55 protein-coding genes (2 of these 55 cut by a window edge) are annotated in these 57,671 nt (G+C 39.6%); 29 read left to right on the forward strand and 26 right to left on the reverse strand.

What is annotated here, in order from left to right:
* The 6 genes from prmA to rsmD all read right to left on the reverse strand — a co-directional run.
* Positions 1–262: the beginning of a 50S ribosomal protein L11 methyltransferase gene (prmA, locus tag I6F47_RS08800; protein ID WP_197183701.1), read on the reverse strand. It extends 620 nt beyond the left edge of the window; 262 of the gene's 882 nt are visible here — the first part of the coding sequence; its start codon is at positions 260–262; its stop codon lies beyond the left edge, outside the window.
* Between the two features lie 67 nt (positions 263–329).
* A complete protein-coding gene (rpoD, locus tag I6F47_RS08805) occupies positions 330–2,177 on the reverse strand; it encodes an RNA polymerase sigma factor RpoD (RefSeq protein ID WP_007586533.1) in 1,848 nt (615 codons plus the stop codon).
* Positions 2,178–2,301: 124 nt separating this feature from the next.
* Positions 2,302–4,053 carry a DNA primase gene (gene dnaG / locus I6F47_RS08810; RefSeq protein WP_007586534.1) on the reverse strand — a complete coding sequence of 584 codons (1,752 nt, stop codon included), beginning with the start codon at positions 4,051–4,053 and terminating at the stop codon, positions 2,302–2,304.
* 244 nt (positions 4,054–4,297) lie between these two features.
* Positions 4,298–4,744, reverse strand: a complete 447-nt coding sequence (locus I6F47_RS08815; RefSeq protein WP_024590610.1) for a GatB/YqeY domain-containing protein — start codon at positions 4,742–4,744, stop codon at positions 4,298–4,300.
* Between the two features lie 19 nt (positions 4,745–4,763).
* Entirely contained in the window at positions 4,764–4,979 is a 216-nt protein-coding gene (rpsU, locus tag I6F47_RS08820) for a 30S ribosomal protein S21 (protein ID WP_002957797.1), read from the reverse strand.
* 145 nt (positions 4,980–5,124) lie between these two features.
* Positions 5,125–5,730: a 16S rRNA (guanine(966)-N(2))-methyltransferase RsmD gene (rsmD, locus tag I6F47_RS08825; RefSeq protein ID WP_165722446.1), complete on the reverse strand. Its 606-nt coding sequence runs from the start codon at positions 5,728–5,730 to the stop codon at positions 5,125–5,127.
* Positions 5,731–5,958: 228 nt separating this feature from the next.
* Between rsmD and ftsY the strand changes: the two genes are divergently transcribed.
* From ftsY to rpoH, 4 genes are all read left to right on the forward strand, one after another.
* Complete coding sequence (ftsY, locus tag I6F47_RS08830) at positions 5,959–8,328, forward strand: signal recognition particle-docking protein FtsY (protein ID WP_442960279.1); 2,370 nt, start codon at positions 5,959–5,961, stop codon at positions 8,326–8,328.
* A gap of 87 nt (positions 8,329–8,415) precedes the next feature.
* Complete coding sequence (gene ftsE / locus I6F47_RS08835) at positions 8,416–9,093, forward strand: cell division ATP-binding protein FtsE (RefSeq protein ID WP_007582842.1); 678 nt, start codon at positions 8,416–8,418, stop codon at positions 9,091–9,093.
* A complete protein-coding gene (gene ftsX / locus I6F47_RS08840; protein ID WP_007582840.1) occupies positions 9,090–10,076 on the forward strand; it encodes a permease-like cell division protein FtsX in 987 nt (328 codons plus the stop codon). Before ftsE ends, ftsX begins: the two co-directional genes overlap by 4 nt.
* 314 nt (positions 10,077–10,390) lie before the next feature.
* A complete protein-coding gene (gene rpoH, locus I6F47_RS08845) occupies positions 10,391–11,254 on the forward strand; it encodes an RNA polymerase sigma factor RpoH (RefSeq protein WP_007582838.1) in 864 nt (287 codons plus the stop codon).
* Positions 11,255–11,436: 182 nt separating this feature from the next.
* On the opposite strand, the gene I6F47_RS08850 is transcribed toward rpoH, so the two are convergent.
* Genes I6F47_RS08850 through gpmM form a run of 4 tightly spaced genes read right to left on the reverse strand, consistent with a single transcriptional unit; the run spans position 11,437 to position 16,236 of the window.
* A complete protein-coding gene (locus I6F47_RS08850) occupies positions 11,437–12,198 on the reverse strand; it encodes a divergent polysaccharide deacetylase family protein (protein WP_197183703.1) in 762 nt (253 codons plus the stop codon).
* A 50-nt stretch (positions 12,199–12,248) separates the two neighbouring features.
* On the reverse strand, positions 12,249–13,514 hold the full coding sequence (locus I6F47_RS08855) for a S41 family peptidase (RefSeq protein ID WP_197183704.1): 1,266 nt from the start codon (positions 13,512–13,514) through the stop codon (positions 12,249–12,251).
* 34 nt (positions 13,515–13,548) lie between these two features.
* Complete coding sequence (locus tag I6F47_RS08860) at positions 13,549–14,688, reverse strand: murein hydrolase activator EnvC family protein (RefSeq protein ID WP_197183705.1); 1,140 nt, start codon at positions 14,686–14,688, stop codon at positions 13,549–13,551.
* Positions 14,689–14,691: 3 nt separating this feature from the next.
* Positions 14,692–16,236: a 2,3-bisphosphoglycerate-independent phosphoglycerate mutase gene (gene gpmM / locus I6F47_RS08865; protein WP_197183706.1), complete on the reverse strand. Its 1,545-nt coding sequence runs from the start codon at positions 16,234–16,236 to the stop codon at positions 14,692–14,694.
* Positions 16,237–16,782: 546 nt separating this feature from the next.
* Here gpmM and I6F47_RS08870 point away from each other — a divergent pair.
* The 4 genes from I6F47_RS08870 to gpsA are packed head-to-tail and all read left to right on the forward strand — an operon-like array spanning position 16,783 to position 19,034.
* Complete coding sequence (locus I6F47_RS08870) at positions 16,783–17,214, forward strand: rhodanese-like domain-containing protein (RefSeq protein WP_002957784.1); 432 nt, start codon at positions 16,783–16,785, stop codon at positions 17,212–17,214.
* A gap of 31 nt (positions 17,215–17,245) precedes the next feature.
* On the forward strand, positions 17,246–17,503 hold the full coding sequence (gene grxC / locus I6F47_RS08875) for a glutaredoxin 3 (RefSeq protein WP_002957783.1): 258 nt from the start codon (positions 17,246–17,248) through the stop codon (positions 17,501–17,503).
* Between the two features lie 34 nt (positions 17,504–17,537).
* Positions 17,538–18,023, forward strand: coding sequence for a protein-export chaperone SecB (gene secB, locus I6F47_RS08880; RefSeq protein ID WP_007582825.1), 486 nt, complete (start codon positions 17,538–17,540; stop codon positions 18,021–18,023).
* 3 nt (positions 18,024–18,026) lie between these two features.
* A complete protein-coding gene (gene gpsA, locus I6F47_RS08885) occupies positions 18,027–19,034 on the forward strand; it encodes an NAD(P)H-dependent glycerol-3-phosphate dehydrogenase (RefSeq protein WP_007582822.1) in 1,008 nt (335 codons plus the stop codon).
* A 69-nt stretch (positions 19,035–19,103) separates the two neighbouring features.
* On the opposite strand, the gene trmL is transcribed toward gpsA, so the two are convergent.
* Positions 19,104–19,568 (reverse strand): tRNA (uridine(34)/cytosine(34)/5-carboxymethylaminomethyluridine(34)-2'-O)-methyltransferase TrmL, encoded by a 465-nt coding sequence (trmL, locus tag I6F47_RS08890; protein ID WP_007582820.1) that lies wholly within the window; start codon positions 19,566–19,568, stop codon positions 19,104–19,106.
* Positions 19,569–19,729: 161 nt separating this feature from the next.
* On the opposite strand from trmL, the gene I6F47_RS08895 reads away from it, so the two are divergent.
* Positions 19,730–20,596, forward strand: a complete 867-nt coding sequence (locus I6F47_RS08895; RefSeq protein ID WP_081709160.1) for a cation diffusion facilitator family transporter — start codon at positions 19,730–19,732, stop codon at positions 20,594–20,596.
* On the opposite strand, the gene I6F47_RS08900 is transcribed toward I6F47_RS08895, so the two are convergent.
* Genes I6F47_RS08900 through I6F47_RS08910 form a run of 3 tightly spaced genes read right to left on the reverse strand, consistent with a single transcriptional unit; the run spans position 20,556 to position 23,589 of the window.
* Entirely contained in the window at positions 20,556–21,503 is a 948-nt protein-coding gene (locus I6F47_RS08900; RefSeq protein ID WP_007586153.1) for an alpha/beta fold hydrolase, read from the reverse strand. The two genes, I6F47_RS08895 and I6F47_RS08900, sit on opposite strands and share 41 nt — an antisense overlap.
* Positions 21,504–21,506: 3 nt before the next feature.
* Positions 21,507–22,922 (reverse strand): ATP-binding protein, encoded by a 1,416-nt coding sequence (locus tag I6F47_RS08905; protein WP_197102094.1) that lies wholly within the window; start codon positions 22,920–22,922, stop codon positions 21,507–21,509.
* Positions 22,900–23,589 carry a response regulator gene (locus tag I6F47_RS08910; RefSeq protein WP_007586150.1) on the reverse strand — a complete coding sequence of 230 codons (690 nt, stop codon included), beginning with the start codon at positions 23,587–23,589 and terminating at the stop codon, positions 22,900–22,902. Before I6F47_RS08910 ends, I6F47_RS08905 begins: the two co-directional genes overlap by 23 nt.
* A 165-nt stretch (positions 23,590–23,754) precedes the next feature.
* Here I6F47_RS08910 and I6F47_RS08915 point away from each other — a divergent pair, with 165 nt between their 5' ends.
* Positions 23,755–24,243, forward strand: coding sequence for a periplasmic heavy metal sensor (locus tag I6F47_RS08915; protein ID WP_007586148.1), 489 nt, complete (start codon positions 23,755–23,757; stop codon positions 24,241–24,243).
* A 71-nt stretch (positions 24,244–24,314) separates the two neighbouring features.
* Here I6F47_RS08915 and yacG read toward each other — a convergent pair whose 3' ends face one another.
* The 7 genes from yacG to nadC form a co-directional block, all read right to left on the reverse strand.
* The gene (gene yacG / locus I6F47_RS08920; RefSeq protein WP_007586146.1) at positions 24,315–24,545 is read right to left on the reverse strand and encodes a DNA gyrase inhibitor YacG; all 231 of its coding nucleotides are present in this window, start codon (positions 24,543–24,545) and stop codon (positions 24,315–24,317) included.
* 114 nt (positions 24,546–24,659) lie between these two features.
* Complete coding sequence (pilB, locus tag I6F47_RS08925; protein ID WP_197183707.1) at positions 24,660–26,336, reverse strand: type IV-A pilus assembly ATPase PilB; 1,677 nt, start codon at positions 26,334–26,336, stop codon at positions 24,660–24,662.
* A gap of 126 nt (positions 26,337–26,462) precedes the next feature.
* Positions 26,463–27,104, reverse strand: coding sequence for a dephospho-CoA kinase (gene coaE / locus I6F47_RS08930; protein ID WP_197183708.1), 642 nt, complete (start codon positions 27,102–27,104; stop codon positions 26,463–26,465).
* 1 nt (position 27,105) lies between these two features.
* The gene (locus I6F47_RS08935) at positions 27,106–27,999 is read right to left on the reverse strand and encodes a prepilin peptidase (protein WP_197183709.1); all 894 of its coding nucleotides are present in this window, start codon (positions 27,997–27,999) and stop codon (positions 27,106–27,108) included.
* 137 nt (positions 28,000–28,136) lie between these two features.
* Entirely contained in the window at positions 28,137–29,366 is a 1,230-nt protein-coding gene (locus tag I6F47_RS08940; protein WP_197183710.1) for a type II secretion system F family protein, read from the reverse strand.
* A gap of 118 nt (positions 29,367–29,484) precedes the next feature.
* Positions 29,485–29,922 (reverse strand): pilin, encoded by a 438-nt coding sequence (locus I6F47_RS08945; protein WP_197183711.1) that lies wholly within the window; start codon positions 29,920–29,922, stop codon positions 29,485–29,487.
* A gap of 482 nt (positions 29,923–30,404) precedes the next feature.
* Positions 30,405–31,256: a carboxylating nicotinate-nucleotide diphosphorylase gene (gene nadC, locus I6F47_RS08950; protein WP_197183712.1), complete on the reverse strand. Its 852-nt coding sequence runs from the start codon at positions 31,254–31,256 to the stop codon at positions 30,405–30,407.
* Positions 31,257–31,493: 237 nt separating this feature from the next.
* On the opposite strand from nadC, the gene ampD reads away from it, so the two are divergent.
* Positions 31,494–32,048, forward strand: a complete 555-nt coding sequence (gene ampD, locus I6F47_RS08955) for a 1,6-anhydro-N-acetylmuramyl-L-alanine amidase AmpD (RefSeq protein WP_197183713.1) — start codon at positions 31,494–31,496, stop codon at positions 32,046–32,048.
* A 13-nt stretch (positions 32,049–32,061) separates the two neighbouring features.
* Positions 32,062–32,913, forward strand: a complete 852-nt coding sequence (ampE, locus tag I6F47_RS08960; protein ID WP_197183714.1) for a beta-lactamase regulator AmpE — start codon at positions 32,062–32,064, stop codon at positions 32,911–32,913.
* Positions 32,914–33,077: 164 nt separating this feature from the next.
* Here ampE and I6F47_RS08965 read toward each other — a convergent pair whose 3' ends face one another.
* A complete protein-coding gene (locus I6F47_RS08965; protein ID WP_024590627.1) occupies positions 33,078–33,530 on the reverse strand; it encodes an REP-associated tyrosine transposase in 453 nt (150 codons plus the stop codon).
* 727 nt (positions 33,531–34,257) lie between these two features.
* Here I6F47_RS08965 and pdhR point away from each other — a divergent pair.
* From pdhR to I6F47_RS08990, 5 genes are all read left to right on the forward strand, one after another.
* Positions 34,258–35,007, forward strand: a complete 750-nt coding sequence (gene pdhR / locus I6F47_RS08970; RefSeq protein ID WP_007586129.1) for a pyruvate dehydrogenase complex transcriptional repressor PdhR — start codon at positions 34,258–34,260, stop codon at positions 35,005–35,007.
* 90 nt (positions 35,008–35,097) lie between these two features.
* The gene (gene aceE, locus I6F47_RS08975) at positions 35,098–37,764 is read left to right on the forward strand and encodes a pyruvate dehydrogenase (acetyl-transferring), homodimeric type (protein ID WP_010553346.1); all 2,667 of its coding nucleotides are present in this window, start codon (positions 35,098–35,100) and stop codon (positions 37,762–37,764) included.
* Positions 37,765–37,774: 10 nt separating this feature from the next.
* Complete coding sequence (aceF, locus tag I6F47_RS08980) at positions 37,775–39,694, forward strand: pyruvate dehydrogenase complex dihydrolipoyllysine-residue acetyltransferase (RefSeq protein WP_007586126.1); 1,920 nt, start codon at positions 37,775–37,777, stop codon at positions 39,692–39,694.
* 175 nt (positions 39,695–39,869) lie between these two features.
* Complete coding sequence (lpdA, locus tag I6F47_RS08985) at positions 39,870–41,294, forward strand: dihydrolipoyl dehydrogenase (protein ID WP_007586124.1); 1,425 nt, start codon at positions 39,870–39,872, stop codon at positions 41,292–41,294.
* A 324-nt stretch (positions 41,295–41,618) separates the two neighbouring features.
* On the forward strand, positions 41,619–42,299 hold the full coding sequence (locus I6F47_RS08990; protein WP_165742233.1) for a tRNA-uridine aminocarboxypropyltransferase: 681 nt from the start codon (positions 41,619–41,621) through the stop codon (positions 42,297–42,299).
* Between the two features lie 10 nt (positions 42,300–42,309).
* On the opposite strand, the gene I6F47_RS08995 is transcribed toward I6F47_RS08990, so the two are convergent.
* The gene (locus I6F47_RS08995; protein WP_024608319.1) at positions 42,310–42,825 is read right to left on the reverse strand and encodes a hypothetical protein; all 516 of its coding nucleotides are present in this window, start codon (positions 42,823–42,825) and stop codon (positions 42,310–42,312) included.
* A gap of 937 nt (positions 42,826–43,762) precedes the next feature.
* Between I6F47_RS08995 and I6F47_RS09000 the strand changes: the two genes are divergently transcribed.
* The 4 genes from I6F47_RS09000 to I6F47_RS09015 are packed head-to-tail and all read left to right on the forward strand — an operon-like array spanning position 43,763 to position 48,396.
* Entirely contained in the window at positions 43,763–44,767 is a 1,005-nt protein-coding gene (locus I6F47_RS09000) for a Fe(3+) ABC transporter substrate-binding protein (RefSeq protein WP_197183715.1), read from the forward strand.
* Positions 44,767–46,398 carry an ABC transporter permease gene (locus I6F47_RS09005; protein WP_197183716.1) on the forward strand — a complete coding sequence of 544 codons (1,632 nt, stop codon included), beginning with the start codon at positions 44,767–44,769 and terminating at the stop codon, positions 46,396–46,398. Before I6F47_RS09000 ends, I6F47_RS09005 begins: the two co-directional genes overlap by 1 nt.
* Positions 46,399–47,448, forward strand: coding sequence for an ABC transporter ATP-binding protein (locus tag I6F47_RS09010; RefSeq protein ID WP_169044331.1), 1,050 nt, complete (start codon positions 46,399–46,401; stop codon positions 47,446–47,448). It abuts the gene before it with no gap.
* A gap of 48 nt (positions 47,449–47,496) precedes the next feature.
* Entirely contained in the window at positions 47,497–48,396 is a 900-nt protein-coding gene (locus tag I6F47_RS09015) for a Dyp-type peroxidase (RefSeq protein ID WP_101163698.1), read from the forward strand.
* Positions 48,397–48,403: 7 nt separating this feature from the next.
* Here I6F47_RS09015 and argR read toward each other — a convergent pair whose 3' ends face one another.
* Complete coding sequence (gene argR, locus I6F47_RS09020; protein WP_197183717.1) at positions 48,404–48,871, reverse strand: transcriptional regulator ArgR; 468 nt, start codon at positions 48,869–48,871, stop codon at positions 48,404–48,406.
* Positions 48,872–49,096: 225 nt separating this feature from the next.
* On the opposite strand from argR, the gene mdh reads away from it, so the two are divergent.
* Positions 49,097–50,029 (forward strand): malate dehydrogenase, encoded by a 933-nt coding sequence (mdh, locus tag I6F47_RS09025; RefSeq protein ID WP_007586102.1) that lies wholly within the window; start codon positions 49,097–49,099, stop codon positions 50,027–50,029.
* 86 nt (positions 50,030–50,115) lie between these two features.
* Here the strand turns inward: mdh and ispB are convergent, their stop codons facing one another.
* Positions 50,116–51,087: an octaprenyl diphosphate synthase gene (gene ispB, locus I6F47_RS09030; RefSeq protein ID WP_007586099.1), complete on the reverse strand. Its 972-nt coding sequence runs from the start codon at positions 51,085–51,087 to the stop codon at positions 50,116–50,118.
* Between the two features lie 422 nt (positions 51,088–51,509).
* Here ispB and rplU point away from each other — a divergent pair, with 422 nt between their 5' ends.
* From rplU to I6F47_RS09065, 7 genes are all read left to right on the forward strand, one after another.
* Positions 51,510–51,821: a 50S ribosomal protein L21 gene (gene rplU, locus I6F47_RS09035; protein WP_002957748.1), complete on the forward strand. Its 312-nt coding sequence runs from the start codon at positions 51,510–51,512 to the stop codon at positions 51,819–51,821.
* A gap of 16 nt (positions 51,822–51,837) precedes the next feature.
* Positions 51,838–52,095, forward strand: coding sequence for a 50S ribosomal protein L27 (gene rpmA / locus I6F47_RS09040; protein WP_002957747.1), 258 nt, complete (start codon positions 51,838–51,840; stop codon positions 52,093–52,095).
* Between the two features lie 140 nt (positions 52,096–52,235).
* The gene (gene cgtA, locus I6F47_RS09045; RefSeq protein ID WP_007586086.1) at positions 52,236–53,393 is read left to right on the forward strand and encodes an Obg family GTPase CgtA; all 1,158 of its coding nucleotides are present in this window, start codon (positions 52,236–52,238) and stop codon (positions 53,391–53,393) included.
* A gap of 73 nt (positions 53,394–53,466) precedes the next feature.
* Positions 53,467–53,958 (forward strand): type 3 dihydrofolate reductase, encoded by a 492-nt coding sequence (folA, locus tag I6F47_RS09050; RefSeq protein WP_024590638.1) that lies wholly within the window; start codon positions 53,467–53,469, stop codon positions 53,956–53,958.
* 78 nt (positions 53,959–54,036) lie between these two features.
* A complete protein-coding gene (locus I6F47_RS09055) occupies positions 54,037–54,414 on the forward strand; it encodes a DUF3718 domain-containing protein (protein ID WP_007586082.1) in 378 nt (125 codons plus the stop codon).
* 292 nt (positions 54,415–54,706) lie between these two features.
* Positions 54,707–55,591 carry a UTP--glucose-1-phosphate uridylyltransferase GalU gene (galU, locus tag I6F47_RS09060; protein WP_007586080.1) on the forward strand — a complete coding sequence of 295 codons (885 nt, stop codon included), beginning with the start codon at positions 54,707–54,709 and terminating at the stop codon, positions 55,589–55,591.
* 188 nt (positions 55,592–55,779) lie between these two features.
* Positions 55,780–56,253, forward strand: a complete 474-nt coding sequence (locus I6F47_RS09065; protein WP_007586078.1) for a peroxiredoxin — start codon at positions 55,780–55,782, stop codon at positions 56,251–56,253.
* 104 nt (positions 56,254–56,357) lie between these two features.
* Here the strand turns inward: I6F47_RS09065 and I6F47_RS09070 are convergent, their stop codons facing one another.
* Positions 56,358–57,671, reverse strand: the 3' portion of a protein-coding gene (locus tag I6F47_RS09070) for a S8 family peptidase (RefSeq protein WP_197183718.1). The gene runs 813 nt beyond the window's last position; only the last 1,314 of its 2,127 coding nucleotides appear in the window; its start codon lies beyond the right edge, outside the window; its stop codon occupies positions 56,358–56,360.

Below are 57,671 nucleotides of genomic sequence, written 5' to 3' on the forward strand. Positions count from 1 at the left end.
CTATTTTGTATACTAAATTGTCTTTTAGTTCATCATGGCGTTTCAATAACGCAACGACTTCATTCATATCGTGATTAGCTTCAAACAAGCCAATTACTGTTGTATCAGCCCAAAATACAACGGTGCCAATTTTGGGTTCGTAAATAGGGGTGTCTTTTGCGTCAATAAAGGTTACTGAAGCACTACCCGCTTCCATTAATAGGTCACTTACTGCATCTGCTGTTGCAGCATTGGTGTTAATACGAATTTGGATCCAAGCCATGATTATTTCCTTCAAATAGAAAAAAGGCCGCTATAGCGGCCTTTTTAGTTTATATAGTAGCGCTAAATTATTTAGCGTCTAAAAAGCTTTTCAGTAAATCTGAGCGAGAAGGGTGGCGTAATTTACGCAGCGCTTTCGCTTCTATTTGACGAATACGTTCACGTGTTACGTCAAACTGTTTACCTACTTCTTCTAAGGTGTGGTCGGTATTCATATCAATACCAAAACGCATACGTAGTACTTTAGCTTCACGGGCTGTTAGGCCTGCAAGTACATCGTTAGTTGCGCCACGAAGAGACTCCATTGTTGCCGAATCGATTGGCGAATCAATAGTTGTATCTTCGATAAAGTCACCTAAGTGAGAATCTTCATCATCACCGATTGGTGTTTCCATTGAAATTGGCTCTTTAGCAATCTTAAGTACCTTACGGATTTTATCCTCAGGCATCATCATGCGTTCTGCTAATTCTTCTGGATTTGGCTCACGACCCATTTCTTGTAACATTTGACGAGAAATACGGTTAAGTTTATTAATCGTTTCAATCATATGTACTGGAATACGGATTGTTCTTGCTTGGTCAGCAATAGAGCGAGTGATTGCTTGACGTATCCACCACGTAGCATAAGTAGAGAACTTATAACCACGGCGATATTCAAACTTATCAACTGCTTTCATCAGACCAATGTTACCTTCTTGAATTAAATCCAAGAATTGTAAGCCACGGTTTGTATATTTTTTAGCAATTGAGATTACAAGACGTAAGTTAGCTTCAACCATTTCTTTTTTCGCACGGCGTGCTTTCGCTTCACCAATGCTCATTCGACGGTTAATGTCTTTAATACGCTCAATGCTTAAACCTGTTGTTTGTTCAATAACAGATAGTTTATTAATGCTACGAATGATTTCTGGCTTAACTTCTTCAAGTTTAGCTGAGTATTTTTCGTTACCTGAAATTTCTAAATCAACCCACGAAGCGTCAGTTTCGTTATTAGCAAAATGCTTAACGAATGTTTTCTTCGGTAATTTAGCAATTTGTACAGCTTGTTTCATGATTAGACGTTCTTGAACGCGAACACGATCCATCATTTCACGCATGTTATTTACCATGCGGTCAAACTGTTTAGGTATTAATTTAAAGGTTCTGAAAAGCTCACCAATTTCAAAAATGGCGGCTTGTGATTCAGGATGCGAACGACCTTTAGCTTCAAACGTATCACGTGCTTTATTGTATAAATCACGTAAATTTTCAAAATGAATGCGCGCTTCTTCAGGATCTGGCCCTGTGTCTACTTCTTCTTCATCTTCGTCATCGCTATCAGCATCATCTTTGTCATCTTTATCGTCATCAAGTTGCTTAGCACTTAATTCTGAACCGATATTAGTTGCTGAAATCGGCGCTGTATCTTCATTAGGATCGATAAATCCAACGATGATATCGCTTAAACGCATTTCTTCAGCTTCAAACTTATCCCACTGCTCTAGCAGGTAAGTGATTGCTTCAGGGTACTCTGCAACAGAAATCTGTACTTGGTTAATGCCTTCTTCTATACGTTTAGCGATTACAATTTCGCCTTCACGTGTAAGAAGTTCAACAGTACCCATTTCACGCATGTACATGCGAACCGGATCCGTTGTACGGCCGATTTCTTTTTCTACAGTCGCAAGGGCTGCAGCGGCAGCTTCAGCTGCGTCTTCGTCTGTCGTTGTTTCTTGCATCATTAATTCATCAGCATCAGGCGCGTTTTCGCTAACCTTGATACCCATATCATTAATCATGCTTATGATATCTTCTACTTGATCTGAGTCTATAATGTCTTGTGGAAGGTGATCATTTACTTCTGCAAAAGTTAAGTAGCCTTGCTCTTTACCTTTTTGAATCAGAAGTTTTAATTGTGACTGAGGAGTTGGATCCATAGAGATTGTTTCTTCCACTCTGATAAGTTGATACAACAGGCGCCATCATGTAGTTTGCATTAAAGCCAACTAGAATAATGTGACGCAGTGAATAGCACAGTATAACAGTTTAAATCAATTTTGACTAGCTGTTAGTGGCTTTTAACGCTGTCATTAACAAATGACACTCAAGTCTTTCGTCGCTACTAAGGCCTTGAGTCTTGTCCTTTATTAATAGGGTCTCGAGTCGATAATTTAAACACTGATCTTCAATAAACTTGAAAGTATTTTTAAAAACCGTCTCTAAACGCTCTTCATTTATGTCGTGTTGCCACGTTGCAAGCTTGATTAAGGGCTCGTAATCTTCAGTTCCTCTAAAAAATTCGAGTAGTTGCGCTGTGGTAATGCTTTCTTTTTCTAAAGCTTGCTCTTGTAAGCGTAATAATAGCCCTATACCAGCAATATTCATTTGTGCGAGTTCAGGTAAATATGGCACATTTTTAGCTAAGTTAGGATGTTGAATTAAAATACCAATCGCTTGACGCATTGGTGTTATTTTAAACTTACGTTCAATCGAATGCTGTTGCTTTGGGGTTTTTAAACGGTTATTTAATTGCTCACGTGTTCTTCCGATTAAACGTCCTAATTGTTCAAGAATGTTTTCTTGATAAAATTCACTTGGGATTTTTTCAATGAGTGGAAGTGCTGCACTGAGTAATTTAGCTTTTCCTGAGTCGAGTGTTAAATCAACTTCTTGGCTTAATTTATTAAACAATACTTTGGTAAAGTCATCTGCTTGGCTTAGGCGCAATTCGAATTGCTCCTTACCTTCTTTTTGTACAAGAGAGTCAGGGTCTTCGCCATCGGGTAAAAAAGTAAATTGCAGTGCTTTACCGTCATTTAAATAAGGAAGTGCGTTTTCAAGCGCTCTCCAAGCTGCATCACGGCCAGCTCTGTCGCCATCGTAACAACAGATTACTTTATCTGTTGTTCTAAACAGCGTATGCATGTGCTCGCTTGTTGTTGCGGTACCTAGTGATGCAACGGCATATTCAATCCCTTGCTCGGCTAGGGCAACAACATCCATGTAACCTTCCACAACCATTACATGCTCAAGTTTTTTATGGGCTTGCTTTGCTTCATAAAGTCCGTAAAGCTCAAAGCCTTTATGAAAAATTCGGGTCTCTGGCGAGTTTAAATATTTTGGCCCTTGGTCGGCTTGCATTACACGCCCACCAAATGCAATAACGCGTCCGCGTTTATCGCGAATAGGGAACATTAATCGGTCGCGGAAAAAATCAAATTGTCTGCCTGGTGTTTTTTCTGAAGCTAGCTTTAATTCAACTAATTGCTCTTTTTGTTCTTTATTACGGCCAAGCTGAAGACATAATCCATCCCATTCGCTGGGGGCGTAGCCAATCATAAACTTTTTAACTGTTTCACCACTTAAACCACGGCCTTTTACATATTCAATAACGGCGGCAGAATTACTGTGGTGTTTTAATTGGTGCTGATAAAAGCGCGCAGTATGAAGCATTAAATCGTAATCAGAGCGCTTTTGCGCAGCAGTACGTTCTGGTGCTGAGTTTGTGCCTTGTTCTCGAGGTACTTCTAAGTTAAGCATGCTTGCTATTTCTTCAATAGCATCTACAAACTCAAGCTTTTCATACTCCATTACAAACGAAATAGCATTACCATTAGCGCCACAACCAAAGCAATGATAGAACTGTTTGTCTTGCGATACGGTAAATGAGGGCGATTTTTCGTTATGAAATGGGCAACAAGCTTGATAATCCTTACCTGCTTTTTTTAGACCTACTTTTGAGTCTATCAGGTCGACAATATCGGTTCTGGCAAGTAAATCGTCTATAAAGTTACGTGGGATCTTTCCAGCCATTAGTAAAATACAGTCCTGAAATAATAAGAAGAATAACGAATATGAAATTTACTTTTTTATACTAGCTTGATGCAAAGTATAGCGTGCTTTAACTTACCAAAATGATAACAAAATAAATAGGGAAGCTATAAAAAATTTCATTTTAAAGTAACCTAGTAGGTGTACTTTTTATTAAAGTTAAAAACAAAGAAACCGAGCGCAAGGCTCGGTTCACTTCAATCATACTTTAATGTATGTGGGAGTATTAGGCAGTTAATCGTTGCTTAATTAAACCAGAGATTTTGCCCATATCGGCACGACCTTCGGCTTTGCTTTTGATTATACCCATTACTTTACCCATGTCTTGCATACCTGCTGCGTTAGTATCAGCAATAGCCGCATCAATGAGAGCAATGATTTCTTCTTCACTCAATTTTTGAGGTAAGAAAGTTTCAAGTGCTACTATTTCATTGGCTTCAATATCAGCTAAATCATCACGCCCAGCATCTTTGTACTGAGTGTAAGAGTCACGACGTTGTTTAACAAGCTTCACTATAACGGAGGTAATACCTGCGTCGTCTAGTTCTATACGCTCGTCAATTTCACGTTGCTTGATTGCAGCAAGTACCATACGAATAGGGTTAAGACGTAATTTGTCTTTAGCTCTCATCGCATCTTTTTGCGCATCTTTTAGCGTTATTAAAAGGCTCATTTATACAAGACCTAATATATTAGTATAATTTAACGCGACGTGCGTTATCACGAGAAAGTTTTTTCATGTGACGTTTTACTGCAGCAGCTTTTTTACGCTTACGCTCAGCTGTTGGTTTTTCATAGTGCTCGCGACGACGAACTTCTGAAAGGATTCCTGCTTTTTCACATGAACGCTTGAAGCGACGAAGTGCTACGTCAAACGGTTCGTTCTCTCTTACTTTAATTACTGGCATTAAAAATTCACCTACCTAAATTATGAGCGTTGCTCAAGTTGATCAAACATTGATCAAGTGGTTCAAAAATGGTGCGGTATTGTAATCCGAAGCAACACCACATGTAAAGGACAATATTAACAGAAACGCATCATGTAAAACAGTATTAATTTGCTTGGCGCTGGTAGAGTTTGCAAAACACTTGGCCTGCCTTTTTTTCTTTAATTAACAACCAGTTGCTCGGGTTCTTGAAGGTGGTTAACTCTGTTTCTACTTCAACATAAATTAATGCATCATCGCTTAACCATTGGTTTTTTTCTAATAAATCGCAGGTTGTTTGCGCTAAATCTTTACGAAATGGTGGGTCAACAAATACAAGATTAAACGCTTCGTTTGTGTTTTTTTGCTCTAAAAAGGAGAGTGAATTAGTATGTTTAACGTATGCGTTGTCGAGCTTTAAAGTGCTAATGTTTTGTTCTAATTGCTTGGCAGCTGACGAGTCGAGCTCGATAAATGTGGCGTTTTTGGCAAATCGAGATAGCGCTTCAAATCCTAACCCACCAGAACCTGCAAAACAATCAAGTACATTTGTGTGACGCGTATCTTGCATTAGCCAATTAAATACAGTTTCTTTAATTCGATCGGTAGTAGGTCTTAAGCCTTCTACATTTTTAACTGGGAGTTTTCGGCCTCGAAATTGGCCACTAATCACTCTAATAAAGCCATCGCTGGGCTTGTTAGTAGCTTTATTTTGCGTTGTTTTTTTTCTCATTTAGCTCACTAAAAAATGGTATATGGTATCTAGCTCAGATAATATTATGGGTGATTACGTGTAGCTTCATTTTTCAACCGTATTAAAAGTGTTACTATTGAACACTTACGTTTTGAATGGTTGTATTTATTAGCAACTATTGCTGGGCATTGCCAAGCTATTTCAAATTTTAGTTTATCAGATTTTTATAAGTGGTTATTAGCAAGTATGACAAAAAAAAGTAAATTCATGTCGTGGCTCGGTTTTGGCAAGTCAGATAAAAAAGAAGCAGAGCAAAAAGCAGCCGCTGATAAACAACAAGCATTAGCGCAAGAAGAAGCGCAGAAGCTAGAGCAAGAAAAGCTTGCACAGCAGGCTGAAACTGAACGTTTACAAGCAGAAGCAGAAGCCGAAACAGATCGCTTAGAGCAGGAGCGTATTGCTGCTGAACAAATTGAAGCTAAACGTTTAGAGCAAGAAACGCTAGCACAGGAGCAAGCTGAAGCTGAGCGCTTAAAAGCAGAGGCCGAAACAGAGCGCTTAGAGCAGGAGCGTATTGCTGCTGAACAAATTGAAGCAAAACGTTTAGAGCAAGAAAAGCTAGCACAGGAGCAAGCTGAAGCTGAGCGCTTAAAAGCAGAGGCCGAAACAGAGCGCTTAGAGCAGGAGCGTATTGCTGCTGAACAAATTGAAGCAAAACGTTTAGAGCAAGAAAAGCTAGCACAGGAGCAAGCTGAAGCTGAACGTTTAAAAGCAGAGGCCGAAACAGAGCGCTTAGAGCAGGAGCGTATTGCTTCTGAACAAATTGAAGCAAAACGTTTAGAGCAAGAGCGTGCTGAAAACGCAGAAAAGATTGCAATTGAGCAGGCCAATGCTGAATTACTTGCAAAACAACAAGCTGATGCAGAAGCGCAAAGACAAGAATATGCACAACGTTTAGCCGACCAAGAAACGCAGATGCTGTTAGAGCAAGAGCGATTGGCTGCAGAAAAAGTAGAAGCTGAGCGACTAGATCAAATACGCCTTGAAAAAAAGGATGAAGCTGTAAAGGCTGAAAAGCTTGCAATAGAGCAAGCGAATGCTGAGTTATTAGCAAAAGAACAAGCAGATGCTGAAGCACAAAGACAAGATCAAGCAAAACGTTTAGCAGAACAAGAAGCGCAAATGCGTTTAGAGCAAGAACGCATTGCGGCTGAAAAAGCTCAGGGTGAACGTTTAGAGCAAGAACGTATTGCGGCTGAAAAAGCTCAGAACGAGCGTTTAGAACAAGAACGTATTGCGGCTGAAAAAACTCAGAGTGAGCGTTTAGAGCAAGAACGTATTGCGGCTGAAAAAGCAGAAAACGAGCGTTTAGAGCAAGAGCGCATTGCTGCTGAAAAAGCAGAAAGCGAGCGTTTAGAGCAAGAGCGCATTGCGGCTGAAAAAGCAGAAAACGAGCGTTTAGAGCAAGAACGTATTGCGGCTGAAAAAGCAGAAAGCGAACGTTTAGAGCAAGAGCGCATTGCAGCTGAAAAAGCAGAAAATGAACGTTTAGAGCAAGAACGCATTGCTTTAGAAAAAGCAGAAAACGAACGTTTAGAGCAAGAGCGCATTGCTGCTGAAAAAGCAGAAAATGAGCGTTTAGAACAAGAACGTATCACAGCAGAACTTGCAATTGAAGAATCTAAAAAAGCAGAAAAGCCGAAAAAAGAAGGGTTTTTCTCTCGCCTTAAAAAGGGCTTGTTAAAAACTCGCGTTAATATAGGTTCTGGCTTTGCATCTATTTTTAGTGGTAAAAAAATAGATGACGAATTATTTGAAGATCTTGAAACACAGCTGCTCACCGCCGATTTAGGCGTTGATACCACCATGAAGTTGATTGATAGCTTAACTGATGCTGCAAACCGTAAGCAGTTAAAAGATGGTGATGCGCTTTATGAGTTAATGAAACAAGAAATGGCGGCGATGCTAAAAACGGCTGAACAGCCTTTAGTAATTACCAAAGATAAAAAGCCATTTGTTATTTTAATGGTGGGCGTAAATGGCGTTGGTAAAACAACGACTATTGGTAAGATGGCTAAGCAATTTCAAAGCGAAGGTAAGTCGGTTATGCTGGCTGCTGGCGATACGTTTAGAGCGGCTGCTGTTGAGCAACTTCAGGTTTGGGGTGAACGTAACAGCATTCCTGTTATTGCACAGCATACGGGTGCAGATAGTGCATCGGTTGTTTTTGATGCATTCCAAGCTGCAAAAGCACGTAATATAGATGTGTTAATTGCAGATACAGCGGGTCGCTTGCAAAATAAAGATAACTTAATGCAAGAGCTTGAAAAAATAGCTCGTGTTATGAAAAAAATTGATCCTGATGCGCCGCACGAAGTGATGTTAACCATTGATGCTGGCACAGGTCAAAATGCAATTAGCCAAGTGAACTTATTTAATCAATGCGTTGGCTTAACTGGTATTACGCTTTCAAAACTTGATGGAACTGCAAAGGGTGGTGTTATTTTTGCGGTTGCAGATAAGTTTAATATTCCAATTCGTTACATTGGTGTTGGTGAAGGTATTGATGATTTACGCGCTTTTAAAAGCGATGACTTTATTGATGCGTTATTTAGCCAAGATGAGGACGACGTTTAATTTACCAAAAGAGGGAGCTTGCTCCCTTTTTAATTGCGAGGAATACCAATTTTATTAGTAAACTAATTGAATTGGCATAATAAAAAAATGATAAATTTTCAGCAAGTAAGTAAGACTTATCCTGGAGGGCACCGCGCCCTCGAAAAAGTTAATTTTCATGTTAAACCGGGTGAACTTGCCTTTTTAACCGGCCACAGTGGTGCGGGTAAAAGTACGTTGCTTAAGTTAATTAGCTTAATGGAACGTCCATCGGCAGGCAGTGTATTTATCAACGGTGTTGATTTAAATAAAGTAAACTCGCGTCAAATTCCTTATGCTCGCCGTGATATAGGTATTATTTTTCAAAACCACCGTTTACTAGAGCGCTATACTATTTTTGATAACGTGGCACTGCCTCTTATTATTGAGGGTACTCACCATAAGCAAATAGCTAAACGTGTTCATGGTGCGCTTGATAAAGTAGGCCTGATAGACAAAATAAAATGTCATCCGTCTATGCTCTCTGGAGGCGAGCAGCAACGTGTTGGTATTGCCAGAGCAATTGTAAACTCCCCGCCAATTCTGTTAGCCGATGAGCCTACAGGTAACCTAGACCCTGAGCTTTCAATGGAAATCCTAAAGCTGTTTGAGGACTTTAATAAACACGGCACCACTGTTCTTATAGCGACGCATGACTTAGGTTTGGTTGCACGTATGAAGTACCGCAGTCTAACCTTAAAAGATGGCCGCATGCTTCAAGATCCGCTCGCTGAGGGAGCACTATGAGTTTACTTTTTAAAAGTCGTCAAAATAGTAACGACAAGCAAAAAAAATCAGTATTAGCTGGCGGTTATTTTTTCATTATTAATATTTTTCGCCAAGGTGTTCATAGCTTAGGTGAAATGTGGCGTACGCCGCTTGCATCTATGATGACTATTGCTGTACTTGGTTTGAGCCTAACGTTACCTGCAACACTTTATCTCGTTGTTAAAAACGTACAGCAAGTAAGTAGTGGTTTTGAAGAAGCGAGTGAAATATCGTTGTTTGTAAAAGAAAGTATGAACGAGCAAGAAACGCAAACATTAGTAAAGCGTTTAGCACTTTATCCAGAAGTGGAAAGCGTTGAATTTATATCAAAGCAAAAAGCACTAACAGAATTTAAAGACGTATCTGGCTTTGGGCAAGCTTTAGAGTACTTAGATAAAAACCCATTACCTGATGTGGTACTTGTTACTCCTACAAAACGTCACAGACACCCAAATGCCGCTAAAGTACTGCTAACTAAATTAGAAAGTGAACGTGAAGTTGATTTTGGTAAGCTCGATATAGCGTGGCTAGAGCGTTTAAATGCATTACTAGATTTACTGAAAGAAAGTGTAATAACCATCGCATTATTACTGCTTACCTCAGTGACGCTTATTATTGGTAACACCATCCGTTTGTCGATCATGGATAAAAAAGAAGAAATACAAGTAATGAAGCTAGTCGGCGCAACTAACACCTTTATACATGCCCCATTTTTGTGGACCGGTATTTGGTATGGTGTAATAGGTGGTTTATTTGCCTTTATATGTGTAGGACTAATGATGTGGTGGCTTTCAAGCGCTGTGAGCAGTGTAGCGGGGGTGTATCAAACAAGCTTTTCGTTAATTGGATTATCGCTTAATGAGCTCGGCTTTTTAGTGTTACTTGCAACAAGCTTAGGATTTGTAGGCTCGTACCTTTCTGTAAATCGATATATTAAAGAAATAGAACCCGATAAAGTATAAAAAATCCTGCAAACTATAAGTGAACCAACCCAGCTTGATATGCGTACCGTACCGAACTGGGTTGTACCTCCTGTTACTAAAACTGTCATATTTATGTACTATCCTCCCATGAAGTAATGAGTTGTAAATAAGGTGATGCAGCGAGGTTAACCTGCTGCAGCCCCTCAATTCATCACTTATTCAGTCGCTTGTAGTAGACTAAACACATACTAAAAACTGCTTGATTTATACTTTAAAAAAGTTTTAAATTGGGGTTAGCACTCTTAAAGAAAGAGTGCTAAGATAGTTTCAAATGTTTATCACCGAGGTGAAAAATGAGTAAAGATTTATACGCAATGGCACTTACAGTCGGACAACAAAGCGCAAGCATGGACGGTTACCTTCAAGCGGTAAGCACTATTCCTATGCTTAAAGTTGAACAAGAGCAAGAACTTGCTAAAAAGCTTCAGGAAGAAGGCGATCTTAGTGCTGCCAAGCAACTCATTATGTCGCATTTACGCTTTGTAGCACATATTGCTAAAGGCTACTCGGGATACGGCTTACCACAAGCTGACCTTATTCAAGAAGGTAATATAGGCCTGATGAAAGCGGTTAAGCGTTTCGACCCTACAGTGGGTGTACGTTTAGTATCGTTTGCAGTGCATTGGATTAAAGCCGAAATTCACGAGTTTGTGCTTAAAAATTGGCGCATAGTTAAAGTTGCAACCACTAAAGCGCAACGTAAATTGTTTTTTAATCTTCGTAAAAACAAAAAGCGTTTAGGTTGGTTTAATCAAGCTGAGGTTAGTACCGTTGCTAGCGAGCTAGGTGTGAGTGAAAAAGAAGTACGTGAAATGGAATCGCGCATGAGCGGCCAAGACATGGGCTTTGACCTAACGGGCGACGATAACGACGACGCACCAACAAGCACGTACTCTCCAGTACAATATTTAACAGATGGCGCAGCTGATTTAGCTGACGACGTTGAACAAGAGCAGTGGAAAGAGCAAGCGCATACTCGTTTATTTAGCGCACTTAAAACACTAGACGAACGTTCACAAGATATTGTTAGCGCACGTTGGTTGTCGGATGATAAAGCGACTCTTCAAGAGCTTGCACAAAAGTACAGTGTATCTGCTGAACGTGTTCGCCAGCTTGAAAAAACAGCGATGAAAAAGTTACAAAGCGCTATGAGCTAAACACAGCTCTAGCAGTAAAATTTAAAAAGCCCTGCATGAAAATGCGGGGCTTTTTGCTTTTGCGTAGGTTGGTTTGAGCGAAGCGAAACCCAACGATAAAATATCCTATCAAGTAATACCGATACTCTGCATTATTGAATGGTTAGTTTATCATTCGGATATAGCTTTATTTAAAGCTTATATCACCGAGCACTAATCTCTTTTCCCTCAGCTTGCGCTAACTGAATGTATTTACGCTCAACCAGCTGCGAAACCGGCACAAGCTCAAAACCTTGCTTAGTTAGCTCGGGTAAGGCATGACGTAAAAATTCGATTGTTTCTGGGTAGGGATGAGCAATTGCAATAGCGGAATTATGAGTGATGGCTAGTTGTTTTAATTCTTCCAGCCTTAGCTGCAGTTGTTCTGGTGTAGTTATATTGTCTAAGAACACTTGGCGACTAATATTGGCAACACCTAAAAAGTTAGCAGCATTTTGTGCTTGGCTTAAATCGGTTGTGCGGCTATCTAAAAAATATAAATGGCGCTTTTTAAGCACTTCCATTGTCCACTTCATAGCTTGGCTTTTTTGCGTAAGCGCTGAGCCCATGTGGTTATTAACGCCTTTAACTTGCGGTAAACTAGCGAGAGCGGTTCCTAGAGTTTGCTGAAGCTGCTCTTTATTCATATTTAAAGTAAGCGCGCCAGGTCCGAGTTCTTTACCGTTAAGTGCCTGCATAGGTACATGAAGTAATAACTCTTTGTTTGATTGACTAGCAAGCGTTGCAAAAATTTGCGAATAAGGAGTATGGGGCAAAATTGAATACGACAATTGCCCTGGTAAGGAAAGGAACTCTAAGTCCCGTTGATGATAGCCTATATCGTCTATCACTATTGCTATTTGTTTAGCGCTAATTGTTGCTGAGCTAAAACAAATAGCTAATATTAGCCATTTTATTATTTTCACGTTTATAGTTTTTATTATCTTTTTAGCTTTATTTATACAGCTTATACAAGCTATTGCATGCTGAGTAATTGTTTGGCTTTAACTAATTGTAAATCTGCTAAGTTACCAGTAAGTAATTGCGCATTATTGTTAGTGTGTTCATTTTTTATTATAACGGCTTTATTACTTTGTGAAAGGTTTGTTTGATTAACCGCCACATCTGGGGTTATTCCTATACCATCAATCGATTTACCTAACGGTGTGAAGTATTTAGCTGTGGTGAGCTTTAATGCAGTGTTGCCGTCACCTAGAGGAATGAGCGATTGTACAGAACCCTTCCCAAAAGATTGACTGCCAACAACGGTTGCTCGTTTATTATCTTTTAGCGCTGCTGCAAGTATTTCGGCTGCAGAGGCTGAGTTTTCGTTTATAAGCACAACAATGGGGGCATTTTTTAGAATGTCTCCACGCTTTGCATAAAATACTTGGTTGGCATCGTAAAAACGCCCTTTAGTCGTCACTATAGTGCCACTTTGTAAAAATAGGTCTGATACCGCTACTGCGCTTTGTAATGTACCCCCTGGGTTATCACGTAAATCAATTACTAAGCCTTTAAGTGGGTAACCAAAGTGGCTTTGCAGGGCAGCAACTTGCAGAGCAACCTCATGTAATGTGTGGTTAGAAAAATTATTGATAGCTATATAACCAGTACCAAAATCTAGAAGTTCGCTTGTTACGCTTTCGAGGTTTATTTGGCGGCGTGCTACATGAAACGTGAGTGGGTTTTTATTGTTATCACGACTTATAATTAGGTCTATATTTGAAAATTTACTGTCTCTTATTAGCGTTGCTACTTCATCGATTGTACGGTTTTGGGCTGCTTGGTTGTTTACACTGACAATAATATCACCTTGCAAAATACCCGCTGCTTTTGCGGGGGAGTTATTAACCACATTAACAATCGTCATATTCTCGTCGATATTTTTAACCTCAATACCAATACCTGTATAGCGCCCGTTTGTATTATCAAATAATGAGGTTAGTTCGTGCTCATTTAAGTACTTAGAGTAAGAGTCGAGCTTTGAATATAAACGCTCAAACTGTTGGCTATTATATTTAATGTGGTGGCTATTTTGTAAGGTGAGATCTTCAACATAGTAGGTATGGATGTTAAAGAGTATTTCGTCTATTTGTTGTCTTTTAAGATCCTTAATCGAGCTTGCTAGTGCGTTACTAGAAAAAGCGATTAAGGTTAGTAATACAAGTAAATACAGACTTATATAAAAGCCTGTATTTTTTTGATCAATGGTAATTACTGCAGTTTTTTTAGTTGTCATCAGCTGCTCCAGAGCGGTGCAGCGATTTATTTAATTAAATGCGTTTGCACCATTTTACAGGATTTACTGCGCGTCCTTTGTGGCGTATTTCAAAGTATAGACCAGAACTAGCTTGTCCGCCGCTTTGGCCAACTAAAGCAAGGGTTTCGCCTTCGCGTACCATGTCGCCTACATCTCTTAGCAGTGTTTGGGCATGACCATATAGGCTCATAAAACCTTCACCATGGTCTACAACAATTACCCAACCATAGCCCTTTAGCCAATCGGCAAATACAACTTGGCCGTTATGTACGCTATTAATATTAGTGCCTTCTTTTGCACCAATTAATACGCCTTTCCAATCAATACCACCATGTTTACGTTGGCCGAATGTGTGCTCTAACTTGCCTTTGCTCGGCCAGTTTAATTTGCCTTTGTTTTTATTTAGGCCCAGTAATTCAATTTTTTGTGTTTTTTCTTTTTCGAGTTCTTCAATTGTTGCTACCAAAGTTTGTTGGTTTTCTTTTAAATAATTTATTGAACTTTTGGTGCTGTTGAGCTGAGCTTGTAAGTTTTTAAGATTAGCTTGGCGTTCACTTTGTGCATTAAGCAATGCAGTTTGACGTCTTTTTTGCTCATCAAATAAAAGCGCTAGTTTTTCTTGTATTTTAACAAGCTCTTCTTGGTTTTGTACTATTTGCTTTTGAAGGTCTTTTAGATCTTCAATTTGTTCAATACGGGCTTTATTTAAGTAGTTGTAATAACTAAGTGTGCGCTCAAATTTTGCAGTGTCTTCTTGATTTAACAACATTTTAGAGTAGTCGTCGCCACCGGCCATATAGGCGCTTTTAAGCTGCGCGGCTAAAATTTTCTGAAATTGAGTGTGCTTTTTATCGAGTTCATCGGCTTTATTTTGTAACTCTTTTTGCTGTGTTTTAGTCTCTTTTACTGATTGTTCTGCCATGTTAAGTGCTTTAGCATTTTTAGCTATATCGAGTTCATGGCTTTTTAGGTTTTTTTGTAGCGACGCTATTTTTTTTCTTTGGGCGTTATACTCAGCTTGGCTTTGCTCAAGTGCATTTTGAACTTCTGATAAGTCTTTTTTAGTACGATCCTCATTAGCAACTGCAGATGCAGTCACTAATGAAGTTAGTATTAAACCGCACTTAATTAACCGGTTAATACGTCTATTCATGTGTTATTTCAACATCATGATAGGCGTACCAGTCATTTCGCTTGGTTGCTCCATGCCCATTAAGTGAAGCATTGTAGGGGCTACATCGCTTAATGCTTTACCTTGCATAGGCTCTGCATCGCGACCAACATAAATAAAATGTACCGGTTCACTAGTGTGGGCAGTATGCGCTTGGCCTGTTTTAAGATCAGCCATTTGCTCAGCATTACCATGATCGGCTGTTATTAGTGCTTCACCACCAAACTCTTCAAGTGCATCAACAACACGACCTATACAGCTATCTACAGCTTCACAAGCTTTAACAGCAGCTTCAAATACACCAGAGTGACCAACCATATCGCCGTTAGGGTAGTTACAAATAATAGCATCGTATTTACCGCTTTTAATTGCTGCTACTAGCTTGTCGGTTAGCATTTCTGAGTTCATTTCAGGTTGTAAGTCGTAGGTTGCAACTTGTGGCGAAGGAATTAGCTCGCGTGTTTCGCCTTTAAATTCACTTTCGCGCCCGCCACTAAAGAAAAACGTAACGTGTGCGTACTTTTCGGTTTCTGAAATGCGAAGCTGTGTTTTGTTATTTTTTTCAAACCACTCACCAAGTACGTTTACTAACGGTGTTGAACCAAAGGCAATAGGTGCATTTATATCAGCTGCGTACTCTGTCATCATTACAAATGCACTAAGCTCTGGCGTTCTTTTTCTTGCGAATCCATCAAAATCAGGCTCAACAAAAGCGCGAGTAATTTCGCGGGCTCTATCTGCTCTAAAGTTGGCAAAAATTAGAGTGTCGCCATCGTTTATTGAAGCAGGAGCGGCGCCTGTTGGTGTAATGGTTGTAGCGGCTACAAATTCGTCGTTTTCGTCGCGCTCGTACGCTGCATTAAGTGCCTCTGCGCCGTTATCAAAATTAAAGTCACCTTCAGCTAAGGCAATTACGTTGTAAGCTTTTTCTACGCGGTTCCAACGGTTGTCTCTGTCCATTGCGTAGTAACGGCCAATAAGTGACGCCAAACGACCGCATTTAAGTTCGCTAAATAACGCTTCAATACGTTCGATTGACGCTTTAGCACTACGTGGAGGTGTATCGCGGCCATCTAAAAAGCCATGAAAGTAAACTTCTTTAGCGCCACGTTTTGCAGCAAGTTTTATGCTAGCAACTATATGGTCTTCATGGCTATGCACACCACCTGGGCTTAAAAGACCCATTATGTGAACTGCTTTTCCTGCACTTACTGCTTTATCTATGTTTTCAACTAAGGCTGGGGTTGAATCAAATTCGCCATCGTTAATTGCTTTAGTGATACGGGTAAAATCTTGATAAACAATGCGACCAGCACCTAAGTTCACATGGCCAACTTCTGAGTTACCCATTTGACCATCAGGAAGACCAACATCTAAACCCGAAGCTGATATTAATGTGTGTGGGCGTGTGGCCCATAAATTGTCTAATACAGGCGTGTTAGCTGCAAGAATGGCGTTACTTTGCGTATCTTCGCGGTGTCCCCAACCGTCTAAAATCATTAATACCAGTGGTTTTTTATGCTCTGTCATAATAGCTCCTGAAAATTAGTATCTGTTGATGGATACTGTGCACCTAAAAAGGTTTATTAGCGTGGTTTTAGCATACCGTGTTTTTAAGCTAGGATCAGCATTGAAAACAAGATATTAAATTTTTTCACTTACTACTATATATGGGGGGCTTTATCGTTTTTTAAACGCCTCTAAGTGCTCCTAAACTCGCATTTTAGGTTGGTTTGGGTATACTTGCGTGGCTAAAGTACAAAATCCTTAAAATATTAGGGCGTGTTGCACTTTGGTGGTTGAATTTGCAGCAGTATGTTTGGTTTTTAGGCAAGGCAGAGCCTATGAAGTGTGGTTACTCCCCATAAATAGGCGATAACGTAGCATAAATACCAAACATACGCTGCCCGTTGGGTTCTTTCTAGGGACTATTACCTCTTTGTTGCTCGGTTTTTACTTAGCCCACTAGGTTACAAATCTCGCGCCGCGATTTAATCGCCCCTAGATTGAACAAATTTCAATCCACAAAGGCCAACATGCCCTAGGTTTAAAACATAATTTCATAGTGGAAGTAGAATGGATCAATATATTGAATTTATTACAAATCATCCCATTTTAAGCCTTGCTTGGGTTGGTATTGTTTTCCTTATTGTTAGTGGCTGGATAAAGAGTAAGCTTTCAGCTGTTCGTCAAATAAATCCTCAGCAGCTTACGTTACTTATTAACCGTGATGACGGTCAAGTAATCGATATACGTGCGCAAAAAGAGTTTAATGCAGGGCGTATTTCTGGTGCTGAGCACTTAAGCCCAGAGAATGCGAAAAAATCTGACTTTTCAAGCCTTGAAAAGTACAAGACTAAACCCATTATAGTTGTATGTACTACAGGTATGACTGCCCAAGGTACTGCAGCCGCTATGAGTAAAGCTGGTTTTGAACGAGTTTACTTATTAGCAGGTGGCATGGGTGCGTGGCAATCTGCCAGCTTACCAACTACAACAGGTCGCTAATCAGTTTAGCTAGGCCGATAGAGGATTTATTATGAGTAATGTTGTTTTATACACCAAGGCGTATTGTCCATTTTGTCAGCGTGCTCTTTCGCTTTTAAACAGCAAAGGCGTTGAATACACAAATTATGATATTGGTGTACAGCCTGAGCTACGCGATGAAATGATTGCCAAAGCAGGTGGTGCAAGCACAGTACCGCAAATTTTTATTAATGATGAACATATCGGTGGCTGCGACGACATGATGGCTATTGAAGCGCAAGGTAAACTTGACGCTAAGCTAAACGCTTAATTTAATTATAATAACGAACAAGTTAGGAATAACAATGAACGAAGAAAATCAAAACGTAGCAGCTGCACAAGACGGCGCACAATTTACTATTCAACGTATTTACACTAAAGATGTATCGTTTGAAACGCCAAACTCTCCGGCCATTTTTCAAAAAGAATGGACGCCAGAAGTTAAGCTAGACCTAGATACACGCTCTAATAAACTAGACGAAGGTGTATTTGAAGTTGTTTTAGCCCTAACTGTAACCGCTTCTCTTGGTGAAGAAACTGCGTTCTTATGTGAAATTCAACAAGCAGGTATTTTTACTATTGCTGAAGTTGAAGAAGTGCAACTTGCGCACATGCTAGGTGCATTTTGTCCTAACGTGTTATTCCCATATGCACGTGAAGCTGTTTCAAACCTTGTTAACCGTGGTACTTTCCCACAGCTTAACCTTGCGCCAGTTAATTTTGATGCGTTATTTGCACAATACATGCAACAACGTACTGCGCAAGCTGACCAGGCTTCAGCAGACGCATAACTTATGAGTACAGCAACTACAGCTGTTACTGTATTAGGGGCGGGGTCTTACGGCACCGCCCTTGCTATTTGTTTAGCCCGAAATGGTCACCACGTGACACTTTGGGGAAGAAATAGCGACGACGTTGCCACGCTTGCAGCTGAGCGGAAAAATCAACGTTACTTACCTGATGCTCCTTTTCCAGATACCCTTACTCTTGAAGCTAACTTACAACATGCCGTTGCTAGCAGCGCTATTGTACTTGTTGTTGTGCCAAGCCATGCTTTTGGCGATACACTTGCGCAGATCAAACCTGCATTGCAAGACGGTGCTAAAGTAGCGTGGGCAACTAAAGGGCTTGAGCCTAATACTGGACGTTTGTTACAAGAAGTGGCTTTGCAAGAATTAGGTGATGATATTCCACTTGCGGTACTGTCGGGTCCTACGTTTGCAAAAGAAATGGCGATGGGCTCACCTACAGCTATTTCAGTGTCTTCTACGTCGCCTGAATTTGCTCAGCAGCTCGCTGATTTACTTCATTGTGGTCGCTCATTCCGTGTGTATAACAATGATGATTTTATTGGTATACAGCTCGGTGGTGCGGTTAAGAATGTAATTGCCATTGGTGCCGGTATTTCGGACGGTGTTGGTTTTGGCGCTAATGCGCGTACCGCACTTATCACCCGAGGCCTTGCAGAGCTTACTCGTTTAGGTTGCGCTCTTGGTGCTAAGCCAGAAACCTTCATGGGGATGGCAGGCCTTGGCGATTTAATACTAACGTGTACAGATAACCAATCACGTAATCGTCGATTTGGTTTAGCGTTAGGTAAAGGCGAAAGCGTTGATGCTGCTATTGAATCAATTGGTCAAGTAGTTGAAGGCTTTAGAAATACCAAAGAAGTGTATTTATTAGCGCAGCGTAGCGGTGTAGAAATGCCGATTACCGAGCAAATTTATAAAGTGCTTTATGAAAATAAAGATATGAAAGAAGCTGCAATGGCGCTATTAGGCCGAGAGCAACGTTCTGAATAATTTTATAAGCGTTTATAAAACTAAAAAACCGACGTTATGTCGGTTTTTTGTTGTTTAGCTCAAAGCTATTTACTGCGCGTTAGGAAAACCCAACTGGCGCCACGACTCGTAGACAAACACAGCTACTGCGTTTGATAAGTTCATGCTGCGGCTATTGGCTTGCATAGGAATACGCACACGCTGCTCTTTTGGCAGTGCTTGGATCATATCGTCAGGCAAGCCGCGAGTCTCTGGGCCAAATACCAAGCAGTCACCCGCTTCGTAACTTGCTTCATGGTGAAACTGACTACCTTTGGTTGTACATGCATATATTTTTTTTGGTTTACATTTTTCAAGGTAATCTTCAAATGAGGCATGGCGTTGAACATGACTAAATTCATGATAATCAAGTCCTGCACGTTTCACGCGCTTATCGTCCCACTCAAAACCTAGCGGCTCAATTAAATGTAATGCATAGCCGGTATTGGCACATAGGCGAATAATATTACCAGTGTTAGGCGGTATTTCAGGTTGGTATAAAACAATATCCAGCATAATGAGCCTTATAAAATAATCTGTAGTTTGACGAAGGGCAGTATACACGAAACCTTTTAAAAAAATGATATACTCACACTATTGAATACTCCTAATTATCGGATTAAAACGTGCATAACCGTAGCTACGAATTTTGGGTTAAAACTTCAAGCATTGTTACCATGGTAATGGTTAGTTTAATGATTGGCGCAAAAACATGGGCATGGCTTGCTTCGGGCTCGGCTTCAATGCTTGGCTCGTTAACTGATTCGTTAATGGATATTACTGCCACCGCCATGAGTTTTTTAGTGTTAGGTTACGCACTGCGCCCAGCGGATGATGACCATCGTTTTGGGCACGGAAAAGCCGAAGCACTTGCAGGACTTGGCCAAGCCGCGTTTATTGCAGGCTCAGGTTGCCTACTTGCTTTTCATGGTATTGAGCGATTATTTAACCCTATACAGTTAAGCCATTCTTTATTAGGTGTGTGGGTAAGTATTTTTGCTATTGCGTGTACGTTGGTCATTGTATTTGTACAAAACAAGGTGGTTAAATACACCGATTCAATTGCTATAAAAGCCGACTCAGTACATTACAAAGGTGATTTAATATTAAATGCCGCTGTGCTATTAGCTATTTTGTTAGCTTATTATGGTGTGTTGTATGCAGATCCTGTTTTTGCGATAGGTGTAGCGGGTTACTTACTTTATAACAGCTGGGATATTGCTCGCGATAGTGCCGATCACTTAATGGATAAAGAACTGCCAGATGATGAAAAGCAAAGCATATTTGATATAGCCAGAGCCCATGCTGATGTACATGGTGTGCATGATATTCGTACGCGCCAAGGCGGAAAAGTTAAGTTTATCCAAATGCACTTAGAGCTTGATGATCATTTAAGTTTGATTCGCGCACATAACGTAGCTGATGAAGTAGAGGCAATGCTTAAAGAACGCTTTGAGTCTGAGGTAGATATACTGATCCACCTCGACCCTTTGTCGGTACTTATTAAGCCGTCACCGACTCACAAAACTGATACAAGCTTTTAAGCAATGGCTGGCGTATTTCATCACGTTCAAAAAACAGCTCGTGTTTAGCGCCTTCAAAGCTTTTAAGTACAGTGTTTACGTGCCTGTTTGCTAATTTATATTGGGCATTGTTATCAACCACTTCGTCGTTTTGTGCACTGGCAATATAAAGTGGAATAGTCACACTTAAGTTATCCACCGAAGTTATAAATGCAAACGTCGCATTTAGCCAGCCGTAAGTAACACCGCCGAGCTGTAGTAATGGCTCTTCTTGATATGTTTGCCTAAATAGCTCGTAACGCACTGGGCTGCTGGTTAATACATTTGTAGCAAACTCATCGGGTATGTAATCGGTTTGCCCTAGTGCGTAATTGTCTTTTTGACCCAAAAGGGTTGCAGTACTTGCTATTAATTTAGCTAAAGGCTTTGGTGTATTTTTTGTATAAATATCAAGCATAGGCGCTGATAAAAACGCGCCACTAAAATTGTGTTCGAAATGCGCAAGATAGTCAAATGCTATGGCGCCGCCCATTGAATGACTCACTAACACCTTTTTACCTTGCCAATGAGTATCCACTATTTGTGTATTAAATAAGTTTAGGTCTGCGCTGTAATCTTTAAATTGATTAACATGGCCTTTGTGCTTATTTAGTAGGTGGCGATAAGAGCGGCCTTGTCCTTGGTGATCGGCTATGAATATGGCAAAATTATTGTTATACAGCTCCCATAACAACTCTTTATATTTATCTAACCCTTCAAGGCGCCCAGAGCTTATTACAATGGCATTTTTGGCTTTATCTGGTATGGCATAAGCATAAAATAATTGCCCGTTAGGTGTATCTAAATAAGCTTTAATTAGCGTGTTTTTATAAAAGTTATTAATTGTTATTTGATTACTCTTAAGCTCACGCTCACTACTATAAAACATGCTTTACTCTTTTATTAATGGCAAGGTTATATTAGCACACAAGCCACCTTGTTCTTTATTTGATAATACTAAACTGCCGCCATGCGCAGTAATAGCATTTTTAGCAATCGCCAGACCTAACCCCGTGCCACCACTTACGCGATCCCGCGCATCTGACTGTCTAAAAAAGGGCTCGCAAAGCTTGCTCAGTTGATCATCTGGCACACCAGAGCCATCGTCACATATTTCTATATAAATGGCATCAGCATGCTTTAGAGTAATGCTAATTGTATTATTTGCGTATTTAATAGCGTTGCGCAATAGGTTTTCAAGCGCACTGGCAATAAGGCCTTCGTCGCAATTAATATTTACGTCTACAGCGCCCACTATATTTAGCTGCTTATTATTTTGTTTTGCTTCAAACTGCGCATCATTAATAACGTGATCTACAATTATTTGTAATGATTGTTTTTGCAGTGAAAGCGCTTGGCTTTTTGCTTCTAAGCGAGAAACTTGCAGCACGTCGGCAATCATCTTATCGAGTTGGTTTGCTTCTTTTTCTATGCGTAATAAATACGATTGGCTAGCGTCGTTAGCTTGCATTTGTGCAAGTCCGGTAGCCATTTTTAAACGTGTAAGAGGCGATCGTAATTCATGTGATATGTCGGCTAATAAGCGTTTTTGTGAGCTGATTAAAAGCTCTAACTGATTAGCCATGCTGTTAAAATCTCGCCCTAGTATTCCTAGCTCATCTTTTCGGTTTACAGAAATCTCGGCTCTTGCGCTTAGGTTACCCGCTGATAGTTTAATTGCCGCTTTTTTAAGGCTATTTATAGGGGCTATTAAGTTACGGCTAAATACAAAGCTTAAAATGAGAGATGCAACAATTGCGATGACTATTTTCATCCAATTAGGCATAAGCTTAAAGCGCATTATTAGCGGTGGTTGATGGTTAATATCTATTTCGTAAAGATAAAAACTCCCTTCAGGCACGTTTATATTAACAGGGCCGAAGGCTTGATATTTTTCAGTGAAAATAATTTGCGGTGACATATTTTGAGTGAAGTTTAATAAACTTAAATCGATGCTCTCTGGCACCTCTTTACTACTAAGAGAGTCCTCGCTTTGAGCTGCGCTTAAGTATAAAAGTTTACGCTTTGATAGGCGAGGGTGTACTAATACTTCGCTTAGACTGCGCTTATGCTTAATGGCAGTACGCTCAATACTTTTGGCGGTGTATATTAGGTTTTTTTTCATTGGGCCATAAAGTGGCTCGTTAGATACCGCATTAATAGCGGTTATATTACTTAAAAATATAAGCGCTGCTACGGTGCCGATTATAGTTAACCAAAACCAAATAAATACTTTAAAAAACAGGTAGTGCCCAGGGTGTTTTAACCAAGCAAAGTAAGTGCTTTTATTCGCCTTGGATAAAGACATAACCCGTACCTCGCATTGTTTTAATTCGCTCACCTGGAATATGCTCAGCTATTTTTTTACGGATATTACTTACATGCATATCGATAGAGCGATCAAAAGAAGCTAAGCGCCTGCCTAGCACTTCTTCGCTAATTTGCTCTTTACTAACAACTTCGCCTGCATTTTTACACAATAGCGTGAGTATTTCGTACTCTGTACCGGTAAGGGTTAGTGTAGAGCCGTCGATTGAGGCCTCTCGCGCTGCAAGGTTAACAGTAATACCATTAACGAGTAACTTACTCGTTGTGGCTGCATTTAAGCTATTAATGTGCTCTATACGGCGTGTTATCGCTTTTACGCGGGCTAGTAATTCACGATGATTAAAAGGCTTTGGAATATAATCATCAGCGCCTAGCTCTAGGCCAAAAATACGGTCAAAGTCTTCACCTTTTGCAGTAAGCATTATGACCGGTGTGAGTTTTGTTTGCCTAAGTTGTTTAAGTACTTCAAAACCATCAAGCGTTGGTAACATTACATCTAGCAATATAAGGGCGTAGTCATTTGCTTGTGCTAGTTTAAGGCCCTGCTCACCGTCGTGTACGCTTTGTATTTCAAACCCTTGGGCAGTTAAATACTCACTTAATAGCTCGCAAAGGCCAGTGTCGTCATCAATCATTAATAGTTTCATTTACAAACCCTTAGAGTTGTTTATAGCGTTATTTTACCCGCTAAATAGTGCAAAGGTGAATCTTTACACAACCTTTACACTGCTTTGCGTTACTTTGCATTGAGTTAGGTATAGTTAACTCACTGGCTTAGCAGCCACAACCAACCCAATATTAAGGTAATGATTATGACTAAATTAAATACACTTTCAAAATTAGTACTTATCTGTGGCTTAGCAACAGCAACGCTTGGTGCTGGTAGCGTATTAGCTAAAGGCGACGGACATAAACAAGGCCATTCTCAAGCTCGCTTTTTACTTTCTGAGCGCGGCGTTGAAAAATTAAGCTTAACAGATGAGCAGCAAACTAAGCTAAAAGCTATTTTTGAAGCGCAAAAAACACAGATGAAAGCGTTGCGTGGCGACGATAAAGAAGCCCGTAAAGCGATGCGTGAAGCGCATAAAGCTAAAATGGATGCGTTACTTTCGGCGGCAACATTTGACGAAAATGCAGCAAAAGAGCTATTAAATGAACGTCATGAAAAAGGTGATCAATTTGGTTTAATTAAACTAAAAACGCAGCACCAAGTAATGCAAGTTCTTAACGCTGAGCAAAAAGAGAAATTTGCTAAAATGCAAAAGCGTATGAATAAAAAGCACAGTAAACAAAAAAGTTAATTATACTTTTTGTAAATACTAAAAAACCAGCTTAATGCTGGTTTTCGTATTTAGGGCATAATGAAGATAAATTACTTAAAAAAGTCATCTTCATTTTTAGCCAGCATAGCTTCAATATCTTCAATCATGTCTTGGCTAAACTCTTCAGCCGAGGTGATTGGTGCAGAAATTCTGTTATTTTCAAACGACCATTCACCTAAATCAATTAGCTGACAGCGTTTTGAGCAAAAAGGACGAAATGGGCTTTGCTCTGACCATTCAACTTTAGTTTTACAGGTTGGGCAGTTTACAATAGTAGGCATAATTTACTCTTTACAATCTTTTTCTGCATTTTACATTACTTAGATATGAGTCTCTAGGTATAAGTAAGGCTCTGAATTTAGTGTTCAGAACCTTGTAACTTTTACTATGGACTTTTAAAAATTAGTCACGCGGTTAATTTCACCAAGGGATGTAAGACCATCGGCTGCTTTGCGTAAACCTGATAAACGTAAATTATTAAATCCGGCTTTAAGTGAAACGTCAGCTATTTCAAGCGAGTTACCACCGCGCATAATAATTTGGGCAATTTCAGGGGTAATTTGCATTACTTCGTAAATACCCACTCGGCCTTTATAACCATCGGTACAGCTATCACACCCTTTAGGCGTATATAACGTCATTTCTTCAATTTGCTTGGCGCTAAATCCTTGGCGAGCCAGTTCTTCACTCGGAAGTTGTTCTGGCGTTTTACATTTAGGGCATAAACGACGAGCTAGACGTTGGGCTATTATTAAGCTGATCGAACTTGCTACGTTATAAGCCGGCACACCCATATTTAATAAACGGGTGATTGTTTCCGGTGCTGAGTTTGTATGCAATGTTGATAAAACCAAGTGACCTGTTTGCGCCGCTTTTATTGATATTTCTGCGGTTTCTAGGTCACGTATTTCACCTACCATAACTACATCAGGATCTTGACGTAAAAAAGCACGCAGTGCATTGGCAAAAGTCATATCGGCTTTAATGTTAATTTGTACTTGGTTTACACCTTCAAGGTTAATCTCAACCGGATCTTCCGCAGTACTAATATTTCGCTCTGGCTGATTTAATATATTTAAACCTGTGTATAGCGATACTGTTTTACCAGAACCCGTTGGCCCTGTTACTAGTATCATCCCTTGAGGCTGGGCAAGTGCATCCATATAGAGCTTTTTCTGCTCAGGCTCATAGCCTAATACATCAATGCCTAACATAGCGCTTGATGAATCAAGGATACGCATTACTATTTTTTCGCCCCACAAGGTAGGCATGGTACTTACACGAAAGTCGATACTTTTGCGTTCAGTGATTTTTAGTTTTATACGACCATCTTGTGGTTTGCGTTTTTCGGCAATATCGAGTCGCGACATTACTTTAATACGTGCAGAAAGCTTGGTTGCTAATGTATTAGGTGGGCTTGCCACTTCATGCAAAATGCCATCAATACGAAAGCGAATACGGTACTTGTGTTCATACGGTTCAAAGTGTAAATCAGAGGCGCCTTTTTTAATGGCATCCATTAAAATTTTGTTGATGTATACGATGATAGGTGCATCATCTTTATCGTCATCTTGTGGTGCTGTATCTCTTTGGCTTTCTGAGTCTAAATCAGCAAATTCCTGAAACTCGTCATCGGTTAAATTTAGGCTGCCAGTGGCATCTAGTAATTGCTCGATTTTGGCATCGAGTTGAATATAATCAACAACAACAATTTCGCATGAAAGACCGGTACTAAACTCAAAGTTTTCGAATGCGCCGTAATCTGTTGGGTCTGATGCTGCGATATAAACTTTTCGATCTTTTTGAACAAGCGGCAAAATATGATGTTTACGTATAAGTTTTTCTTTTACGAGTTCGGCCGGGATTCTTGTAGGATCAAAGTCTTTTAAATCAAAATAAGGTACGCGAAACAGATCAATACATTGTTCAGCTAAATCTTTACTATCGATTTTTCCACATTTAGAAATAAGCTCAGCTGTTGAGGCAAATTCATTTTGTTTGTTTTTAACCGTGTCGGCATCAATGCGGCCAAGGGTTATAAATTTTCTCAATAACGGTGAGTTAATATTCATTGCGCACCTGTTTTATTCCTTCAATAGTAAGCAATTTATCAGAAAAAAGAAGGGGATTACATCACCTTTCATTCTTTGTTGTGATTTTACTAACTAAAATACGAGTTTGTGTGAGTTAGGACAGTGTTAATGTGAGTTAGTTTTGTTGTGTAATGCATATTGTAGGTACTTTTTATGAAGATCAACAAGTTCTATACGCACTAGGTTTAAACTACGGTCGTTATTTAAAATATCATCCGCTTTTTGTTGCTTATCGGCACGTGACATTTGCGAGGCAATAATATTTTTAACTTGCTCACTACTTGTGTTGTCACGTTTTGCCGTACGGACTATTTGTACAGAGGTTGGTACGTCAATAAGTAAGGTATGGTCGCAATATTTATCAAGGTTATTTTCAAACAATAAAGGAGCTACTAAAACAACATAAGGGCTAGTTGCATTATTTAAATCGTTTAGTATTTTTATCCGTATAAGAGGGTGTATCAACGCATTAAGCCATTCTTTATCATTGTTGTTAGTGAATATTTTTTCGCGAAGCTCTGCTCTATTTAATGTGCCATCAGGCAATAAAATATGTTCACCAAAGTGGGCTGTAATCGCTTTTAGCCCTTTGCTATTAGGGAGTACTACTTCACGCGCAATTATATCGGCATCAACTATAGTAATACCAAGCTTTTCAAACATGTTACTGACGGCCGTTTTACCACAGCCAATACCGCCTGTTAAACCTAATACCCAGCTGTTTACTTTAGTAATTTGCTCACTCACTTTAATAACCTATTAAATTAAAATAAGCGCCTTGAATTTGGTTGCCCCAAAGCATTGCAATCCAGCCAGCTATCGCTAAATAAGGGCCAAATGGAATGGGCGTTGCTTTGTCTTTACCTTGTATGCTTAACAGTGCAATACCGATAATGGCACCTACTACGCTCGAAAGCAGAATAATAGTAAGTAATGACTGCCAGCCAAGCAAAGCACCAAATACAGCAAGCAATTTAAAATCGCCATAACCCATGCCTTCTTTTCCGGTTAGTAACTTAAATAACCAAAACACGCTCCACAAGCTTAAATAGCCACAAGCCGCACCAATAATGGCATCGGTTGGTGTAATTGTGTAACCCATTACCGAGGCAATAAGTGCAAGCCATACAAGCGGAAGTGTAAGTTGATCTGGCAGTAACATATGGTCAATATCAATAAAGGTCAGTGCTACTAAAATCCACGTTACAAAAATATATAAAAGGGCTTGCTCGGTCGTACCAAAGCTATAAGCAACAATTAAACTTAATAGGGCAGTAATTAGCTCTACAGTAGGGTATCGGGCCGAAATAGGATTACTGCAACTTGCGCATTTACCTTTAAGTGCTAACCAACTAATAATAGGAATATTCTGCCAAGGCTTAATGGCAGTTTTACATTTAGGGCAGGTAGAATTGGGTTTTACTAAGTTAAAAGGCTCATTGATATTGGCTTGTTTAGATTCATTAGCTGTAAGTTCTTCCTCTAACAGTAGCCTGCATTCGCTTTGCCACTCACGTTGCATCATCAACGGTAAGCGATAAATAACTACATTTAAAAAACTACCAATACATAAACTAATTAAGCCAATTGTGGTTAAGTAAAACCATAATTGGCTTTGCATTACTTCAATAATACTTTGCATTTGTTTACCTAAAACTAAAATTCTTTAATAACACACTTAGGACGACGCGATATAAAATTAGGAGAACGCGATATAAAATCGTTGCTACATTTGCGTCCCTTTAAAATCGCAAGGTTTCTTATATTTTTCCAAAGGAATTAAATTACAGAACCTAATTGGAAAATAGGTAAATACATCGCGATAATTAAACCACCAACAAGTACACCTAGTACAGCCATAATAAGTGGCTCAAGTAAGCTTGAAAGGCCATCTACTGCATCATCAACTTCTTGTTCGTAAATAGTAGCCACTTTCGCGAGCATGCCATCTAGTGAGCCAGACTCCTCACCAATAGCGACCATTTGTATTACCATATCAGGGAATATTTTTGAGTTACGCATTGCCCAATTCATCTGATTACCAGAGCTTACCTCAACTTTTATATCTAAAATAGCGTAACGATAAACGGCATTACCTGAAGCGCCTGCAGCAGAGTCAAGTGCATCAACCAGCGGCACACCTGCAGCAAACGTGGTCGAAAGAGTTCGTGCATAGCGAGCAACAGCTGCTTTATTTAAAATCATGCCAATAACAGGCAGTTTTAGTATTGCTCTGTCAGTTGCATCTCTTAGTTTTAAACTTCTTAATTTAGCTTCTTTAAACGCGTATCCAAAAGCGACTATGGCTATTAGTATCATCCACCAATATGCTTGCATAAAGTCTGATATGCCAATAACAAATAAAGTGAATGGAGGAAGCTCAGCACCAAAGCCTGCGAATATTTCTTGAAACTGCGGCACTACAAATATTAATAGTATTGAGGTTACAATGCCGGCAATTACTAATACCGAAATAGGGTAAAACATTGCTTTTTTAATTTTTGACTTCAATGCTTCAGACTTTTCTTTATAAATAGCGACACGATCAAATATTCTATCAAGCGCACCTGATTGTTCGCCAGAGGCTACAAGGTCACAATATAAATCATCAAAATAGCGGGGATGCTTTCGAAGCGCTGTAGATAAAGGCTGGCCTGCTTTTACTTCATCGGCAATAGTCTCCATTAATTTGGCGACACTTTTATTGGTCGAACCGGTGCCAATCATTTCGATTGATTGTATTAGCGGAACGCCCGCCATCAACATAGTTGCTATTTGGCGAGTAACTAAAGCTATATCCTTAGGGGTTATTTGTTGAACACTTTGAATACCAAACAATGGTTTTGCTTTGCGTTTTACTTTTGAGGGGGTGATACCTTGTTTACGAAGTTGAGCTTTCACTAATGCAATACTATTACCAGTAAGCTCACCTTCAAGCTTTTTTCCACGAGCGCTTACACCGACCCATTGAAATGTATCGAGGCCTTTATCTAGTTGTTTTTTTGCCATGAATTTGAACACCTAAGAGTTTCAATACATTGATTATAAGCAAACAAATTTAGAGTGGTTATAATTACTTCAAAAAAAAACGCTCAAATGAGCGTTTTAATTCTATTTATATATTAACTTACGGAGCAGCTTGAGGGCAGCTTTTTGGAGCAAGTGAAGCATCTGTTGCTCCTGCTGTAGCACATGTCCACTCGCCGGCTACACTTCTTGTCCAAGTTAATGTTGCGGCTGCAACTTGAGTTGGTGCATTAACAATTTCACATTCTATAGTACCGACTCCTGCTGTGATATCTGCAGTAATATTGCAGTTTTGAGTAGTAGCATCTTTAATAGAAGTTAATGCGGCAACATCAGCTACAGCTTCACCGTTATTAGCTCTAATTTCCATATCAGTTTTAGCTCCTGTAATTTCAGACAAGCCAGCTGTCAGTTTAGACGTAGCCTGGTAATCAGAATATGCAGGTAATGCAATTGCTGCAAGAATACCGATGATTGCTACTACAATCATTAATTCAATTAGGGTGAAACCCTGTTGTTTTTGAGTCATTGTTTTCATGTTTCCTCTCCTAAAGGATAGATTTTTGTAACTTAAATCACTTAAGCGGCAAATGCCTCACTTAATTTAACTGATTTACTTTACAGTTTTACTTAAAATTAATTTTATTACACTTTAGCTTTAGAGTATGAAACACAAAAGCCGTATGTGAATTCATTATGTTTAGTACTAACTATAAAAGTTTACTAAGAGCACTACATGTTGTAGCAACAAATAGTATAGGCATAAAGTAAATAGTTTAGTTGCTTTAGTTTTTAATTATGTCTTTAAAAACTAAAGGCACTAGTTATTTATGACTACCTTTTTAAATAAAATAGTACAACAGAATTAGTCTACCATTTTATTTTAGTGTTTAGCACGTATCTTCTTATAAAAAAGCGATTTTATTTAACAAAATGTTACAAAGTAAGCCTTTCGGGTTATTTAATGCTTTTTTACTTAACTTGTCAATCGATTAGCGGTATTAATTGGCAGTTATTGCTTTAAAATCGTTCAAAACGCATCGATAAATCGATTGATTGTAAGTTTTTTGTTAATGCCCCGCTTGATATAAAATCAACACCGGCTTGTGAATAAATTTTGAGCGTTTCTAGGGTCATATTGCCTGAAACCTCTAATTTTGCACGCTTGTTGGTCAAAATTACGGCTTGTTTAATTTGCTCTACACTAAAGTTGTCGAGCATGATTATGTCGGCGCCAGCTTCAATTGCTTGCTTAAGTTCAGGGAGTGATTCTACTTCTACTTCGACAGGTTTGTTTGGGTGGTTTTGTTTAGCTTGAGCTACGGCTTTGTTTATTGTGCCACAAGCTGCTATATGATTTTCTTTAATTAAAAAAGCGTCAAATAATCCAATACGATGGTTTGCACCCCCGCCACATTTTACTGCGTATTTTTGAAGAGCGCGCAGACCTGGAATTGTTTTACGTGTGTCGAGTAATTGCGTAGTTGTACCACTTAACTCTTTTACGTAATGCGCTGTAGTAGTTGCAGTGCCTGATAAGGTTTGTACAAAGTTAAGTGCAGTACGCTCGGCAGTTAATATTGAACGAGCCGAGCCAATAGCGGTAAATAATGTGCTGTTTGCTTTAACTGCGTCGCCATCATTTATGAGTACATTAACCTTAACGCTTGGGTCTACTTGTTTGAATACTTCAAGGATGATGTCTTTTCCGCAAAAAATGCAGTCTTCGCGGGTGATTACTTTTGCGTTGGCTTGCTCGCTCTGAGGGATAAGCTGCGCGGTAATATCGCCTTCTTGAGCTGTTTGATAATTTAGATCTTCGTCGAGTGCAAGAGTGACAAGTTGGCTAACTAAAGAGTGCGGGATAGACATAATAAAAGCTCATAAGCGTTAATAAATTAAGCAAATTTTACTATGTTTATAAAAGAAAGAGAAGCGATTGCCTTTTCGCCAATATAAAGATAAGCGCTTGAAGTAAATTCGCACCTACGTGTGGGTTTGAATTATTTGTAGGTGAGGTTTTATACCTCGCTTGTTACTATCATTTTTTTAATAAATCCATTAGCATCAGTGCTATGTATATCTTGATATTTATATAATAAACGTATCATGAAAATAGATTTAGACGGTGTTTTAAGTACGGTAGCGCAGCGGCCTTGTTCGCATTTTGATGAGCGCCCTGATGAGGCTGATATTTCTTTATTGGTGATTCACAATATATCATTGCCAGCAGGGCAGTTTGGTACACCTTTCGTTGATGAGTTATTTATGGGTAGCATTGATTGCAATGCTCATCCGAGTTTTAGTGACTTAAAGAATTTACGTGTATCGGCCCATTGCTTTATAAAGCGCACCGGTGAGGTTATACAATACGTGCCTTTTGAAAAGCGCGCTTGGCATGCAGGGCAATCTGAGTTTGAGGGGGTACCTGCTTGTAATAACTTTAGCATTGGCATTGAGCTTGAAGGTACCGACACCGCTCCATATTCTTTAGCACAGTACAAAACATTAACTATTATTAGTAAATCTATAATGCAACGCTATCCAAAAATTACCCCTTCGCGTATTGTTGGGCATTGCGATATTGCCCCTGGGCGTAAAACAGATCCTGGCAGTAGCTTTAATTGGCCATTGTTTTTTAATATGCTTGAACAACTAAGTTAAGAGAGTTATTCCCATGATTTTAGTTTCTATAATAATTGCATTAATACTAGAGCGCTTAGGCGCTCGGTCTAATTACTGGCAGATAAGTTATTACGCAAATGGTTATTTAAATCGCTCTAATAAATTACTTGGTGATAAGGGCTTATTTAGCTCAGCACCGGGCTTTTTAATTTGGCTTTTACTTCCAGTGATTGCGATGGCACTAATTTATTGTTTATCTGATTTTGTTTTGTGGCAGTTGGGCATTAATATCGCGGTGCTTTTGGTTTGCTTTGGTTGTGCTAAGCAGCGTGCTTTATATAAGTCGTATTTAAATGCGTTAACGCGAGATGACGGTACTGCTGCATCTTTATATGCGTTGCAAATAGGTCAAAAGCGTACTGATGATCAAGATGGTGGCGAAACCTTTGGGCAAACATTGGCGTGGGTAAACTTTAGATTTTACTGTGCGGTTATTTTTTGGTTCGTTGCTTTAGGCGCGCCAGGCGCGGTTTTATATGCACTGGTACGTACTTTAGCTGATTTAGTACGAGAAGATCATAAAGTAATATTCGCTAAGCGTTTTAAACTTATACATAAACTATTGTTTTGGCTCGACTGGTTACCTGCACGCATTACAAGCTTTGGTTATTTAGTAATAGGTAACTTTAATAAAGGCACAAGCTGTTGGCTACGTTACGTACTTAACTTTAAATCTCCAAACCGAGAAGTAGTAACATGTACTGCACTTGCTGCAGAGCAAGTTGAAAAGCGTTATTACGGCTGTACCTACGAAGCCACTTGTATGATTAAGCTTGTTAAGCGCAATGTATTATTTTACTTAGTACTTATAGCACTACTTACATTATTTGGTGGACTATCGTAGTCGCGATTTTACATCGCGCATTGTGTTTTTCGGTTGGGAGGTTAGTTGCCAAATGTCGCGGGGTAAACCCGCTGCTACGATATTGCGTAGTCGCGATTTTATATCGCGCATTGTGTTTTTCGGTTGGGAGATTAGTTGCCAAATGTCGCGGGGTAAACCCGCTGCTACGAGTTTAGATAAATACTATCCCAATATGGGTAGTCTGCAATATTTTCTATTAAATTTGCACGCAAAGGGTTTGCGACTATGTATCTAGCACAGCTATTTAAGTCTTCGGTATTTCTTATTAAGTGATCATAAAACCCTTTTTGCCAAAGCTTTTGTCTGCCAAATTGTCTATACACCGTGGCTGAGCGTCCTTTGAAGCTTCTAATTACCTCACTTAATGTTGCGCTATCGGATAATTGTAATAACCAATGAATATGGTTTGGCATTATCACGAAAGTATTTGATTTAATCAGTTGCTCTCTCTCTAATCCCCTCATTTCATTGATAATAGCTCTATTAATTATTAAGCTTGTGAATAGGTTGTTTCGCTCATGACAAACCAGTGTAATAGCATAATAGTGGTTTGCTTTTGATACTCTTCCCTTTCGTAATAAATATGAACGATGCATAACATACCCGTATTTTAGCAATCACAGACCCACGAATTTAAAGCATATGCAATTTTTATAAATTTGCGTAGTCGCGATTTTACATCGCGCATTGTGTTTTACGTTTAGGTAATTACTTGCACAATAATCGCGGGGTAAACCCGCTGCTACGATATTGCGTAGTCGCGATTTTACATCGCGCATTGTGTTTTACGTTTAGGTAATTACTTGCGCAATAGTCGCGGGGTAAACCCGCTGCTACGATATTGCGTAGTCGCGATTTTATATCGCGCATGTGTTTTTCGGTTGGGTAATTGTTTGCACAATAATGGCGGGGTAAACCCGCTGCTACGATATTGCGTGATCGAAATTTTATATCGCGCATTGTGTTTTATGTTTAGTTGACTGATCGTGTGTAAATTGCAGCTATTTCTTTGGTACTTTTATCCTGTTATTAATTTCTTTAATAAATTCAACTAGAGTTAACACTCTATTTTTCTGGTCAGACCAATTGTTTTCATCCTATTAACGTTATAACAATTTTTGTAAATTGCGCATTGTTTAATCTTCGTTCAAAATGCGTTACGCTACTTTAATTGCTCAAGCTACCTGTAAATTGACAGCTAATAAGGTTTTTGATACCGTATTGAAAATTTTTGGTATGACCAATTTACCTTTTGGGTAAATCATACTACTCAAAGCCCCGCTTTATGGGCTCTTGGTATTTATACAACGCGGACGTTGATTCATGTCTTTAAAGATCAAAGCAGCAAAGTTATCTGATGTTATTTTACAGCAACTCGAGAACATGATTCTTGAGGGCTCGTTAGCACCAGGTGAAAAGTTGCCACCAGAGCGTGAACTAGCAAAGCAATTTGAAGTGTCTCGCCCGTCACTGCGTGAGGCAATTCAAAAATTAGAAGCGAAAGGTTTAGTTACGCGTCGCCAGGGTGGCGGCACGTTTGTAAAAAATCAGCTCGAAGAAGGGCTTACTGATCCACTTTTTGATTTGATAAGTAAACACCCCGAATCGCAGTTTGATTTACTTGAATTTCGTCATGCATTAGAAGGGATTGCTGCTTACTACGCGGCACTGCGCGGGACCAGCAACGATTTTAGCAAAGTGAAAGAAAGCTTTGATAAAATTGCCCTAGTTAATGATGATTTACAGCAAAAAGCAAAAGCAATTAATGCATTTCACTTTAGCGTGGCAGAAGCTTCGCATAATGTGGTGTTACTGCATTTAGTAAGAGGCATGAAAGCGCTGCTTGAGCAAAATGTATTGCAAAATTTAACTGTTTTATTAAAAAAGTCAGATATTAGCAGTCAATTAGCCCAACACAGGCGTTTATTAATGGATGCCGTTATTGACGGTAATCCAGAACAAGCCCGTTTAGCAAGTAATGCGCACTTAGCATTTATAGAAGAAGCACTACTTGAAGCAGGCAAAGAACATTCGCGAATTGAACGTAGTTTAAGACGCACTAAACAAAATTAAGTTAGTACATAACTACTTTGAACACACAAATTAAGTAGCTGTGATATTAAATTAACAATATTCGTATTTTAAACATAAGGAAACCTCCATATGTCTGAAGTCAATAAAATTGACGTAGACGCGCTAGAAACACAAGAGTGGTTACAAGCTCTTGAATCAGTTGTGCGCGAAGAAGGTGTTGAACGAGCTCAGTTTTTACTTGAGCAAGTATTAGAGCAAGCCCGTTTAGACGGCGTTGATATGCCAACGGGTATTACCACGAACTACGTTAATACTATTCCTGTAGATCAAGAACCTGCTTACCCGGGTGATGTAAATCTTGAGCGTCGTATTCGTTCAATTATACGTTGGAACGCGATTATGATCGTTCTACGTGCATCTAAAAAAGATCTCGACTTAGGCGGCCATATGGCGTCTTACCAATCATCTGCTGCATTTTATGAAGTGTGTTTTAACCACTTTTTTAAAGCACCAAATGATGTAGACGGTGGTGACTTAGTTTATTACCAAGGTCATATTTCTCCTGGTATTTATGCACGTGCATTTGTTGAAGGTCGTTTATCTGCTGCACAACTAGATAACTTCCGCCAAGAAGTTGATGGCGAAGGCTTACCATCGTACCCACACCCTAAGTTAATGCCTGAATTTTGGCAGTTCCCTACGGTATCAATGGGCTTAGGTCCTATTTCGTCTATTTACCAAGCGCGCTTCTTAAAATACTTAGATGGTCGTGGCTTAAAAGATACTAAAAACCAACGTGTATACGCGTTTTTAGGTGACGGTGAAATGGATGAGCCAGAATCACGTGGCGCTATTTCTTTTGCTGCACGTGAAAAACTAGATAACCTTTGTTACTTAGTTAACTGTAACTTACAGCGTTTAGACGGCCCAGTTATGGGTAACGGTAAAATTATTCAAGAACTAGAAGGCTTGTTTAAAGGCGCTGGCTGGAATGTAATTAAACTAGTTTGGGGCAGCGGCTGGGATATTCTTCTAGCTAAAGACACAACAGGTAAATTACTACAGTTAATGAACGAAACTGTGGATGGCGATTACCAAACATATAAAGCCAAAGATGGCGCGTACGTACGTGAAAACTTCTTTGGTCGTTACCCTGAAACAGCAGCACTTGTTGCTGATATGACAGATGACGAAATTTTCGCGCTTAAGCGTGGTGGTCATGAGTCATCAAAATTATTTGCTGCATTTAAAAAAGCAGAAGACACTAAAGGCCGTCCAACTGTAATTCTTGCTAAAACTGTAAAAGGTTACGGCATGGGTGAAGCAGCTGAAGGTAAAAACATTGCGCACCAAGTGAAAAAAATGGACATGTCGCATGTTGCACATTTACGTTCACGCCTTGGTCTTGACGATTTAGTATCTGAAGAGCAACTTGCAGAACTACCTTATTTAGAGCTTGAAGAAGGTTCACCTGAGTATAAATACCTACATGCTCGTCGTGATGAACTTAAAGGTTATACACCTAAGCGTATTCCACGTTTTAGTGAAAAACTTACGTTGCCAGAGGTAGACGCGTTTAAGCCGCTACTTGAAGAGCAAAAACGTGATATTTCAACCACTATGGGTTTTGTTCGTGCACTTAATATCTTATTAAAAGATAAAGGCATTGGTAAAAACATCGTACCAATTATTGCCGATGAAGCGCGTACATTTGGTATGGAAGGTTTATTCCGTCAAATTGGTATTTACAATCCGCATGGCCAAAACTATACGCCACAGGATCGTGATATTGTTTCTTACTATAAAGAAACTGTATCAGGACAAGTGCTTCAAGAAGGTATTAATGAGTTAGGTGCAATGTCGTCATGGGTTGCTGCTGCAACTTCATACAGCACTAACGATTTACCAATGATCCCGTTCTACATTTACTACTCTATGTTTGGTTTCCAACGCGTTGGCGACATGGCATGGATGGCGGGCGATCAACAAGCACGTGGTTTCTTATTAGGTGCTACTGCGGGTCGTACAACGTTAAATGGTGAAGGCTTGCAACACGAAGATGGTCACAGTCATATTCTTGCTAATACGGTTCCTAACTGTATTTCTTATGACCCAACTTACGCGTTTGAAGTAGCTGTTATTGTACAAGACGGTATTCGTCGTATGTACGGTGATGACCAAGAAAATATTTACTACTACCTAACGCTTATGAACGAAAACTACCATCAGCCAGCTATGCCAGAAGGCGCTGAAGAAGGTATCCGTAAAGGTATTTACAAGCTTGAAAGTTACGAAGGTAAAAAAGCCAACGTACAGCTATTAAGCTCAGGTACTATTATGACTGAAGTGCGTAAAGCCGCTACGATTCTAAGCGAAGAGTATGGCATTGCGTCTGACGTGTTCTCTGTTACGTCTTTCAACGAATTAACGCGTGAAGGTCAAGATGTTGAACGTTTCAACATGCTTAATCCTGAAGGCGAGCAAAAAACAGCATTCATCACAAGCGTATTAAACGACTCTGTGACTGTTGCAGCAACGGATTACATGAAAAACTACGCAGAACAAGCGCGTTCATTCATTCCAAGCAGCAACTACAAAGTGTTAGGTACAGATGGTTACGGTCGTTCTGATAGCCGTGAAAACCTACGTCGTCACTTTGAAGTTAACGCGGGCTACGTTGTTGTTGCTACGTTATCTGAACTTGCTAAACGCGGTGAAGTTGAGAAGTCAGTAGTTGTTGAAGCACTTAAAAAGTTCAACATCGACACTAACAAACTTAACCCACTGTACGCATAAGAGGTTTGCAATGAGTATTGAAATTAAAGTACCAGATATTGGTGACGATGAAGTAGAAGTAACCGAAATATTAGTAAGCGTTGGCGACAAAGTAGATGTTGACCAATCATTATTAAATGTTGAAGGCGACAAAGCATCAATGGAAATACCTGCTTCGCAAGCGGGTACAGTTAAAGAAATTAAAGTAAACGTTGGCGACACCGTTACAACTGGCTCTTTAGTATTTTTGTTTGAAGGCGAGAGTGAAAGCACTGGTGAAGAAAAAGCATCAGCCGCTGCTCCAGCTAAATCTGAAGAGGCAGCACCTGCTGCTTCTACAGGTTCTTCAACTAAAGAAGTAACCGTACCAGATATTGGCGATGATGAAGTTGAAGTAACTGAAATCATGGTTGCTGTTGGCGACACCGTTTCAGAAGAGCAATCTATCTTAAACGTGGAAGGCGACAAGGCAGCAATGGAAGTTCCAGCTCCATTTGCCGGTATAGTTAAAGAAATTAAAGTCGCCGCTGGCGATACAGTTAAAACAGGCTCATTAGTGTTTGTCTTTGAAGTAGCAGGAAGTGAATCTGCAGCACCGGCTAAAGAGTCGGCTCCTGTAGAAGCGCCAGCAGCTAGCTCAACAGCAAACGCAGCACCAAGTACTAAAGAAGTTAATGTACCTGATATTGGTGGCGATGAAGTTGAAGTAACTGAAATTATGGTTGCAGTTGGCGATACGGTTGAAGAAGATCAATCAATCTTAAACGTTGAAGGCGACAAAGCTGCAATGGAAGTACCAGCTCCATTTGCAGGTACAGTTAAAGAAATTAAAGTAGCCGCTGGCGATAAAGTATCGACTGGCTCATTAATTTTTGTATTTGAAGTTGCAGGCAGCGCGCCAGTAGCAGCACCTGCACCAGCTGAAAAATCAGCACCTGCAGCTGCGGCTAAAACTGAGTCGGCACCGGCTCAAGCAGCACCTGCAAAAGCAAGTAATGAAAGCTTCACAGAAAACAGCGCGTATGCTCATGCATCACCTGTTGTTCGCCGTTTAGCGCGTGAGTTTGGTATTAACCTAGCTAATGTTAAAGGCACTGGTCGCAAAGCCCGTATAGTTAAAGAAGACGTGCAAAACTACGTTAAAAACTTAGTTAAGCAAGTTGAGTCTGGTCAATTGTCAGCAGGTAGTAGCGCTGGTGGTAGCGAGCTTGGTCTTATTCCATGGCCTAAAGTTGATTTTGCTAAGTTTGGCGAAATTGAAGAGCAAAAGCTGTCTCGTATTCAAAAGCTATCAGGCAAAAACTTACACCGTAACTGGGTGCAAATCCCACATGTTACACAGTTTGACGAAGCAGATATCACAAGCCTTGAAGTATTCCGTAAAGAGCAAAATGTGCTTAGCGAGAAGAAAAAGCTGGGTGTTAAAATTACGCCGCTTGTGTTTGTAATGAAAGCAGCTGCAAAAGCACTTGCTGAATTTCCAAAATTCAACTCATCGCTTTCTGAGGACGGCGAAAGCTTAATCCTTAAAAAGTACATTAACATTGGTGTTGCAGTTGATACGCCAAACGGTTTAGTTGTACCAGTGTTTAAAGATGTTGATAAAAAAGGCATTATTGAACTATCACGCGAATTAATGGAAGTATCTGTTAAAGCACGTGACGGGAAGCTTACATCGTCTGATATGCAAGGTGGTTGTTTTACTATTTCTAGCCTTGGCGGTATTGGCGGTACGGCATTTACGCCGATTGTTAATGCACCAGAAGTGGCTATTTTAGGTGTGTCTAAATCTGAAATGAAACCTAAATGGAATGGCAAAGAGTTTGAACCAAAACTAATGGTTCCGCTGTCTATGTCATACGACCATAGGGTTATTGACGGAGCCTTAGCTGCACGCTTTACTGTGACTCTTGCAAGTTACATGAGCGATATTCGCCAATTGGTGATGTAATCGCTGGACAATGAATAGAATCAAATCCCAGCCAGTTGTTTTTAGCTGGGATTTTTACCATTTGCAATGATACAATCTTTGCACAAATTTGTGATCTGCTCTCACTTTCTGCCTTGCAGAAACATGGCAGTTAAACTTTAGGGCAGTGTCCCGTTCAAACAATTAAGGTAATAGCATGAGCAACGAATTAAAAACTCAAGTTGTTGTACTAGGCGGTGGTCCTGGTGGTTACTCTGCGGCATTCCGCGCTGCTGACTTGGGCTTAGAAGTTACATTGGTAGAATCTCGTGAAACATTAGGCGGCGTATGTCTTAATGTTGGTTGTATTCCTTCAAAAGCACTTTTACACGTAGCTAAAGTGATTGATGATGCAGCTGAAATGTCATCTCATGGTGTTACTTTTGGCGCACCAAAGATCGATCTTGACCAAGTTCGTACTTGGAAAGATTCTGTAGTTGGCCAGTTAACTGGTGGACTAGAGGGCATGGCTAAAATGCGTAAAGTGAAAGTTGTATCTGGTTACGGCAAATTCACTGGCAGCAATACTTTAGTAGTTGAAGGCGAGAAAGACTCTACAACTATCACGTTTGATAACGCGATTATTGCAGCAGGTTCTAAACCAGTTAATTTACCTTTCATCCCACAAGATGACCGTGTAATTGATTCAACTGGCGCGCTAGAGCTTAAAGATGTACCAGAAAAACTACTTGTACTTGGTGGTGGTATTATCGGTCTTGAAATGGGTACGGTTTACCGTGCACTAGGTTCTGCAATTGATGTTGTAGAATTTGCTGACCAATTAGTTCCAGCAGCTGATAAAGACATTATCAAAATTTACCAAAAATACGTAAGCAAAAAATTCAACGTAATGCTTTCAACTAAAGTTGTTGGTGTTGAAGCTAAAAAAGATGGCTTATACGTAACGTTTGAAGGTAAAAACGCACCAGCAGAACCTGTACGTTACGACAAAGTGCTTGTTGCAGTTGGCCGTACTCCAAACGGTAACTTACTTGATGCTGAAAAAGCGGGCGTAAACGTTGATGAGCGTGGCTTTATTAATGTTGATAAGCAATTACGTACTAACGTAAGTCATATTTTTGCAATTGGTGACTTAGTTGGCCAGCCTATGCTTGCGCATAAAGCGGTTCATGAAGGTCATGTTGCTGCAGAAGTTATTTCTGGTCAGAAGCATTTCTTCGACCCTAAATGTATTCCTTCGATTGCGTATACTGACCCAGAAATCGCTTGGGTAGGTGTTACTGAGAAAGAAGCAAAAGAGCAAGGCCTAAAAATTGAAACTGCGGTATTCCCGTGGGCAGCTTCTGGTCGTGCTATTGCATCATCTCGTACTGAAGGTTCTACTAAACTTATTTTTGATAAAGAAAGTGGCCGTATAATCGGTGGTGCTATGATCGGTATTAACGCGGGCGAAATGCTTGGCGAAATCGGTTTAGGTATTGAAATGGGTGCTGATGGTGAAGACTTAGCGCTTACTATTCATGCTCACCCTACATTGAATGAATCAATCGGCCTTGCAGCTGAAATTTTTGAAGGTTCGATCACTGACTTACCAAACAAAAAAGCAGTTAAAAAGAAGTAATTTAACTTTTTAGCATTTGTTTGAAAAACCCAACTTCGGTTGGGTTTTTTTATGCCTGGTTTTTAATTTAAGAGATGTTGAATTAATTCAATGATACCAATCTGCTTATATATGGGGTCTATTTAACGTTAAGAAAATTACGCTAGAACTAGGCAAAAGTTTTTGTATCTAGTTGTTCTAAATAAAAAATTTTTAACGAAGTTATAGTGCAATTTAATTCGTTAAATTGATCAAAGATTTATGCAGGTTGGTATGGCTATAAATATAAGATTAAATAGCGATAAGTCGTTACAATGCGCGCTTAATTAATTGAAGGTAAATACAGTGAAAAACTCAGTTTTAGCATTACGCGCTCAACAAATAAGTGAATCCCGTCGAGAGTTTAATGCTCGAGGCGGTAAATTAGATCGCTGTGAGCAATGCTTAATAGCTAAGCACTACTGTATTTGTAAAGGTGTTGAGCATGCAGATTGTAAAGCAGCTGTGTGCTTATTAATGTATCACAATGAAAGTTTTAAACCTTCTAATACTGGGCGCTTAATTGCTGAAATAGTGCCAGATAACCACGCCTTTAGGTGGGACAGAACAGACCCTAATCCAGCGCTTTTGGCTTTAATAAATGATTCACAATATCAGCCAATGGTAGTATTCCCTGCTGAAGATGTAGAAGAGGGCAGGGCCATTACCGAAATAAGTATTGAAGAGGGTAAAAAACCGCTATTTATATTTTTAGATGGTACCTGGCGTGAAGCTAAAAAAATGATTCGCAAAAGCCCATACTTAGATAACTTGCCTGTACTTTCTGTTACTGCTGATAAACTATCTGATTACCGATTACGTGTTGCCCCTCATGCGCATCAACTAGGCACTGCTGAAGTGGCTATTATGGTGCTAGCGCTTGCGGGAGAAATGGATGCATCTTCTAAATTAGAACAGCATTTTATTAAGTTTCGTGATGCGTATTTGCTTGGTAAGCGCAATAAAGGCCGACCGCTAGAAGAGTAGTTTTACGCAGTTAAGCGAAAGCTTGCTGCTCTTTTAAGTGAGCAAGTGCTTTATTTTGAATTGCTCTGAAGCCTTCTTCAGATGTTAATTGTAAAACCGTATTATATAATTGGCTTACGCTATTGTGAGCCTGAATAAACGAGGTGCAGTCCTCACCAATCATATCCTTAGCCTCTTCGACTCGCTTTAAAAAGTAACAGCTAATATCGGTTTTTCCCTTAAAGTGAGTAGTCGCAATAGCGTTTGCTATTCTATTAAGCTGATAACTAAATTCATCAGGTCGAGAACCCTCACCCCATTTACTAATAGAAATATCGCTTTCTAACTGGATAATTACGTTAAGTATGTTTTTAAACTCACTCATTGGCATATTTAAAAAGTTATAACCTTTGGGGCTAAATAAAGCTTTATACGGATTTTTGTTGGGAGTTTGGGCACTAAAAACACCAATTGGTTTTGCTGTACTTGCGTCTGATACTTTACATAAAAAGGTATTGCTTTGCGGCATTTTAAAATTCATATCCATTGAGTATTTATGATCCTTGCGTTACTTAGTTATCGGCGCAATTAATGAAAAACTTAGCGAAATTTAAAATATTAATAAAGTATTTGAAGGTATTAATATTGATTAGCTGGGATGCAGTATTACCCTGCAAAAGTTAGTGGTAGTTGCTTAGAGCTTTACTAAACCCAAATTTTAGGCAAAGAAAAGCGCGCTCTATCTCTAGGCGCGCTTGCGGAATCTTCTAATTTTCTGCATCCTGCAATTGAACTTAATCAACTCCAATTTTTACTAATCCATGTTTATTACTATATTACTTTTTAGTTCTATGTAATGTAGACCATCCGGGCCTGTATCCTTAAATTCCTAAACATCCTGTAGGGTAAATACTATTACCAAATCCCTAATTACACTTCCTAGTGTATCCCTATTTTAACCAATCCATTGTGTTGCCTTAAAGGCCTGTCCATTTATTCCCTCAACATCCTGTTAAACAACTTAGCCGTGTTGTTATCCTTTTCGCATCTTCCTGACGCTGTCCTTTTTACAACATTGCGTTGTGATACTCATCCTGAGCCTGTCCTAAAATCCGTGTTGTCCTGGTAACCTAATCATTGGTTGGTTGAGTAAGCAGTCCATTTCCTTTTACTCAATAAGCGTCATTGCTTGGTTGATGCGTAAATTATAGTGCAATAGAGCAACTAAAATAGGGATAAAACTACATTCAATTAGTATTTACGCAATAGTAATAATGTGAAAAATCAATTAATACAAGTGCTTAGGTTGTTTTTGTGTGTTTTTTATCTTGATTTTTACTCATTAGCTGTCACATCCGTGAGACATCTCTTACACTGCATTTCCTTTTTGGGCGTTATTTACATATTTACATTTATTTAAAGTGTGCACTTTTTGAATGAGCGCGGTAGAATTCGATGATAATAACAATTATTTAGGTGAAATAATGAAGACAGTATTTACACTTGTTTTAGGATTAGCAGCATCGGCACCAGCCTTTGCAAGTGACGTTGTTAATATATATTCTTTTCGTCAGCCGTTTTTGATTCAGCCAATTTTAGACGATTTTACAAAACAAACGGGAATAAAAACCAATGTTGTTTTTGCTAAAAAAGGGTTAATTGAGCGTGTTAAACGTGAAGGTAAACATAGTAAAGCCGATTTAGTATTAACCTCTAATTTTAGTGCGCTTATTCAATTAGAAGATTTAAAATTAACACAAACTATAAAAAGTGACAGTGTAAATAATAACGTGCCTGCAGCTTTTCGTGACGGTGATGGCCAATGGGTCGCGCTTACTAAGCGAGTGCGTAATGTCTATTCATCAAAAGAGCGAGTTGGTGAGTTACCTAAGCTCACTTATGAAGATTTAGCAGATCCTAAATACAAAGGACAAATTTGTACGCGCTCTGGCAAACATCCATATAACTTAGGTTTAGTGGCTTCTATGATTGCACACCATGGTGAAGCGCAAACCAAAGAGTGGCTTGAAGGTGTTAAGGTTAATTTAGCACGTAAACCTCAAGGTAACGATCGTGCTCAAGTTAAAGCCGTTAAAGAAGGTTTATGTAACTTGGCATTAGGTAATAGTTACTACCTTGGTAAAATGCTAGAAGATAAAGAGCAAAAAGGTTGGGCAGAGGCCGTAAATATTAACTTTCCGAATCAAACTAATCGTGGCTCACACATAAATGTTTCGGGTGCGGTTATTACCAAATATGCTAAAAACCCTGAAAATGCATTAAAGCTCATAGAGTATATGACCGACAGCAAAGCACAAAACATGTATGCCTCATTAAATATGGAGTATCCAGTTAAGTCGGGTGTTGAACTATCAAGTTTGGTTGCCTCTTGGGGGAGTTTTAAAGAAGACAGCTTGCCACTTGATGAGATTAGTAAATATCGTCCGTTAGCGCTTAAGCTAATTGATGAGGTGAAGTTCGATCTTTAATGACTAATAAATTTAAGCTGTCTAAATGGCAGCTCTTTGCGTGGTCGACTGGCTTAATTCTATCGGCCCCGTTGTTTTTTCTTCTTTTTGAATCTCTACAAGGTAGCTCTGAGGTGTTTTCCCACCTGTGGGATACCGTGCTTTGGGATTACATAACCAATACCGTATTGCTTGTTTTAGGTGTTTGCGTCCTTAGCTGCGCCATAGCTTTGCCACTTGGATGGCTAACGGCTTACTGTAGTTTCCCGGGTAAAAAACAGTTTGAATGGGCACTTATGCTGCCCCTTGCTATGCCCACCTATATTATTGCCTATGTATACACTGATTTATTAGATTATGCGGGCCCGGTGCAAATAGCGCTGAGAGAATGGTTTGGCTGGCAAACGCCTAATGACTATTGGTTTTTTGATATACGTACATTACCCGGCGCCATAGTTATGATTGCCTTGGTGCTTTATCCGTATTTATTTTTGATTTTTAAAACAGCTCTTCGCGAGCAGTCATTCAAATTAGTACAAGCTAGCCAGTTAATGGGGTTATCTCCTTGGCAAAGTTTCTTTAAAGTAAGCTTAGTGCTCTCTCGTGGGGCTATTGTCGCGGCTCTTGCGCTTATAAGTATGGAAACCATGGCTGACTTTGCAACAGTGAGTTATTTTGCCGTAAGTACATTAACAACTGCCGTATACGATACGTGGTTTGGTTATTACTCACTTACAGCGGCAGCTAAAATATCGGGTGTGATGTTATTACTGTTATTTTTAGCATTAATGGCAGAGCGCTTTAGTCGTCGTAACCAAGCGGTATTTGAGCGCCAATCAAGTGTAAATAGCGAATCTCTCTATGTATTAAAAGGAAAGTCAGCTTGGCTCGCAACGGCATTTTGCAGCTTTATTTTACTTATCGCGTTTGTGATCCCTATTGCAGTACTTATAAATTACGCCATTACCTACTTTGATAAAGCATGGAATGTAGAGTTTTTTAGTTACGCTTGGCAAAGTTTAAAAGTGGCTGGGGTTGTGAGCCTAATAACGATTACGTTGAGTATTTTTGTCGTTTTTTATCAGCGTGTGGCAAAGCAAACGTATCCGCTTATTCCCGGGCGTTTAGCAAGCACAGGCTATGCGTTGCCTGGCACAGTACTCGCTATTGCGGTCTTGTTACCGCTTACATTGTTAGAGAACACCATCAACAAAGCGCTCGAGCCGTATAATTTAGATATTGGCTTACTGCTTACAGGTAGCATTCTTACTATTATTATTGCTTATATTGTTAGGTTTTACGCCATTGCACACGGAGCAATTGAGTCGAGTTTTTTACGTATTAGCCCATCACTTGATATGGCAAGCCAATCAATGGGTAAAAGCCAAGGACAAACACTGCGTTTAGTGCACCTACCTTTACTGCGAAGAGGATTGCTTACTGCTGCGTTATTGGTATTTATTGAGTGCATGAAAGAACTGCCGGCTGCGCTATTGCTCAGGCCGTTTAATTTTGAAAGCTTAGCTACTCATGTATTTCAGTATGTGAGTGACGAGCAATTAGAACTTGCTTCAATATCGGCATTATTTATTGTTATTGTTGGGTTTATTCCTTTGTATTTTATTAATCGTTCTATGGAGCAGCGTAGTTAAATGAGTAGTTTAATTTTACAAGGCGTGAGCTATCACTATAACGGCACAAAGGTTATTCACGATTTAGATTTAACGGTGGGTAAAGATGAAATTGTTTGTCTACTCGGAGCGAGTGGGTGCGGTAAAACGACCACGTTAAAAGCGATTGCAGGTTTAATTGAAGCTAAGCAAGGGTCTATTTTTATAGACGGTAAATTAGTGAGTGATGAGCAATCGTTTGTCTCGCCTGAGCACCGTAACATCGGCATGATGTTTCAAGACTATGCGTTGTTTCCGCATTTAACGGTAGCAAATAATATCGCATTTGGGCTTAGTAAAATGAGTAAAGCTCAAAAGCAGCAACGCGTTGATGAAATGCTTAAGCTGGTACATTTAATTGGCTGTGCCAACAGGTTCCCGCATCAGTTATCGGGTGGCCAACAGCAGCGTGTAGCTATTGCTCGTGCATTAGCTTATAAGCCTAGTTTATTGCTACTTGATGAGCCCTTTTCAAATATCGACACACAAGTACGCTTTGAATTAATTGCCGATATACGTCGAATTATTAAGGCAACCCAAGTATCTGCTGTGTTTGTTACACATTCAAAAGAAGAGGCGTTTGCCTTTTCAGATACACTTGCCATTATGCATCGCGGTAAAATTGAGCAACAAGGCACGCCTGAGCAGCTTTTTGCAGCTCCATGTTCAAAGGAGGTTGCAGAGTTTCTGGGTCAAGGCATATACTTGAGCGCAGAAGTATTAACAGCAACTGAATATAAAACACCATTTGGTTTAGTCGAATCTTATATTGAGAGTAAGCATGACGTAAGCGTAGGGCTTATATATGTGCGCCCTCATCAAATAGAATTAGTGGCAGATAACCAAAGTGACAAACTCAGCAAGCGAGCTACAATCATAAGTCGTCGATTTATTGGTTCGGCGTATGTTTATTCGGTTGTTATTGATAAACAAGAAATTGAAGTTGCTGCACAATATGGCCAGTCATTTGAAAATAATGAACAGGTTATAATAAAAATAAAACCTCACACGGTGAATTTTTTCGAATCGTAATTAATTTGTTATTCGCTGTGTTTTTATCTGTAAAACTAAGGAATAACAATGGCGCAAGCGCAATCAGGGATTTGTGCTGAAGCAAACTTACACGGTTTGCACTTATTTTTTAATGTGTTTGATGGTCAAGATGAATCACTTCGCGCAAAGTTAAAACAAGTAAGCGCTATTGAAGAAGAATTTAGCGATCAGTTCTCAGAATCAATGCTCTCTTGTATGGTTGCTATTGGTGCGCAATATTGGCCGCATATCCTCCCTGAATACATCCCAAGCGAATTACAGAGCTTTCCTAATATAAACCATAGCGATCATCAAATGAGCGTACAACCGTGCGATTTATTTGTGCAAATTCGCTCTGACCGTGAAGACGTTAATCATTTGTTTGCGCTGCAAATTTTAAAACTATTTGCCCCCGATGTTGAGCTGGTGGAGCAAATTCGTAATTTTCGCTTTTTAGATGGTCGTGATTTTAATGGTTTTATTTATGGTGGCGACACCGCACATGGAAGAAAAAAGCGCGCTACGGCTTTAATTAGTAACCCTGGCAATTTTGAAGATCAGGGGAGTTATATTCATGTACAGCGTTATAAGCATGATTTAACTATGTGGCAGCACTTATCATTGAGCGAGCAAGAACAAATAATGGGACGTACGCGCCTTGATAACACGTTAATTACCCCTGCGATTGAAACCAGCCATGCTTCACGTAGCGAACTAAAAGACGAAGAAGGCCAACCGCTATTATTAAATCAGAGCATGCCTTATGGCGATGTGTATGAGCAGGGAATGTTATCAATTACATGCGCTTGTACGGGCACCGCATTTGAAAAAGTACTTAATAGTCGTTTAGGGGAAGGGGATTGTTACGACCACTGGCTTGATTTTACTCAAGCCGATATGGGTTCTGCTTTCTTTGCGCCTTCAGTCGGGTTTTTAAAACAAATTTAGTTTGCTATTAAACCGTATCAAATAAAATGCGAACACGTTCAAGTGTTACATCTATTTCAGATATTTTAGCAGGAGCGATAAAAATAGTATCGTCGCCTGCAATTGTTCCTAGTACGCCATCTGCTTTACCTAATGAATCTAATAAACGAGCAATAAGCTGAGCGGCGCCTGGACTGGTACGAATAATGATCATCATTTCGTTGTGCATAATGTCGATTACTAATTGGCGTAATGGGCTTTTAGCCGTAGGTACACCCATTTCAGCAGGTAAGCAGTAAACCATTTCTTGTTTGGCGTTACGTGTGCGTACAGCACCAAATTTACTTAGCATGCGCGATACTTTACTTTGGCTTATATTGTCAAAGCCTTGATCTTTTAATGCATCAACTATTTCGCCTTGAGAGCCAAAATTTTCTTCTTTTAATAGTGATTTAAATGCTTTTATCAGTGCTTCTTGTTTATCTTGTGGTTGCATAGTCTTTATTCGTTTTTGTTATTTATGCCGCAAATTCTACACAAAAATGAATAATTATGCAGCAGTTGTTTAGTTAACTTGCCAGTTTGATGCGTTAAATCACAAAAGTTTACGACTATGGTCGAAAATATACTTGAAATAGACAGGATAAATTTGTTTTTAGTCGCTAATTTCATTATCTTAAGAGCCACAAATGTTTCCTACCTCAAATTACGGAGAATTCCAATGAAAGTTGCTGTATTAGGTGCTGCAGGCGGTATCGGCCAAGCGTTGTCTTTATTATTAAAAACAGGCTTACCAGCTGGCTCTGAATTATCACTTTATGATGTTGCACCAGTAGTGCCAGGTGTTGCGGTTGACCTTTCTCACATCCCAACAGATGTTAAAGTAGCAGGCTTTGGCGCAGACGAATTAAACAAAGCGCTTGAAGGCTCTGACATCGTTCTTATCCCAGCGGGTATGCCACGTAAACCAGGTATGGATCGTGCTGATTTATTTAATGTAAATGCTGGTATCATCAAAACTTTAGCAGAAGGCATTGTTGCTAGCTGTCCTAAAGCGTTAGTAGGTATTATTACTAACCCAGTAAATGGCACAGTTCCAATCGTTGCTGAAGTATTCAAAAAAGCAGGTACTTACGACGCTAAACGCGTATTCGGTATTACTACGCTTGACGTTATTCGTTCAGAAGCATTTGTTGCTGAACTTAAAGGCGTAGACGTAGCAACTGTGAAAGTACCAGTAATTGGTGGTCACTCAGGCACAACTATTCTTCCTCTACTTTCTCAAGTTGAAGGTGTTTCTTTCACTGATGAAGAAGTTGCTGCACTTACTCCACGTATCCAAAATGCGGGTACTGAAGTTGTAAATGCTAAAGCAGGCGGTGGTTCAGCTACGCTATCTATGGGTGCTGCTGCAGCTCGTTTTTGTATGTCTTTAGTTAAAGGCCTACAGGGTGAAGAAGTTGTAGATTACGCTTACGTTGCTGTTGAAAATGGCGATGCAGAGTACTTTGCACATCCAGTACGTTTAGGTAAAAACGGCGTAGAAGAAATTCTTTCTTACGGCGAACTAAGCGCATTTGAAACAAAAGCAAAAAATGACATGCTTGAAACACTGAAAAAAGACATCAAAGAAGGTGTTGATTTCATGGCGTAATAGCCAAAGTAGAATAACAAAAAAGCCTGCATTTGCAGGCTTTTTTATTGCTCAGAATTAATTTCACACTGTGTAACTAGTTAAAACTAGTGGTCGCGGTCAACCGCAATACGAGCAAGGCTTATGAGTGCTTGCTTATAGTCAGACTCAGCTAAAAAGTCTAAACACGCAATAGCTTTGTCAGCTTCAAGCTCTGCTTTTTGCATTGTAAATTCAAGCGCATTAGTTTGCTTTAGTGCCGATAGAATGTCTTCTAAATGCTCCATACCATTACTGTGCTCTATCGCATCACGAATAAGCTGCGTTTGCTGCTCGCTACCATGTTGCATAGCATAAATAAGTGGAAGCGTTGGTTTGCCTTCAGCTAAATCATCACCAATGTTTTTACCCAACTGCTCAGCATCTGCATTGTAATCGAGTACATCATCTACTAGCTGAAACGCAGTACCTAAATGCATACCATATAGGTTTAGTGCATCGAGAGTAGTTTGGTCTTGCTCAGTAATAATGGCAGCAAGGCCTGTCGCTGCTTCAAACAACTTAGCTGTTTTAGAGTAAATAACCTGCATATAACTGGCTTCGGTCGTATCTGGGTCGTTGCAGTTCATTAACTGCAATACTTCACCTTCAGCAATAATGTTTGTTGCATCGGCAAGTACTTGCATAACCTGCATTTTTCCAAGGCCAACCATAAGCTGAAATGAACGAGTGTAAATAAAGTCACCAACCAATACGCTAGCAGCATTACCAAATTCAGCATTTGCTGTAGGTGTGCCACGTCGTAAGTTTGATTCATCTACAACATCGTCATGCAATAGCGTTGCTGTATGAATAAACTCAACAATTGTTGCAAGTGTTATGTGATCTTTACCCTGATAACCGAGCGCTTTGGCTGCTAAAATCGCGAGCATTGGACGAACGCGTTTGCCGCCACTGCTAACTATATATAAACCAAGCTGATTAACTAACGCCACATCTGAGCGCATTTGCGCATGTATAAGTTGATTGACGTCATTCATATCGCTTTCGATTAACGCCTGGATAGCTTTTATATCCATTGATCTCCGAGCCAATTTTTATGTGTGAACGGCGCAGATTGTACAACAAAAAATGCACTAGCTCGATATTTTGTGACGATTGATTGAAAAAACACTATTAAAGTACTTAATTTAGACTGAATTAGCCAAGATAACTGATTAATTGATAATCAATATACAGTTTATGGTGTGCTTAGATATTAAGCTGTGAGGGTCATATTTGAGTACATTAATTTATTTCGACTAAGAGTTAAAAAGCGCTTGGCAAAAGGGCTAATTAATATAAAATGGGGTAAATATTGAATTGCTCTCAAAGCAGCTACTTTTTATTCATTTTAATTACAAAATAGGCTTGCTAGTTATTTCGCGTTAGCGTAAACTTCGCGCCCTATCGAAGAATATTTTAGTTGCGCCGATTTGAGGGTGCACAGACGGAGTTAATTATGTACGCGGTTTTCCAAAGTGGTGGTAAACAGCATCGTGTGACTGAAGGTCAAACGATTCGTCTTGAAAAATTAGACGTTGAAACTGGTGCGGCAGTAGAATTTGATTCAGTACTTTTAGTTGCTGATGGTGAGAAAATCGAGATCGGTGTACCGTTCGTAAACGGTGGCAAGATAACAGCTGAGGTTGTTTCACATGGTCGCGGTGAGAAGATTAAGGTTGTTAAATTTAGACGCCGTAAGCATTCTCGTAAGCAAATGGGCCATCGTCAATGGTTCACTGAAGTTAAAATCACTAGCATTAGCGCTTAATTAGAGGTACTTAGAAATGGCACATAAAAAAGCAGCTGGTAGTACTCGTAACGGTCGCGATTCAGAAAGCAAACGCCTAGGTGTTAAGCGTTTTGGTGGCGAATCAGTTCTAGCGGGTAGCATCATTGTTCGTCAGCGTGGAACTCGTTTCCACCCTGGTACTAACGTAGGTATCGGTAAAGACCACACTATCTTCGCAAAAGCAGATGGTAAAGTTCAGTTTGAACAAAAAGGTCCTTTAAACCGTAAATACGTAACTATCGTAACTGAGTAATCAGTAAGGTAGTTAAAAACCCCGCCTTTGCGGGGTTTTTTGTTTTGTAGTCAGTCAAAATATATACCCAAGCCTGCATTTGTGTTGGCTTGGGTATATAATAGAGTTATTAAACAAGCCAATCCCTAAAGTGAGTAATCATGAAGTTTGTAGATGAAGTAGAAATTCGCGCAGAAGCTGGAGACGGTGGCAGCGGCATCGTGTCTTTCCGTCGTGAAAAATATGTTCCAGATGGTGGACCAGACGGCGGTGACGGTGGAGACGGTGGTAGTGTTTATCTACAAGCTGATGAAAACTTAAATACCCTAATTGATTATCAGTTTGAGCGCTTTCATAGAGCTGAACGTGGTACTAACGGTCGTAGCCGTAACTGTACAGGCCGAAAAGCCGATGACTTATTTGTTATGGTGCCTGTAGGCACGCGCATCATGGATGTTGATACCCAAGAGGGACTTGGCGACTTAACTCAAGATGGTCAACGAATTTTGGTTGCAAAAGGTGGTTTCCACGGCTTGGGGAATGCACGTTTTAAATCAAGTACTAACCGAGCACCTCGTCAAAAAACATTGGGCACACCCGGTGAAGTACGTAACTTAAAGTTAGAGTTACTATTATTAGCTGATGTAGGCTTACTAGGATTACCAAATGCAGGTAAATCTACGTTTATCCGCAGTGTATCTGCAGCAAGACCAAAAGTAGCTGATTACCCATTCACGACGCTTATTCCTAATTTAGGTGTGGTACGTCCAGAAGCAAATAAATCATTTGTTATAGCCGATATTCCGGGTCTAATTGAAGGTGCATCTGATGGTGCAGGCCTAGGTATTCGCTTCTTGAAGCATTTAGAGCGTTGTCGTGTGTTATTGCACATTATTGATGTAATGCCGGTAGATGGTTCAAACCCTGTTGATAATGCATTCTCGATTATTAACGAGCTACACCAATACAGTCCTAAATTAGCAGAAAAGCCGCGCTGGTTAGTGTTTAATAAAATAGATTTATTACCAGAAGATGAAGCAAAAGCGCTATGCGAAGCGATTGCAGAAGAGCTGGGCGAAACTGAAAATATTTATCACATTTCAGCAATTAATAAACTTAATACTCAACCTTTAATCCACAACATAATGACATTACTTGATAGCATGCCTAAAGAGAAGTTTGTACAAGTTGAAGATGAAGAAGTTGAATTCAAGTGGGATACCTATCATGAAAAAGCCACTAAAGGTAAAGGCAATGATGATGATTGGGACGACTGGGATGAAGACGATTACGACGTAGAAGTTGTCTACGAGCGTTAATTAAATAGAATTTATTAAAAAGGAGCTTATGCTCCTTTTTCTTTGTTTAAGAATAAAGTACTAGGTGTTTATTATGATAATTTCAATGATTGCAGCAATGGCAAATAACCGTGTAATTGGCCTAGATAATAAAATGCCATGGCATTTACCTGCGGATCTTCAGCATTTTAAAAAAATAACTACGGGTAAACCTGTGATCATGGGTCGTAAAACTTTTGAGTCAATAGGCCGTCCTTTACCTGGGCGTCGTAATATTATTATTACTCGAAACAGCGAATATACTGCACAGGGTATTGAAGTGGTAACCACACCAGAGGCCGCACTAGAACTGGTTTGTGCTGTTGAAGAAGTAATGATTATTGGTGGCGGTAATATTTATGAGCAATTTTTACCAAAAGCAGAACGCTTGTATTTAACCTTTATTGATTTAGATATTAAAGGCGATACACAGTTTCCTGATTACAATAAAGTTGCTAATTGGGACGTGAAAGAAGAGCAAGAAAACCTCCCTGATGAAAAAAACAAATCTAGTTATAAATTCGTAACTTTGTATAAAGAACATTAACATTATTGCGTAATTTTTGATAGATTGATATAATATTTGATAGTCTATATAAGAACAAAGTATTATAAAGGGTTTGTCATGTTTAAATTACCAAAGCTAGTTGCACTTACTGCTGTTGTCGCTGTAAGTTCTTTTTCGTATACAGCACCTGCAAATGCTGAAGATCAATTAGCAGTATCTATTTGTGAATATATTGCGGCAGACGATAAAAACCGATTACGCAGCAAGCTTAAAAGCTCTCGTGTAAAAATTCGTAATATTTATGATGCAGTACAATGTAATGGTAATAACTTATTACGCCATGCTGTTGCTAGTAATGCAGTGGATACTGGTGAGTATATAGTTAAAAACTTATCAAAAAGTGCTCTAACAGATGGTGCTGATATTGCTTGGGCTGAAGGCAACTTTGCTAGCTCACCACTTATTGCAGTAATTAAAGATCGCGCTGGTCTTTAATTATAAAAAGGTTTTATAACTCTACCTTCAGTAAGGTATTGTTAAATATTGATTAGTCTGAAGTTGTTACTAATAACAATCTCAGGCTTTTTTATTTAGCTAATGTAATCTCACCCCTAACAAAATCATTAATAAGTTCACTATTTACCTATCTATTTTATATTCCTAAAGTGTAGAGTCTTCATTTTAAAAGCAGCTTCAAATTTACTTCTTCAAAAGAGGTAACTTTATTCAGCTGGTATCTATTTTGTATCTGCTAGTTTATTTACAAACTTAATCACTAAGGATAGATATGAAAGCTGTAATTCCAGTAGCAGGCTTAGGGACGAGAATGCTCCCTATGACAAAAGCTATTCCAAAAGAAATGCTCCCTATAGTTGATAAACCTCTAATTCAATATATTGTCAGCGAATGTGTATCTGCCGGTATTAAAGATATTGTATTAGTTACACACAGCTCTAAAAATGCAATCGAAAACCATTTTGATACAAGTTACGAGCTAGAAGCTACTCTTGAAAAACGTGTTAAACGTGCTTTATTAGATGAGATTCGCTCTATTTGTCCGCCTGATGTAACTATTATGAGTGTACGCCAAGGTGAAGCTAAAGGGCTAGGGCATGCTATTTTGTGTGCTAAGCCAATAGTTGGTGACGATAACTTTGTCGTACTCCTGCCAGACGTGATACTTGATGCTTATACAGCGGACCAAAAAACTGAAAACTTAGCGGCCATGATTAAACGCTTTAAAGAAACTCAAGCAAGTCAAATAATGCTTGAGCCAGTAGCTAAAGAAGACGTTAGTAAATATGGTATTGCTGATATAAACGGTGTTGAGTTAATGCCAGGTAAAAGTGCTGCAATTAAAGCAATGGTTGAAAAACCTGATGCAGATTTAGCACCTTCAAATCTTGCTGTTGTAGGGCGATATGTACTGAGTAAGAATATTTGGCCTCTACTCGCAAAAACGTCTGTAGGTGCTGGCGGTGAAATACAACTTACAGATTCTATTGACGCATTAATGGCACAAGAAACCGTTGAAGCATTCCATATGAGTGGTCGCTCTCACGATTGCGGAGATAAGTTAGGCTATTTAAAAGCAATTGTAGAGTACAGCATGCGGGATAAAAAGTTAGGTAATGACTTTTCTCGCTTTATAAATGATTTGAATTTACCTTAACTACAGAGCAATAAATTTTATGAAAACTATAGAAGCTAAAATAGTTTTCATAAAATGTAGTGAACTCGGTCTATAAACCTTTGCTAGACTACTCTGAGTTACTAAGTTAGTTACACTTTACCTACACTGTAATAGGTTACGTAGTATGATTGTTACTTATTCTGTATTGATCTTTTAAAGGAACCACCATGATTGAGCAAGGCCAAGAATTACCATCGGTTACGTTAACGCAATTAACTGACGACGGTATGCAATCTCTTACAAATAAAGAGTTGTTTGAAGGTAAAAAAGTCGTGTTATTTGCAGTGCCAGGTGCATTTACACCAACGTGTTCAAATGCACATCTACCTGAATTTATTACTCTTGCTGATAAAATTAAAGCAAAAGGTGTTGATGCTATTTACTGTGTATCTGTTAATGACGCATTTGTTATGAAAGCATGGGGCGACTCGCAAAACGCGCAAGAAATTACCATGCTTGCCGATGGCGATGGAAGTTTCACTAAATCGTTAGGGCTTGATAAAGATACCGCTAGTTTTGGTGGTTTACGTTCAACGCGTTACGCTATGATTGTTGAAAATGCAGTAGTAACTGGTTTATTTGTAGAGCAAGACAAAGAGTTTGTTGTAAGCCGCGCAGAATCAGTACTAGAGAAGCTATAACAGTAATAAAGTGTAGGTTTTAGCTTTAATTAATCAGCTACTTACTATTTAAAAACCGATGTTGGAAACAACATCGGTTTTTTATTTACGGCTCAAATTTCAAATTACGGTTGGTATTGTCCGCTAAGTGTTAAACCAGAGAAAGTGCTATAGGCGTTAACACTTAAGTGCCAAGTACCTGCTTGTGGATTGGTAAATGTACATGTTTCTGCGTTGCCATTTTTATAAGGGCGACAATCGTACGTAGTGGTTGTTGGTTGGCTGCCATATTTTACAAATAAGTCTGCATCGCCACTTCCACCCGACGTTGTTACTGTAAACGTACTCATTCCTGCAGGTACATCTAACGTGTAATGTTTCCACTGACCAGTATTGGCTGTCACATCGCTTATAGTGCCTCCGCCAGCTTGTGGAGTGCCTGTACCGCCACCAGACGATGAACCACCAGTAATATTACCTACCAAGCTCACAGCTGAATACGCAGAGTAGCCGTTAAGCATTACGTGGTAAGTTCCCGCAGTAGGGTTATCAATAGAACACTCTTCGCTATTACCGCCTTTATAAGGGCGACAGTCATAGGTAGTAGTTGTAGGTTTACTGCCCGCACGTACGTATAAATCAGCATCACCAGTACCACCACTCATAGTGAATGTTACGTTAGTTGCACCGCTTGGTATGGTCATAGTGTAAAACGCTTGTGCATTTGCAGCCCCACTTAAACCTGTTTTAGCTTCACCATTAATAAGCTTGCTATCACCGCCTGTAGGCGGAGTAGTGCCGCCACTTGCTGCTGCAACAGCTGCGGCTGCATCAACAATACCCGTACCACAGCTAGTACATGTAGCAGGGAACGAACGGGTTGTTGATTTTAAAATACTTTCTATTTCGTCAGGCGTTGCATCTGGTTTTGCTTGCTTAATAAGTGCCGCAACACCTGCTACGTGAGGCGCAGCCATTGATGTACCTTGCGAATAACCGTAGCTGTCGCTTGAAGGTGTAGACGAACCTGAATTGTAAGTTGATAGAACACCTTCAGAGTCGTTTGCAAAACTTTGCGCGCCACCCGGTGCTGCAACATCAATATTACTACCGTAGTTTGAGTAATAAGCTCGACCGCCATTACGACCTACTGATGCTACGTTTACTACACCATTACAGTTACCTGGGTTGTAGTTTGCCGAGTTATCGTTATCGTTACCTGCAGCAATAACTACCACAGTGCCGTTACTGCGTGCTGTGTTAATTGCATTTTGAGTTGTAGAGCTACATGAACCGCTGCCGCCTAAACTCATGTTTATTACATCTGCAGGGTTTGAGTTGGCAGGAATGCCTGAAACACTTCCACCAGATGCCCAAATAATACCATCTGCAATATCTGAGGTTAAACCACCACACTTACCAAGTACACGAACAGGCAC

The organism is Pseudoalteromonas sp. NZS37, from assembly GCF_015864265.1.
Taxonomy (GTDB): Bacteria; Pseudomonadota; Gammaproteobacteria; order Enterobacterales; family Alteromonadaceae; genus Pseudoalteromonas; species Pseudoalteromonas arctica.

Bases quoted from the DNA above. Each gene is read 5' to 3' on its own strand.
- gpsA (WP_007582822.1), top strand. From the start codon at position 18,027: ATGAGTACAGCAACTACAGCTGTTACTGTATTAGGGGCGGGGTCTTAC.
- I6F47_RS09015 (WP_101163698.1), top strand. From the start codon at position 47,497: ATGGCGCAAGCGCAATCAGGGATTTGTGCTGAAGCAAACTTACACGGT.
- pdhR (WP_007586129.1), top strand. From the start codon at position 34,258: ATGTCTTTAAAGATCAAAGCAGCAAAGTTATCTGATGTTATTTTACAG.
- rsmD (WP_165722446.1), bottom strand. From the start codon at position 5,730: ATGAGAAAAAAAACAACGCAAAATAAAGCTACTAACAAGCCCAGCGAT.
- I6F47_RS09010 (WP_169044331.1), top strand. From the start codon at position 46,399: ATGAGTAGTTTAATTTTACAAGGCGTGAGCTATCACTATAACGGCACA.
- ispB (WP_007586099.1), bottom strand. From the start codon at position 51,087: ATGGATATAAAAGCTATCCAGGCGTTAATCGAAAGCGATATGAATGAC.
- argR (WP_197183717.1), bottom strand. From the start codon at position 48,871: ATGCAACCACAAGATAAACAAGAAGCACTGATAAAAGCATTTAAATCA.
- nadC (WP_197183712.1), bottom strand. From the start codon at position 31,256: ATGTCTATCCCGCACTCTTTAGTTAGCCAACTTGTCACTCTTGCACTC.
- I6F47_RS08815 (WP_024590610.1), bottom strand. From the start codon at position 4,744: ATGAGCCTTTTAATAACGCTAAAAGATGCGCAAAAAGATGCGATGAGA.
- I6F47_RS08900 (WP_007586153.1), bottom strand. From the start codon at position 21,503: ATGTTTTATAGTAGTGAGCGTGAGCTTAAGAGTAATCAAATAACAATT.
- dnaG (WP_007586534.1), bottom strand. From the start codon at position 4,053: ATGGCTGGAAAGATCCCACGTAACTTTATAGACGATTTACTTGCCAGA.
- aceF (WP_007586126.1), top strand. From the start codon at position 37,775: ATGAGTATTGAAATTAAAGTACCAGATATTGGTGACGATGAAGTAGAA.
- I6F47_RS08945 (WP_197183711.1), bottom strand. From the start codon at position 29,922: ATGAAAACAATGACTCAAAAACAACAGGGTTTCACCCTAATTGAATTA.
- gpmM (WP_197183706.1), bottom strand. From the start codon at position 16,236: ATGACAGAGCATAAAAAACCACTGGTATTAATGATTTTAGACGGTTGG.
- grxC (WP_002957783.1), top strand. From the start codon at position 17,246: ATGAGTAATGTTGTTTTATACACCAAGGCGTATTGTCCATTTTGTCAG.
- ftsE (WP_007582842.1), top strand. From the start codon at position 8,416: ATGATAAATTTTCAGCAAGTAAGTAAGACTTATCCTGGAGGGCACCGC.
- lpdA (WP_007586124.1), top strand. From the start codon at position 39,870: ATGAGCAACGAATTAAAAACTCAAGTTGTTGTACTAGGCGGTGGTCCT.
- ftsY (WP_442960279.1), top strand. From the start codon at position 5,959: ATGTCGTGGCTCGGTTTTGGCAAGTCAGATAAAAAAGAAGCAGAGCAA.
- I6F47_RS08860 (WP_197183705.1), bottom strand. From the start codon at position 14,688: ATGAATAGACGTATTAACCGGTTAATTAAGTGCGGTTTAATACTAACT.
- I6F47_RS08895 (WP_081709160.1), top strand. From the start codon at position 19,730: ATGGTAATGGTTAGTTTAATGATTGGCGCAAAAACATGGGCATGGCTT.
- I6F47_RS09005 (WP_197183716.1), top strand. From the start codon at position 44,767: ATGACTAATAAATTTAAGCTGTCTAAATGGCAGCTCTTTGCGTGGTCG.
- I6F47_RS09000 (WP_197183715.1), top strand. From the start codon at position 43,763: ATGAAGACAGTATTTACACTTGTTTTAGGATTAGCAGCATCGGCACCA.
- rpoD (WP_007586533.1), bottom strand. From the start codon at position 2,177: ATGGATCCAACTCCTCAGTCACAATTAAAACTTCTGATTCAAAAAGGT.
- galU (WP_007586080.1), top strand. From the start codon at position 54,707: ATGAAAGCTGTAATTCCAGTAGCAGGCTTAGGGACGAGAATGCTCCCT.
- ampE (WP_197183714.1), top strand. From the start codon at position 32,062: ATGATTTTAGTTTCTATAATAATTGCATTAATACTAGAGCGCTTAGGC.
- rpsU (WP_002957797.1), bottom strand. From the start codon at position 4,979: ATGCCAGTAATTAAAGTAAGAGAGAACGAACCGTTTGACGTAGCACTT.
- aceE (WP_010553346.1), top strand. From the start codon at position 35,098: ATGTCTGAAGTCAATAAAATTGACGTAGACGCGCTAGAAACACAAGAG.
- ftsX (WP_007582840.1), top strand. From the start codon at position 9,090: ATGAGTTTACTTTTTAAAAGTCGTCAAAATAGTAACGACAAGCAAAAA.
- I6F47_RS08940 (WP_197183710.1), bottom strand. From the start codon at position 29,366: ATGGCAAAAAAACAACTAGATAAAGGCCTCGATACATTTCAATGGGTC.
- rpoH (WP_007582838.1), top strand. From the start codon at position 10,391: ATGAGTAAAGATTTATACGCAATGGCACTTACAGTCGGACAACAAAGC.
- cgtA (WP_007586086.1), top strand. From the start codon at position 52,236: ATGAAGTTTGTAGATGAAGTAGAAATTCGCGCAGAAGCTGGAGACGGT.
- yacG (WP_007586146.1), bottom strand. From the start codon at position 24,545: ATGCCTACTATTGTAAACTGCCCAACCTGTAAAACTAAAGTTGAATGG.
- mdh (WP_007586102.1), top strand. From the start codon at position 49,097: ATGAAAGTTGCTGTATTAGGTGCTGCAGGCGGTATCGGCCAAGCGTTG.
- pilB (WP_197183707.1), bottom strand. From the start codon at position 26,336: ATGAATATTAACTCACCGTTATTGAGAAAATTTATAACCCTTGGCCGC.
- folA (WP_024590638.1), top strand. From the start codon at position 53,467: ATGATAATTTCAATGATTGCAGCAATGGCAAATAACCGTGTAATTGGC.
- I6F47_RS09065 (WP_007586078.1), top strand. From the start codon at position 55,780: ATGATTGAGCAAGGCCAAGAATTACCATCGGTTACGTTAACGCAATTA.
- I6F47_RS08995 (WP_024608319.1), bottom strand. From the start codon at position 42,825: ATGGATATGAATTTTAAAATGCCGCAAAGCAATACCTTTTTATGTAAA.
- rplU (WP_002957748.1), top strand. From the start codon at position 51,510: ATGTACGCGGTTTTCCAAAGTGGTGGTAAACAGCATCGTGTGACTGAA.
- trmL (WP_007582820.1), bottom strand. From the start codon at position 19,568: ATGCTGGATATTGTTTTATACCAACCTGAAATACCGCCTAACACTGGT.
- I6F47_RS08965 (WP_024590627.1), bottom strand. From the start codon at position 33,530: ATGCATCGTTCATATTTATTACGAAAGGGAAGAGTATCAAAAGCAAAC.
- I6F47_RS08870 (WP_002957784.1), top strand. From the start codon at position 16,783: ATGGATCAATATATTGAATTTATTACAAATCATCCCATTTTAAGCCTT.
- I6F47_RS08915 (WP_007586148.1), top strand. From the start codon at position 23,755: ATGACTAAATTAAATACACTTTCAAAATTAGTACTTATCTGTGGCTTA.
- I6F47_RS08855 (WP_197183704.1), bottom strand. From the start codon at position 13,514: ATGACAACTAAAAAAACTGCAGTAATTACCATTGATCAAAAAAATACA.
- I6F47_RS08935 (WP_197183709.1), bottom strand. From the start codon at position 27,999: ATGCAAAGTATTATTGAAGTAATGCAAAGCCAATTATGGTTTTACTTA.
- secB (WP_007582825.1), top strand. From the start codon at position 17,538: ATGAACGAAGAAAATCAAAACGTAGCAGCTGCACAAGACGGCGCACAA.
- I6F47_RS08910 (WP_007586150.1), bottom strand. From the start codon at position 23,589: ATGAAACTATTAATGATTGATGACGACACTGGCCTTTGCGAGCTATTA.
- ampD (WP_197183713.1), top strand. From the start codon at position 31,494: ATGAAAATAGATTTAGACGGTGTTTTAAGTACGGTAGCGCAGCGGCCT.
- I6F47_RS09055 (WP_007586082.1), top strand. From the start codon at position 54,037: ATGTTTAAATTACCAAAGCTAGTTGCACTTACTGCTGTTGTCGCTGTA.
- rpmA (WP_002957747.1), top strand. From the start codon at position 51,838: ATGGCACATAAAAAAGCAGCTGGTAGTACTCGTAACGGTCGCGATTCA.
- I6F47_RS08905 (WP_197102094.1), bottom strand. From the start codon at position 22,922: ATGTCTTTATCCAAGGCGAATAAAAGCACTTACTTTGCTTGGTTAAAA.